49 protein-coding genes are annotated in these 50,361 nt (G+C 37.3%); 47 read left to right on the top strand and 2 right to left on the bottom strand.

Annotated features, from left to right (window positions below; translation table 11 throughout):
* The first annotated feature begins 209 nt into the window (after positions 1–209).
* On the top strand, positions 210–416 hold the full coding sequence (locus SM124_RS22110; RefSeq protein ID WP_322448683.1) for a zinc ribbon domain-containing protein: 207 nt from the start codon (positions 210–212) through the stop codon (positions 414–416).
* Positions 417–461: 45 nt separating this feature from the next.
* Here the strand turns inward: SM124_RS22110 and SM124_RS22105 are convergent, their stop codons facing one another.
* Positions 462–2,171 carry an Rqc2 family fibronectin-binding protein gene (locus tag SM124_RS22105; protein WP_322448682.1) on the bottom strand — a complete coding sequence of 570 codons (1,710 nt, stop codon included), beginning with the start codon at positions 2,169–2,171 and terminating at the stop codon, positions 462–464.
* A gap of 475 nt (positions 2,172–2,646) precedes the next feature.
* Here SM124_RS22105 and SM124_RS22100 point away from each other — a divergent pair, with 475 nt between their 5' ends.
* From SM124_RS22100 to spoVM, 17 genes are all read left to right on the top strand, one after another.
* Positions 2,647–5,325, top strand: a complete 2,679-nt coding sequence (locus tag SM124_RS22100) for a cation-translocating P-type ATPase (protein ID WP_322448681.1) — start codon at positions 2,647–2,649, stop codon at positions 5,323–5,325.
* A gap of 223 nt (positions 5,326–5,548) precedes the next feature.
* A complete protein-coding gene (locus SM124_RS22095) occupies positions 5,549–6,424 on the top strand; it encodes a YicC/YloC family endoribonuclease (RefSeq protein WP_322448680.1) in 876 nt (291 codons plus the stop codon).
* A 61-nt stretch (positions 6,425–6,485) separates the two neighbouring features.
* A complete protein-coding gene (gene remA / locus SM124_RS22090) occupies positions 6,486–6,749 on the top strand; it encodes an extracellular matrix/biofilm regulator RemA (RefSeq protein WP_003350261.1) in 264 nt (87 codons plus the stop codon).
* Positions 6,750–6,758: 9 nt separating this feature from the next.
* Positions 6,759–7,373, top strand: a complete 615-nt coding sequence (gene gmk / locus SM124_RS22085) for a guanylate kinase (protein WP_322448679.1) — start codon at positions 6,759–6,761, stop codon at positions 7,371–7,373.
* A 3-nt stretch (positions 7,374–7,376) separates the two neighbouring features.
* Positions 7,377–7,592, top strand: a complete 216-nt coding sequence (gene rpoZ, locus SM124_RS22080; protein ID WP_322448678.1) for a DNA-directed RNA polymerase subunit omega — start codon at positions 7,377–7,379, stop codon at positions 7,590–7,592.
* A gap of 221 nt (positions 7,593–7,813) precedes the next feature.
* On the top strand, positions 7,814–9,025 hold the full coding sequence (gene coaBC, locus SM124_RS22075) for a bifunctional phosphopantothenoylcysteine decarboxylase/phosphopantothenate--cysteine ligase CoaBC (protein ID WP_322448677.1): 1,212 nt from the start codon (positions 7,814–7,816) through the stop codon (positions 9,023–9,025).
* Positions 9,022–11,433, top strand: a complete 2,412-nt coding sequence (priA, locus tag SM124_RS22070) for a primosomal protein N' (RefSeq protein ID WP_322448676.1) — start codon at positions 9,022–9,024, stop codon at positions 11,431–11,433. The genes coaBC and priA overlap by 4 nt, the downstream gene beginning before the upstream one ends.
* A gap of 104 nt (positions 11,434–11,537) precedes the next feature.
* The gene (def, locus tag SM124_RS22065) at positions 11,538–12,023 is read left to right on the top strand and encodes a peptide deformylase (protein ID WP_322448675.1); all 486 of its coding nucleotides are present in this window, start codon (positions 11,538–11,540) and stop codon (positions 12,021–12,023) included.
* Positions 12,020–12,973, top strand: coding sequence for a methionyl-tRNA formyltransferase (gene fmt, locus SM124_RS22060; RefSeq protein WP_322448674.1), 954 nt, complete (start codon positions 12,020–12,022; stop codon positions 12,971–12,973). Before def ends, fmt begins: the two co-directional genes overlap by 4 nt.
* On the top strand, positions 12,966–14,312 hold the full coding sequence (gene rsmB / locus SM124_RS22055) for a 16S rRNA (cytosine(967)-C(5))-methyltransferase RsmB (RefSeq protein WP_322448673.1): 1,347 nt from the start codon (positions 12,966–12,968) through the stop codon (positions 14,310–14,312). Before fmt ends, rsmB begins: the two co-directional genes overlap by 8 nt.
* A 4-nt stretch (positions 14,313–14,316) precedes the next feature.
* Positions 14,317–15,402, top strand: coding sequence for a dual-specificity RNA methyltransferase RlmN (rlmN, locus tag SM124_RS22050; RefSeq protein ID WP_322448672.1), 1,086 nt, complete (start codon positions 14,317–14,319; stop codon positions 15,400–15,402).
* Between the two features lie 5 nt (positions 15,403–15,407).
* Positions 15,408–16,160 (top strand): Stp1/IreP family PP2C-type Ser/Thr phosphatase, encoded by a 753-nt coding sequence (locus tag SM124_RS22045; RefSeq protein ID WP_322448685.1) that lies wholly within the window; start codon positions 15,408–15,410, stop codon positions 16,158–16,160.
* 4 nt (positions 16,161–16,164) lie between these two features.
* Positions 16,165–18,144, top strand: coding sequence for a Stk1 family PASTA domain-containing Ser/Thr kinase (gene pknB / locus SM124_RS22040; RefSeq protein WP_322448671.1), 1,980 nt, complete (start codon positions 16,165–16,167; stop codon positions 18,142–18,144).
* Positions 18,145–18,184: 40 nt separating this feature from the next.
* A complete protein-coding gene (gene rsgA, locus SM124_RS22035; RefSeq protein WP_322448670.1) occupies positions 18,185–19,069 on the top strand; it encodes a ribosome small subunit-dependent GTPase A in 885 nt (294 codons plus the stop codon).
* A 2-nt stretch (positions 19,070–19,071) separates the two neighbouring features.
* The gene (gene rpe, locus SM124_RS22030) at positions 19,072–19,716 is read left to right on the top strand and encodes a ribulose-phosphate 3-epimerase (protein WP_322448669.1); all 645 of its coding nucleotides are present in this window, start codon (positions 19,072–19,074) and stop codon (positions 19,714–19,716) included.
* A gap of 72 nt (positions 19,717–19,788) precedes the next feature.
* Positions 19,789–20,436, top strand: a complete 648-nt coding sequence (locus SM124_RS22025; RefSeq protein ID WP_322448668.1) for a thiamine diphosphokinase — start codon at positions 19,789–19,791, stop codon at positions 20,434–20,436.
* A gap of 101 nt (positions 20,437–20,537) precedes the next feature.
* Positions 20,538–20,618: a stage V sporulation protein SpoVM gene (gene spoVM / locus SM124_RS22020; protein WP_071395378.1), complete on the top strand. Its 81-nt coding sequence runs from the start codon at positions 20,538–20,540 to the stop codon at positions 20,616–20,618.
* 206 nt (positions 20,619–20,824) lie between these two features.
* Here the strand turns inward: spoVM and rpmB are convergent, their stop codons facing one another.
* Positions 20,825–21,013 carry a 50S ribosomal protein L28 gene (gene rpmB / locus SM124_RS22015; protein WP_090830093.1) on the bottom strand — a complete coding sequence of 63 codons (189 nt, stop codon included), beginning with the start codon at positions 21,011–21,013 and terminating at the stop codon, positions 20,825–20,827.
* Positions 21,014–21,665: 652 nt separating this feature from the next.
* Between rpmB and SM124_RS22010 the strand changes: the two genes are divergently transcribed.
* The 29 genes from SM124_RS22010 (at position 21,666) to dprA (ending at position 50,084) form a co-directional block, all read left to right on the top strand.
* Positions 21,666–22,028 carry an Asp23/Gls24 family envelope stress response protein gene (locus tag SM124_RS22010; RefSeq protein WP_322448667.1) on the top strand — a complete coding sequence of 121 codons (363 nt, stop codon included), beginning with the start codon at positions 21,666–21,668 and terminating at the stop codon, positions 22,026–22,028.
* A 37-nt stretch (positions 22,029–22,065) separates the two neighbouring features.
* Positions 22,066–23,748 (top strand): DAK2 domain-containing protein, encoded by a 1,683-nt coding sequence (fakA, locus tag SM124_RS22005; RefSeq protein WP_322448666.1) that lies wholly within the window; start codon positions 22,066–22,068, stop codon positions 23,746–23,748.
* A 225-nt stretch (positions 23,749–23,973) separates the two neighbouring features.
* Complete coding sequence (gene sdaAB, locus SM124_RS22000; protein ID WP_322448665.1) at positions 23,974–24,636, top strand: L-serine ammonia-lyase, iron-sulfur-dependent subunit beta; 663 nt, start codon at positions 23,974–23,976, stop codon at positions 24,634–24,636.
* A gap of 80 nt (positions 24,637–24,716) precedes the next feature.
* A complete protein-coding gene (gene sdaAA, locus SM124_RS21995) occupies positions 24,717–25,604 on the top strand; it encodes an L-serine ammonia-lyase, iron-sulfur-dependent, subunit alpha (RefSeq protein WP_322448664.1) in 888 nt (295 codons plus the stop codon).
* Positions 25,597–27,642 (top strand): ATP-dependent DNA helicase RecG, encoded by a 2,046-nt coding sequence (gene recG, locus SM124_RS21990; RefSeq protein ID WP_322448663.1) that lies wholly within the window; start codon positions 25,597–25,599, stop codon positions 27,640–27,642. Before sdaAA ends, recG begins: the two co-directional genes overlap by 8 nt.
* A gap of 115 nt (positions 27,643–27,757) precedes the next feature.
* Positions 27,758–28,330: a transcription factor FapR gene (fapR, locus tag SM124_RS21985; protein ID WP_322448662.1), complete on the top strand. Its 573-nt coding sequence runs from the start codon at positions 27,758–27,760 to the stop codon at positions 28,328–28,330.
* Between the two features lie 15 nt (positions 28,331–28,345).
* The gene (plsX, locus tag SM124_RS21980; RefSeq protein ID WP_322448661.1) at positions 28,346–29,338 is read left to right on the top strand and encodes a phosphate acyltransferase PlsX; all 993 of its coding nucleotides are present in this window, start codon (positions 28,346–28,348) and stop codon (positions 29,336–29,338) included.
* A gap of 45 nt (positions 29,339–29,383) precedes the next feature.
* A complete protein-coding gene (gene fabD / locus SM124_RS21975) occupies positions 29,384–30,331 on the top strand; it encodes an ACP S-malonyltransferase (RefSeq protein ID WP_322448660.1) in 948 nt (315 codons plus the stop codon).
* On the top strand, positions 30,328–31,071 hold the full coding sequence (fabG, locus tag SM124_RS21970; RefSeq protein WP_322448659.1) for a 3-oxoacyl-[acyl-carrier-protein] reductase: 744 nt from the start codon (positions 30,328–30,330) through the stop codon (positions 31,069–31,071). The genes fabD and fabG overlap by 4 nt, the downstream gene beginning before the upstream one ends.
* 288 nt (positions 31,072–31,359) lie before the next feature.
* Positions 31,360–31,593 carry an acyl carrier protein gene (locus tag SM124_RS21965; protein ID WP_322448658.1) on the top strand — a complete coding sequence of 78 codons (234 nt, stop codon included), beginning with the start codon at positions 31,360–31,362 and terminating at the stop codon, positions 31,591–31,593.
* Positions 31,594–31,871: 278 nt separating this feature from the next.
* Positions 31,872–32,645, top strand: a complete 774-nt coding sequence (gene rnc, locus SM124_RS21960) for a ribonuclease III (protein ID WP_322448657.1) — start codon at positions 31,872–31,874, stop codon at positions 32,643–32,645.
* Between the two features lie 18 nt (positions 32,646–32,663).
* On the top strand, positions 32,664–36,230 hold the full coding sequence (smc, locus tag SM124_RS21955; RefSeq protein WP_322448656.1) for a chromosome segregation protein SMC: 3,567 nt from the start codon (positions 32,664–32,666) through the stop codon (positions 36,228–36,230).
* 17 nt (positions 36,231–36,247) lie between these two features.
* Positions 36,248–37,243 (top strand): signal recognition particle-docking protein FtsY, encoded by a 996-nt coding sequence (gene ftsY, locus SM124_RS21950; protein ID WP_322448655.1) that lies wholly within the window; start codon positions 36,248–36,250, stop codon positions 37,241–37,243.
* A 171-nt stretch (positions 37,244–37,414) separates the two neighbouring features.
* On the top strand, positions 37,415–37,747 hold the full coding sequence (locus SM124_RS21945; RefSeq protein WP_322448654.1) for a putative DNA-binding protein: 333 nt from the start codon (positions 37,415–37,417) through the stop codon (positions 37,745–37,747).
* A 12-nt stretch (positions 37,748–37,759) separates the two neighbouring features.
* Positions 37,760–39,112, top strand: coding sequence for a signal recognition particle protein (gene ffh / locus SM124_RS21940; RefSeq protein ID WP_322448653.1), 1,353 nt, complete (start codon positions 37,760–37,762; stop codon positions 39,110–39,112).
* A gap of 108 nt (positions 39,113–39,220) precedes the next feature.
* Positions 39,221–39,493, top strand: a complete 273-nt coding sequence (gene rpsP, locus SM124_RS21935; protein WP_322448652.1) for a 30S ribosomal protein S16 — start codon at positions 39,221–39,223, stop codon at positions 39,491–39,493.
* Positions 39,494–39,505: 12 nt separating this feature from the next.
* Entirely contained in the window at positions 39,506–39,736 is a 231-nt protein-coding gene (locus SM124_RS21930; protein WP_322448651.1) for a KH domain-containing protein, read from the top strand.
* Between the two features lie 161 nt (positions 39,737–39,897).
* Positions 39,898–40,284: a YlqD family protein gene (locus tag SM124_RS21925; protein ID WP_322448650.1), complete on the top strand. Its 387-nt coding sequence runs from the start codon at positions 39,898–39,900 to the stop codon at positions 40,282–40,284.
* A 12-nt stretch (positions 40,285–40,296) separates the two neighbouring features.
* Complete coding sequence (gene rimM / locus SM124_RS21920; protein ID WP_322448649.1) at positions 40,297–40,815, top strand: ribosome maturation factor RimM; 519 nt, start codon at positions 40,297–40,299, stop codon at positions 40,813–40,815.
* Positions 40,815–41,558 carry a tRNA (guanosine(37)-N1)-methyltransferase TrmD gene (trmD, locus tag SM124_RS21915; RefSeq protein ID WP_322448684.1) on the top strand — a complete coding sequence of 248 codons (744 nt, stop codon included), beginning with the start codon at positions 40,815–40,817 and terminating at the stop codon, positions 41,556–41,558. Before rimM ends, trmD begins: the two co-directional genes overlap by 1 nt.
* Positions 41,559–41,694: 136 nt before the next feature.
* Positions 41,695–42,039: a 50S ribosomal protein L19 gene (gene rplS, locus SM124_RS21910; protein WP_322448648.1), complete on the top strand. Its 345-nt coding sequence runs from the start codon at positions 41,695–41,697 to the stop codon at positions 42,037–42,039.
* A gap of 189 nt (positions 42,040–42,228) precedes the next feature.
* Positions 42,229–42,780, top strand: a complete 552-nt coding sequence (gene lepB, locus SM124_RS21905) for a signal peptidase I (protein WP_322448647.1) — start codon at positions 42,229–42,231, stop codon at positions 42,778–42,780.
* 12 nt (positions 42,781–42,792) lie between these two features.
* On the top strand, positions 42,793–43,674 hold the full coding sequence (gene ylqF, locus SM124_RS21900) for a ribosome biogenesis GTPase YlqF (protein ID WP_322448646.1): 882 nt from the start codon (positions 42,793–42,795) through the stop codon (positions 43,672–43,674).
* A gap of 99 nt (positions 43,675–43,773) precedes the next feature.
* Positions 43,774–44,562, top strand: coding sequence for a ribonuclease HII (gene rnhB, locus SM124_RS21895; protein WP_322448645.1), 789 nt, complete (start codon positions 43,774–43,776; stop codon positions 44,560–44,562).
* A gap of 34 nt (positions 44,563–44,596) precedes the next feature.
* Entirely contained in the window at positions 44,597–46,402 is a 1,806-nt protein-coding gene (locus SM124_RS21890; RefSeq protein WP_322448644.1) for a TP0910 N-terminal domain-containing protein, read from the top strand.
* Complete coding sequence (locus SM124_RS21885) at positions 46,399–46,686, top strand: EscU/YscU/HrcU family type III secretion system export apparatus switch protein (RefSeq protein WP_322448643.1); 288 nt, start codon at positions 46,399–46,401, stop codon at positions 46,684–46,686. Before SM124_RS21890 ends, SM124_RS21885 begins: the two co-directional genes overlap by 4 nt.
* Positions 46,687–47,009: 323 nt before the next feature.
* On the top strand, positions 47,010–48,170 hold the full coding sequence (gene sucC, locus SM124_RS21880) for an ADP-forming succinate--CoA ligase subunit beta (protein ID WP_322448642.1): 1,161 nt from the start codon (positions 47,010–47,012) through the stop codon (positions 48,168–48,170).
* 48 nt (positions 48,171–48,218) lie between these two features.
* Complete coding sequence (gene sucD, locus SM124_RS21875) at positions 48,219–49,121, top strand: succinate--CoA ligase subunit alpha (protein ID WP_322448641.1); 903 nt, start codon at positions 48,219–48,221, stop codon at positions 49,119–49,121.
* An 84-nt stretch (positions 49,122–49,205) separates the two neighbouring features.
* Entirely contained in the window at positions 49,206–50,084 is an 879-nt protein-coding gene (gene dprA, locus SM124_RS21870) for a DNA-processing protein DprA (protein ID WP_322448640.1), read from the top strand.
* The last annotated feature ends 277 nt before the right edge of the window (positions 50,085–50,361 follow it).

Below are 50,361 nucleotides of genomic sequence, written 5' to 3'. Positions count from 1 at the left end.
CCTCTGCTTTAGAGCATTATCTAAAAGCACACACTGTAATATAAATTGAACCGCCGTATACGGAACCGTACGTACGGTGGTGTGAGAGGGGCGAAAATAATCAACTTATTTTCCCTCTACTCGATTTTGTGATACTGAATTCTTAAATTGGTGGAACTATTTCCCTTATAAGTCGTAAAGTAACTATAGAATATAAGGAGGAATTTTACATGAGTGAAAAAGGATGTATTAAATGTGGCAGTAGGGACGCTGGTCAAAAGGAAGTAGCGATGACAGGAACGGGATTGTCTAAGATGTTTGATATTCAAAACAATAAGTTTCTAGTAGTTTATTGTAAAAAATGTGGTTACTCAGAGTTTTATAATAAGCAATCTTCAACAGCTTCTAATGTATTAGATTTCTTTTTTGGCGGGTAAAAAGGGGGAGGTAAACATTCATCAATGCTTACCTTCCATACATAGTTATTGTTTTAATGCTAGTACTACTTCTTCGTCCGGTGTTACATAAACGGTTTGCTGATGGTCATATATAACAAAACCAGGCTTGGCTCCACTTGGCTTTTTAACATGGCGAACTTGTGTGAAGTCAACAGGAACCGAACTTGAATTTCTCGCCTTACTGAAATATGCTGCTAGTTTGGCTGCTTCGATGATTGTTGACTCATTAGGTTCCTGACTTCGTATAACAACATGGGATCCTGGAATGTCTTTTGTATGAAGCCAAATTTCGTCTCTCGCAGCAACTTTATTTGTTAAGTAATCATTCTGTTTATTATTTTTTCCAACAAGTATTTCAGTACCATCTGTTGAAAGATAGCGATCTAGTTCTGGTTTAACATTACTAGGCTTTTTATTTCCTTTCTTTTGACGATCCCTTAAATAACCTTCTTCAATGAGCTCGTCTCTAATTTCCTGAATATCTTTTGTTGAAGCTGATTCAATTTGCTGTATAAGTGCATCAAAATATTCCACTTCTTCTGTTGCCTTTTCAATCTGTTCCTTAACAATCGTTAAAGCTGTTTTGGCTTTTTGATATTTAGTAAAATACTTTTGAGCATTTTCAGATGGGTTTTTTCTTGGATCGAGCGGGATGATAACATTCCCACCATTTTCGTCGTAGTAGTTCATTACTTCAATCTCGCTCATCCCTCTTTGAACAGCAAATAAGTTAGCTGTTAAAAGCTCTCCATATAATTGAAATTGATCCGCTTTATTAGCATCCTCGAGTGTTTTTATTAACTTATCAATCTTCTTTTCATTTTTCTCTTTCTCATTTGAAATAAAACGTTCTAAGTCATTTCCTTGTTGCTTTACTCTATCTCGTTCTGCTTTTCCGAAATAAAAGCGATCGAGCATGTCACTTAAATTTGAAAATGATTTTGTTTCTCCATCTAGATGAGTAAGAGGAAACAAGTAAAAGCTCTCCTTGGTTGATCCAAGAGTAATGCTTGGTTCGTATTGGTGAGTTTCCACTTTATTCATTAGAGATACAAATGACTTAGGAAGGGTCACTCGATTTGCCATGCCAGCTTGGTAAACTGCTTCACGTGCAAAAAGTGGAGAGATACCAGCAAATTGCTGTACAAGTTGCTTATCAAGATTTCCTCCGTTAAAATCAATCCTCTTAGCGATTTCTTGCTCATTAATATTTAGAGGATTCGTCTTCTCTTGTTCTGGAGGGAGTTTATATTCCTGTCCTGGTAGAATGGCTCGATGAGTATTTACTGCATAAGAAACATGCTTAATGCTGTCTAAAATCATGTTTTTAGTTTTATCAACTAATACGATGTTACTGTGTCGGCCCATGATTTCAATAATTAATTGTTTATTAGATAAATCTCCAATTTCGTTTCTACCTTTTACTTCGATCACTAAAATTCGGTCAAGACCGATTTGGTGAATATCCTCTAATATGTATCCCTCTAAATGTTTTCTAAGCAACATACAAAACATAGGTGGCTCACTTGGATTTTCATATTGTTCATTTGTTAATTGTGCCCTTGCATAGCTCGGGTGTACAGATAAAAGAAGCTTATGATTTTTACCATTTGCTCTTACGACAAGTACAATTTCGTTTTTAAATGGCTGATGAATTTTATTAATTCTTCCACCCTTAAGATTAAGGGAAAGCTCTTCCGTCATCGCTCTTGTAAATAAACCATCAAAAGACATAGTTAACATCCTTTTCTATATAAAATAACTTTATTTTTGTAGTTGAATTGTTATCCGCTTTGAAATTGTCCAGTTCCAGTGGCTAGCCCCTCGAGTCATAAGCCAAAATCCTCCAGAAGTTTTCGGGCTTCCTACGTATTTCGTCTTATGCTTGTCGGGGCTGACCAAGCCACTTCCACTTTTAAAATTATCCAGCTCCGACTCCTAGAGTCTCGAGAATAAGTCAAATCCCTCCAGTGGTTTAACAACCACCTACGGGATTCGTCTTATTCTGGTCGACTCTAAACAGTCGTCTCCGCTTTTAAAAATATCATAGCATTTTTTTGGACGAGTCTGAATAAGCTTTCATGAGGATGTATTAGGACAACCTGCGTTTTTCTTCTTCTAAAATCATAACTTCAAATGATTAGAAGTACAATGCAGATGCTCCAATATTTATGTTTTTAAAATTTAAAGGAGGAAGTGAGATGGCCGGATGAAGTTCCATGAACTGAATGAGAGAGAAGTAGAAAAAGCCTTAAATACGGACTTTTCGGCAGGCTTAACAGAAGCAGATGTAAAAAATCGCAGAAAGCAATATGGACTCAATGAACTAGAAGAAGGTGAAAAGCAATCTGCTTTGCTCTTATTCTTTAGTCAGTTTAAAGATTTTATGGTTCTCGTATTGCTTGCTGCTACACTAATTTCTGGCCTGTTAGGTGAATATATAGATGCAATTGCTATTATTGCCATCGTTATTGTTAATGGCTTTCTCGGCTTTTTTCAGGAAAGAAAAGCAGAAAAATCTCTTCAGGCTTTAAAAGAATTATCGGCCCCTCAAGTGCAGGTTCTAAGAGACGGAGAATGGGTTAAGATTCCGTCTAAGGAGCTAGTTGTCGGTGATCTTGTTAAGTTTACAAGTGGAGACCGAATTGGGGCAGATGTAAGATTAATTGAAGCAAGAAGTTTAGAAATTGAAGAATCAGCTTTAACGGGTGAGAGCTTACCAGTTCAAAAGAAGACTAGTAAACTTACAAGTTCTAACCTTGGAATAGGCGATTTAGAAAATATGGCATTCATGGGAACGATGGTTACTAGAGGTAGTGGGGTTGGAGTCGTTGTTGCTATAGGAATGAAAACGGCGATGGGGCAAATTGCTGACCTACTACAAAATGCAGAAACAATGGAAACTCCACTTCAACGAAGACTTGAACAATTAGGAAAAATCCTCATCACAGCGGCGTTAATTTTAACAGTATTAGTTGTTCTTGTTGGAGTATTGCAAGGTCATGATTTATATACGATGTTCTTGGCTGGGGTTTCATTAGCAGTTGCCGCAATTCCAGAAGGATTACCAGCGATTGTAACAGTAGCATTATCATTAGGTGTTCAAAGAATGATTAAGAACAACGCAATTGTTAGAAAGCTGCCAGCAGTTGAAACATTAGGGTGTGCTTCTGTCATTTGTTCCGATAAAACAGGTACGATGACTCAAAATAAAATGACTGTTACTCACCTTTGGAGTAGCGGTACAGTGTGGAAAGTAGATGGCGTAGGATATAATCCTCGCGGAAGTTTCTACAGGAATGAGAACGAAATTGATATAAAGGATGAAAAAGCACTTCAACAAATGTTAATGTTTGGAATGCTTTGTAATCATGCAGAAGTGAAAAAGAAAGATGAAGACTTTATCGTTGATGGTGATCCAACTGAAGGAGCACTATTAGTGGCTGCGATGAAAGCAGGGTATAACCGAAATCAACTTTTAACTCAATTTGAAATCATTAACGAATTCCCATTCGATTCTGTCAGAAAAATGATGACGGTCGTTGTTAAGGATCAAAATGGACGTCAATTCATCGTAACAAAAGGGGCACCAGATGTTTTAGCCAATGTTAGTGAATCGATTTTATGGGATGGAAAACGTCAATTATTATCAAAAGATATGCAAAACCAAGTGCAAGAGGCGATTAATGACTTAGCTTCCCAAGCACTAAGAACGATTGCCATTGGCTTTAAAGAGGTTCCGGCAAAAACCGTTATATTAGATGAGAAAGAAGCAGAAAAAGACTTAACTTTTATTGGTCTTCAAGGAATGATTGATCCTCCTAGACCAGAAGTGAAACAAGCGGTTAAAGAGTGTAAGGAAGCTGGAATTAAAACGGTTATGATTACAGGTGACCATGTCATTACCGCAAAAGCAATTGCCACACAACTTGGTATACTAACTAAGGGAAGTAAGGTTTTAGATGGTAAGGCATTATCTGAAATGTCTGTTGAAGAATTAGAAGAAGTGGTCGATGATGTTTCAGTCTTTGCTCGTGTTTCTCCTGAGCATAAATTAAAAATTGTTAAAGCTCTACAAAATAGAGGCCATATTGTAGCGATGACTGGTGACGGTGTAAACGATGCGCCAGCCATTAAAGCAGCTGATATTGGGGTAGCGATGGGAATTACGGGTACGGACGTTGCTAAAGAGGCGTCAGCTCTAGTTTTACTCGATGATAATTTTGCTACCATTAAAGCAGCGATTAAAGAAGGACGTAACATCTATGAAAATATTCGTAAATTTATTCGTTACCTACTAGCTTCAAACGTTGGGGAAATCTTGGTTATGTTATTTGCGATGTTACTAGCATTGCCGCTTCCACTCGTTCCAATACAAATACTTTGGGTTAATTTAGTTACAGACGGCCTACCAGCGATGGCGCTAGGCTTAGATAAACCAGAAGATGATGTAATGAAGAGGAAACCAAGAAGTCCTAAAGAAGGGGTTTTTGCTAGAGGCTTAGGATGGAAGGTTGTCTCTAGGGGATTCTTAATTGGTATCGTCACTCTCATTGCGTTTATGATTACGTACTACCAAGACACAGAAAATTTAGTTTATGCACAAACAATTGCATTTGCTACACTAGTTATGGCACAGCTGATCCATGTTTTTGATTGTCGCAGTGAAAAATCAGTCTTTTCTAGAAATCCTTTCGGGAATAAGTATTTAGTTTGGGCTGTAATATCTTCTGTGATTTTAATGCTAATTGTTATTTACTATCCACCGTTACAACCTATTTTTCATACCGTACCTGTTGAACTTCGCGATTGGTTCTTAGTAGTAGGTTTAGCGTCTGTACCAACTTTTTTACTTGCAGGTTCATTTTTGATGAGAAAAACAAAATAAAATGTGTTATAATCCAAAAGGTAGTAGGGGATGCTCTATTACCTTTTCTTTATTTTCACTTTTAGCTCTTTATTTTACATAAGTTTCACCTATTAACCTGAGCAGTCCATAATTTCTACATAATAAGAAAACATAATCAGAATTTAACTAAGTGTTTAGTTATTCTCTAAGAAACTTAGTAAGTCCACTCCTTGACTTTTTTCATAGATTGGATGTGTTGTTAATGGTCGTTAGTATGACAGGGTTTGGTAGAAGTAAGCGGGAAATAGACTCATATCGAGTAACCGTAGAAATGAAATCAGTCAATCATCGCTTTTCAGAGTTCCATATTCGCATGCCTCGCCAATTATTAAATATTGAAGATAAGCTTAAGAAAAAAATGGGTGAGTATGTACAACGCGGAAGAATTGAACTTTTCGTAACCGTTGAAGGAGAAGGAATTCTTAATAGGAAGGTAAATATTGATTGGAATTTATTAAACGAGTATTATCAAAACATCTTAAAAATACAGGATTTATACAATTTGAAAAAAGATATTACTCTCGAAGACTTACTTAATCGGGAAGAATTTATCTCGATTGATGAAGAAGAAGCTGGAAATAAACGTATTGAAGCACTTGTTTTAGAAACCACGGAAGAGGCTGTTATTCAATTACAACAAATGAGAGAAATTGAAGGTGCAGCACTAGCTAATGATATGAAGGATCATTTAACGTTAATTAGCGAAAAGGTTCACTTGTTAAAAAAGTATGCTCCAAACGTAGTTTTACAGTATAAGGAACGTCTTAGTAAAAGAATGAAGGAATATTCTGAAGGGCTCATTGATGAATCTCGCTTAATTAATGAAGTTGCTATTTTTGCTGATAAGGCAGATATAAATGAAGAATTAACGAGATTGAATAGTCATATTGAACAATTCCAGAAGACTTTAGAGATCAAAGAAGCAATTGGGAGAAAGCTGGATTTCTTGTTACAAGAGATGAATCGTGAGGTAAATACCATTGGTTCCAAAGCGAACGATTCTTCGATTGCAAAAGAAGTGGTTGAACTAAAAAGTTTGCTCGAAAAAATCAAAGAGCAAGTGCAAAATATTGAGTAGCATTTGTTTAGAATAGGGCAGGCAGGGTCAAAATAAGTAACTGAATGACTGGGGGACCAACATGTCAATAAAATTAATTAACATCGGTTTTGGTAACATAGTTTCCGCAAACCGAATTATATCGATTGTAAGTCCTGAATCAGCACCGATAAAAAGAATCATTCAGGATGCCCGTGATCGAGGTTCACTTATCGATGCGACATACGGTAGACGGACACGTGCGGTTATTGTCATGGATAGCGATCATGTTATCCTATCAGCAGTTCAACCAGAAACTGTAGCCCACCGTTTAAATGATCGGGATGAAATTATTGATGAAGGGTAGGATCATTTCATGCAAGAAAAGGGTTTATTAATTGTTCTTTCAGGACCCTCAGGAGTTGGAAAAGGTACTGTAAGAAAGGAAATTTTCTCACAACCTGATACAGCCTTTGAATACTCTATTTCCATGACTACTCGTACTCCGAGAGCAGGAGAAGTGGACGGAGTTGATTATTTCTTTAAAACTCGCGAAGAGTTTGAAGGATTAATCGAACAAGGAAAGCTTTTAGAATATGCGGAGTTTGTTGGAAACTATTATGGGACTCCAGTAGATTATGTAAGAGAAACATTGGATAGAGGTAAAGATATTTTCTTAGAAATAGAAGTACAAGGTGCAAGACAAGTTCGTGAAAAATTCCCTGAAGGATTATTTATTTTCTTATCTCCGCCAAGTCTTTCGGAGTTGAAAAATAGAATTGTAACAAGAGGTACTGAAACAGAAGATGTAATTAACAATCGCATGAAAACGGCAAGAGAAGAACTTGAAATGATGCATTTATACGACTATGTGGTAGAAAATGATCAAATCGAGCTAGCTTGTGAACGTATTAAAGCCATTGTAGTAGCAGAACATTGCCGAAGAGAACGTGTTGAGGCAAGATATAAAAAAATGTTGGAGGTAGATTGATCTATGCTTTATCCATCTATTGATTCTTTAATGACGAAAATTGATTCTAAATATTCATTGGTTTCTGTTGCAGCTAAGCGTGCACGTAAGCTTCAACAAGATGCTAAACCACAGTTAGACAAGTATGTTTCTCATAAACAAGTTGGTAAGGCGTTAGAAGAGATTCACGCTGATAAACTAACATATAGAGTTTCTAGAACGGAAGAAGACGAAGAATAATTTTAAGAACAACCTACTCAAATAGGTTGTTTTTTAATGTTTTGAAAGAACTCTCTATGTTGGCCGTTGATTTACGCTCCAGGCACTTGCAAGTCTGCTTCCTAACCTATTACAGGCGATTATGATAAAATAGGTGCATGGAAACGACAATTCTTGCATAATGAGAGTAACTAATTTCAAACAATTTAAATGTGGTATTTGTACGGGATGGGGGTACATTTATGATAAATGGAAAGAAAGTTTTATTGTGTGTGACAGGCGGGATTGCTGTGTACAAGGCTGCTGCATTAACGAGTAAATTAACTCAAGCGGGGGCAGAGGTAAAGGTGATTTTAAGTGAATCGGCATCTAAGTTTGTTACACCGCTAACTTTTCAGGCTTTGTCTAGAAATGACGTTTATATAGATACATTTGATGAAAAAAATCCTAAGGTCATAGCACATATTGATTTGGCTGATTGGCCAGATTTAGTATTGGTTGCTCCTGCTACAGCGAATGTAATTGGTAAGATTGCTGGTGGAATAGCAGATAATATGATTACTACTACATTACTTGCCACAACGGCTAAAGTGTGGATTGCTCCAGCTATGAATGTTCACATGTTTGATCACCCAGCGGTAAAAAAGAATATTCAGACACTGCATGAATATGGTTATGAGTTTATTGAACCAGGTGAGGGCTACTTAGCCTGTGGATATGTAGGAAAAGGGCGTTTAGAAGAACCTGAAAAAATCGTCTCTCTAATCAATGAACATTTTGCTCCGAAAACCTTACCTCTTAAAGGGAAAAACATCATCGTAACAGCAGGACCAACTAGGGAGAAAATTGACCCTGTACGTTATATTACCAATCATTCTTCTGGAAAGATGGGATACGCTTTAGCAGAACAAGCAGTAAAGCTTGGAGCAAAAGTAACGTTAGTTTCTGGTCCTGTTACACTTGATGCTCCTCGAGGGGTAGAACGAGTGCTTATTGAAAGTGCTGAAGAAATGTATCATGAAGTAATGGCTAGATTTGATGCTGCCGACATGGTTATTAAGACAGCGGCTGTAGCTGATTATCGTCCGAAAGTTACTCATGAAAACAAAGTGAAAAAGAAGCCTGGTGAAGAGACGTTAGAACTTGAAAGAACAAAGGATATCTTACTTTCACTAGGTGAGAAAAAAGTGAATCAAATCCTCATAGGGTTTGCTGCAGAGACTGACCATGTAGAGGAATATGCTCAAAAGAAGTTAGAGAAAAAGAATGCAGATATGATCGTTGCTAATAATGTCAAAACAGCTGGGGCTGGGTTTGGAACGGATACGAATATCGTCACAATTTTTAAAAGAGATGGTTCCGTTATTGAGCTTCCTATTATGTCTAAACAAGATGTTGCAAAGAAAATTTTAGCAGAGGCTTCAACACTCTTAAGGGATGATTTAAAACAATGATTGCAAAGGTCATAGTTGATGTCCCAGCTAAACAAACGGATCGTGCATTTGATTACCTCATTCCTGAAAGACTGATAGAGGTGATTCAACCAGGAATGAGGGTCATCGTGCCCTTTGGACCAAGAACGATTCAAGGTTTTGTCATATCGATAGAAGAAGAGTCATCATTTGATAAATTAAGAGAAATTGTGGAACCAATGGATTTATATCCTGTTTTAAATCCAGAACTATTAAAGCTCGGGGATTGGTTAACAGATAAAACGTTGAGTTATAAAATATCAGCTTATCAAGTGATGCTTCCAGCCGCATTGAAGGCAAAATATATAAAAAAACTAAAAATGTCTAAACAATGTCAGATAAATGATCTCCCTTTAGACATCCAAGATTTATTTATTAATCAACAGGAAGTTAGCTGGGAGCAAGCGGTCAATGAGGGCTTACTTTCGTTGCTTCAAAAGGAGGCAACAAAAGGTAATATTGAAGTAATCTACGAAGTAAAAGAGCGAGTGAAAAAGAAAAAACTTAAGCATGTTTATCCGCTTTTAAACAACGAAGAATTAATGGGAATACGAGATGCATTAACTTCTCAAGCAGCTAAACAAAAGGTAGTGATTGAGTATTTTATTGATAAAAATGAATCTGTGGAGCTTCGCGAACTGCTCTCCATTTTAAATGTTTCCTCTGCTACTGTTAAAGGCTTAGTTCAAAAGGGGGTCCTCGTAGAGAAGGACATGGAGGTTTATAGGGATCCATATTTAGATCGTATTTTTGAAAAGACCCAGGCCCTTCGGTTAACTGATGAACAGTTTGCGGCCATTACCCCTGTTATTAATAGTATTGAAGAAGAAAAGCATAATGTCTTTTTATTATATGGGGTTACTGGTAGTGGGAAGACTGAGGTTTATTTGCAATCGATCCAAAGAATACTTGAAAAAGGGAAAGAAGCAATATTCCTCATCCCTGAAATCTCACTCACTCCCCAAATGGTTAAACGCTTTAAAGGGAGATTTGGAAATGAAGTGGCTGTTTTACACAGTGGACTTTCTATCGGTGAAAAGTATGATGAGTGGAGAAAAATACAGAGAAAAGAAGTTAAAGTAGTTGTGGGTGCTAGGTCGGCTATTTTTGCACCGTTTGAAAATCTAGGCATTATTATTATTGATGAGGAACATGAAACGAGCTATAAGCAAGAAGAGAATCCTAGATATCATGCACGAGATGTAGCAATAGAAAGGGCAAGATTTCATCAATGTCCTGTCATTTTAGGAAGTGCGACACCAGCATTAGAAACGTTTGCTCGAGCACAAAAAGGTGTTTATATAAAGCTTACCTTGTCAAAACGGATGAATAACCAAAGCTTACCTACCGTACAAATTGTGGATATGCGGGAAGAATTGCGTGAAGGAAACCGTTCGATGTTTTCTAGGAAACTCCTAGAGAAATTACAAGATCGGTTAGAGAAAAAACAACAAACTGTCCTATTTCTAAATAAAAGGGGACATTCTTCTTTTGTCATGTGCAGAGATTGCGGTTATGTGGTTAATTGTCCTCAATGTGATATCTCACTGACATATCACCGCTATAACGAACAAATGAAATGTCATTATTGCGGTTATGAAACGCATGTGCCCACACATTGCCCAGAATGTAATAGTGAACATATTCGTTATTTCGGTACGGGTACTCAAAAGGTTGAGGAAGAACTGGGTAAAGTTTTACCTGAAGCAAGAGTCATCCGAATGGACGTTGATACGACCAGTCGAAAAGGGTCCCATGAAAGACTACTAAATGATTTTCAAGAAGGAAAAGCGGATATATTATTAGGGACACAGATGATTGCCAAGGGACTAGATTTTCCTAATATCACATTGGTTGGAGTTTTATCAGCAGACACGATGTTACATCTACCCGATTTCAGATCCTCTGAAAAGACATTTCAACTACTGACTCAAGTGAGTGGACGAGCAGGTAGACATGAATTAGAGGGAGAAGTTATTATTCAAACGTATACTCCCGAACACTACAGTATTGTCCTTGCAGGTACTCAAAATTATGATCATTTTTATGAGCAAGAAATGATGATAAGAAAGCCTCATCAATACCCGCCTTTTTATTATATTTCACTCATTACGGTTAGCCATGAGAATTTAATGAAGGTTGTTTCCGTAACGGAAAAAATTACACATTTCCTACAAGCACGTTTATCGAAAGAATCCATTGTACTAGGACCTGTAGCATCTCCTATCCCTAGGATCAATAATAGATATCGCTACCAATGTTTGATAAAATACAAACGTGAACCAGAATTAGGTAAAACACTAAAAACCGTTTTAGATCAGTATCAGCAAGAAGCAGTCTCAAATGGCTTACAAGTATCTATTGATGTGAATCCATATATATTGATGTAGCAAATCACTAGTATGAGAAGAGCAATTAATATATAGTTATGAAGTCATTTAGGAACAGTAGAATGAGGTTTATAAAACTATAAGTACCACTGGAGGAAAAGTTTTTGGCTGTAAGAAAAATTGTTATGTATCCAGCAGAAATATTAGAAAAACCATGCAGTAAGGTAGAAAATTTTGATAAAAAGCTAGGTAAATTACTTAGTGACATGTATGAAACGATGATTGAATTTGATGGGGTTGGATTAGCAGCCCCACAAATTGGACTCGATATGCAAGTTGCTATTGTTGATATAGAAGACGACTCAGGAACAATTGAACTCATCAATCCTGAAATAGTAGAATCAACAGGAGAACAGACAGGACCTGAAGGATGCTTAAGTTTCCCTGGATTGTATGGGGAGATTACTCGACCTTACTATGTAAAAGTAAAAGCCCAAGACCGAAAAGGGAAACCTTTTATCATAGAAGCAGAGGATTTTCTTGCTAGAGCGATTCAACACGAGATTGATCACTTACAAGGAGTACTTTTTACCTCTAAAGTGAGCAGATATTTAGAGGAAGATGAATTAGGAGGTGTAGAGGGAGAATGACAAAGATTGTGTTTATGGGAACACCCGATTTCTCCGTTCCTGTCCTTAGACAATTACTAACAGATGGCTATGATGTAGTGGGCGTGGTCACCCAACCGGATAGACCCGTTGGAAGAAAGAAAGTTTTAACTCCTCCGCCAGTAAAGGTAGAGGCTGAAAAACATGGGATTCCAGTCTTTCAACCTGAAAAAATTAGAGAACAAGACGAATTAAATAAAATATTTGCTCTAAGCCCTGAACTTATTGTTACAGCTGCTTTTGGTCAAATCCTTCCGAAGCAATTATTAGATTATCCTACATACGGTTGTATTAATGTGCATGCATCACTATTACCGGAATTACGTGGCGGGGCACCTATTCATTATTCGATTATTCAAGGGAAAAAGAAAACGGGAATCACCATCATGTATATGGTTGAAAAACTAGATGCTGGAGATATTCTAACCCAAGTAGAAGTTCCGATAACGGAAACGGATACGGTTGGTTCCTTGCATGATAAATTAAGTGAAGCGGGTTCTAATCTTTTATCTGAAACGATTCCTAAACTCCTTAAAGGTGAACTTAGACCAATTCCTCAACGTGATGAAGAGGCTACTTTTGCTTATAATATTAAAAGGGAACAAGAAAAGATTGATTGGTCAAAGAATGGGGATGAAATTTACAACCATATTCGCGGACTAAATCCATGGCCAGTCGCGTACACCACTTTAAATGATTCTGTTTTAAAAATTTGGTGGGCAGAAAAAGTGCCTACAACAAAGTCCGTTCTCCCTGGTGAAATATTAGCCATAGAAGAGAATGGATTTATCGTAGGGACGGGTAATGATATAGCTGTTAAAATATTAGAACTTCAGCCATCAGGAAAGAAACGGATGACAGCTGAGCAATACTTAAGAGGAGCAGGTACCGAGCTTTCTGTTGGAGAAAGATTAGGAGAACATCATGAGTAAAAAATCCAATGTGAGAGAATGCGCACTTGAATTATTGGAAACAATCGATAAAAACCAGGCATACAGCAATCTCCTATTAAATAATACGATTAAACGAAATGAAATAAACAGTAAGGACATCGGTCTATTAACCGAGTTAATTTACGGAACACTACAAAGAAAAATGACGTTAGATTATTATCTAAAACCATTTTTAAAAAATAGTAAGAAACTGGAAAGTTGGGTTGTCCAATTACTAAGATTAACCCTTTATCAAATGGTTTACTTAGATAAAATTCCTGAACGTGCCGCTATTTTCGAAGCGGTTGAGATTGCGAAAAGACGAGGTCATAAAGGAATTGCCAGTCTAGTTAATGGAGTGTTAAGAAGCATTCAAAGAGAGGGACTTTCTGACTTAACACAAATTAGTGATGAAGCTGAAAGGCTAGCGATTGAAACGAGTCACCCTACTTGGCTTGTGAAAAGATGGGTGGACCAGTTGGGGTTTGAAAAAGCAAAAGAAATGTGCGAATTAAATTTAACAGCACCTTTGCAAACGGGGCGTGTAAATATAACGAAAATTAGTCGAGAAGATTGTCTTGCTCTACTAACTGATGAAGGTTTTCAAGTTGAAGCTAGCCCTATCATCCCAGAAGCTATTAAATGTCTTAAAGGAAATATTGCGAACTCAACTGCCTTTAAAGAAGGTTTGTTAACAATTCAAGATGAAAGTTCAATGCTCGTTAGCTATGCACTAAATCTTGAACAGGATCAAAAAGTGCTTGATGCTTGTGCTGCCCCTGGAGGTAAATCTACTCATATTGCTGAGAAACTACAAAATAGCGGAGAAGTTATTTCTCTAGATCTTCATGAGCATAAGGTGAAGCTAATTAGTGATAATGCATCGAGGTTAGGACTAACTAACATTGAAACGAAGGCAATGGATAGTCGAAAAGTGCAGGAACATTTCGAGCCAGAATCAATGGATCGTATTCTTTTAGATGCCCCGTGCTCAGGACTAGGTGTAATGCGACGTAAGCCAGATATGAAATATACAAAAAAAGAAGAAGACATTACTAGATTACAAACGATTCAACAAAATCTTCTTAAGTCTGTAGCCCCTTTATTAAAAAAAGGTGGTGTATTAGTATATAGTACATGTACGATAGATCAAGAAGAAAACCACCAAGTAGTAGAAACATTCTTAAGAGAGAATGAACAGTTTGAAGGAGATCAATCAATGGTCGAACGTATGCCGGATGCAATAAAACCATTAATCAATACTTTTGAACTTCAAATTTTACCTCAGGACTTTGGCTCGGATGGTTTTTATATTGCATGTTTAAGGAAGAAGGTGTAAAGAGATGGAACAAACAACGATAGAACAGACAAAAGTAACAGAATTAAAGCCATCAATCTACTCATTAGAATTACACGAATTAAAGGAATGGCTAAAAGAAAATAATGAGAAAGCATTCCGTGCAGAACAAATTTTTGACTGGTTATACAAAAAGAGAGTTGCCACTTTTGAGGACATGTCTAATCTGTCAAAAAATTTAAGAGATTCATTAGCTGAACAATTTACTTTGACAACGCTAAATACTTTAATACAGCAAACGTCATCGGATGGTACGATTAAGTTTTTATTTGAACTTCATGATGGTTATTCGATTGAAACGGTATTAATGAGACATGAATATGGCAATTCTGTATGTGTAACCACGCAAGTAGGATGTAGAATAGGTTGTACTTTCTGTGCCTCTACTCTTGGAGGGTTAAAACGTAACTTAGAAGCAGGAGAAATTGTAGCGCAAGTCGTAAAAGTACAACAAGCACTTGATGAAACAGACGAACGTGTGAGTTCTGTCGTTATTATGGGAATTGGTGAACCATTTGATAACTATGACCACATGCTTTCATTCCTTAAGATCATTAATCATGATCAAGGATTAAACATTGGAGCTCGTCATATTACAGTTTCTACAAGTGGAATCGTACCTAAGATTTATCAATTTGCTGATGAAAATATGCAAATCAACTTTGCTATCTCTCTTCATGCGCCAAATACAGAAATAAGAAGTCGTCTGATGCCTATTAATAGAGCATATAAGCTTCCTGAACTCATGAAATCTGTTCAATATTATATTGAAAAAACAGGTAGACGTGTAAGTTTTGAATATGGATTATTTGGTGGAGTTAACGACCAAGTGGAACATGCAGAAGAACTAGCCAAGTTAATTAAAGGCGTTAAATGTCATGTGAATTTAATTCCTGTAAACTATGTTCCAGAGAGAGATTATGTAAGAACTCCGAAAGATCAAATCTTTGCTTTTGAAAAGACATTAAAGAAACATGGAGTTAACGTAACTATTCGTAGAGAGCACGGCCATGATATAGATGCAGCATGTGGACAACTTCGTGCAAAGGAGCGAAAAGAGGAGACGAGGTGACGGAAGTGAAGGCTGTTTTTAAGACCGATCGAGGTCGAATACGCCAGCATAATGAAGATAGTGGTGGAAGCTTTTTAAACCGTGACGGACACCGCCTTGCCATTGTAGCAGATGGTATGGGCGGGCACCGTGCGGGTGATGTGGCAAGTGAAATGACACTTCAGAACTTGCAAAAACTCTGGGAAAAAACAGAGGGGATTCAAACGGCAGATGAAGCTGAAGAATGGTTAAAGAATAATATTACCGAAGTGAACCATCTTCTGTTTGAACATTCAAAAAACAACCCTGAATGTGAAGGGATGGGTACAACGATTGTTGCTGTTATTATAACAGACCGTTTTTCTACGGTTGCAAATATAGGAGATAGTCGTTGTTATATATTAAATGACTCAGGTTTCCAGCAGCTAACAGAAGATCACTCACTGGTTAACGAGCTGGTTCGTTCTGGACAAATTTCCAGAGAAGACGCAGAACACCATCCTAGAAAAAATGTCTTATTACGGGCATTAGGAACGGAAGAAAGCGTCAATATGGATACGAAGACCATTATGTTTGAAGAGGGAGATATCCTTCTTTTATGCTCTGACGGCCTTTCTAATAAAGTTTCAACAGATGAAATGGTAACTATTTTAAATAATAGGGAAATTGTACTTGAAGAGAGAGCAACATCATTAATCAACCTCGCAAATGAACATGGTGGCGAGGATAACATCACCCTAGTTGTAATTGAGTTTGATAATAGCAATGGAAGTGGGTGATTAGATGTTAATCGGGAACAGATTAAGCGGCCGCTATAAGATTCTTGAGATGATTGGCGGGGGCGGAATGGCGAATGTTTACTTAGCCCATGATATGATTCTAGACAGAGATGTGGCTGTCAAGGTACTTCGTCTAGACTTTGCTAATGATGAGGAATTTATTAGGCGCTTTCATAGAGAAGCCCAATCTGCAACTAGTCTCGCACATCCGAATATCGTGAATATATTTGATGTGGGTGAAGAAGACTCCATTTACTACATTGTAATGGAATATGTTGCTGGGCAAACATTAAAACAATACATACAACAGCATCCATCTATTCAAGTAGAAGAAGTTATTGATATTATGCAACAACTAACCTCAGCTATTTCTCATGCTCATCAAAATCATATTATTCATAGAGACATTAAACCTCATAATATTTTGATTGATGGGAATGGAAATGTAAAGATTACTGATTTCGGAATTGCCATGGCATTGAGTGCAACTAGTATTACACAAACCAATTCCGTTTTGGGTTCTGTACATTATCTATCACCGGAACAAGCTCGAGGTGGAATGGCCAACAGAAAATCAGATATTTATTCGCTTGGAATTGTTATGTTTGAGTTACTAACGGGTAGACTCCCTTTCTCGGGTGAATCAGCCGTTTCTATTGCTTTAAAACATCTGCAATCGGAAACACCATCTCTTAGACGTTGGAACCCTTCTATCCCTCAGAGTGTTGAAAATATTGTCCTAAAGGCAACGGCAAAAGACCCTTTTCATCGATATAATAGTGTAGATGAAATGGAAGAAGACTTAAGAACGGCTTTAGACTATTCTCGATTAAATGAGGAAAAATTTGTAATACCAGAGGATATAGAGGCTACTAAAGCCATCCCTATCATTACAGATAATAGACCGTATCAAAATCTTGATGAAACGATCGTTCATGGTAAAGAGCAAGAAGTTACGAATACTCCTAAGGATAAGCCAAAAAATCAAGATACCGGGAAAAAGAAACGAAAGAAATGGCCATTTATCCTAGTATCTGTTTTTGTTGCCATGATTATTCTAGCCGTATTGACGTTAACCGTTTTACCAGACCTATTAGCACCAGATGATATAGAAGTTCCTGACTTTACAGGTTCTGAACTAGAAGATGCCATTGATGAACTAGAAGAACTCGGTTTTACTATTGGAGAAACCATTGAGGCAAATGACGAAGAAATTGATGCAGGGTTAGTTATTAAAACTAATCCAAAGGCAGGTAAGCTTGTAAAAGAAGGAACACCAGTAGATATTTATGTAAGTATTGGGAAAGAATTATTTGAGATGCTAGATTACACTGGACGTCCGTACGATGAAATTGTCCGATTATTAGAGGACTATAACTTTAAAGAAATTAGTAAAAAGGAAGTCCATGATGACAATGTTCCTGTTGGTAGCATCATTGAACAGTCAGTAGAAAAGGGTATGGAAGTAGACCCAGAAGAGACCATTTTAGAATTCACCGTTAGCAAAGGTCCAGAAATGATAGAATTAAAAGATTTAACAGCAGAGTACAATAGAAGAGCGGTTGAGGAGTATGGCCAATCGGTGGGCTTGACCATCGTCTTTGAAAAAGAAGAAGTCTTCCACGAGACCATTGAAAAAGGTTTAGTGGTTTCCCAAAATCCACCTCCAAAAACTCTATTGAAAAAGGGAGATAAAGTCACCGTTGTACTGTCTAAAGGTAAAGAAGAAATTCCACCTAAAACGGTAACAGAAGAAATTGTTATTCCTTATGACCCAGTTGAAGAAGGAGAACCTCAAACGGTTATCATCTACATCGAGGATATGAATCATAGTATGACGGAGCCATATGAAACCTTTGAAATTACGGAACAAGTTATTAGGAAGATTGATTTTACAATTGCACATGGTGAAAAGGCTGGTTATAAAGTGTTTAGAGATAACAGCGTCATAATCGAAAAACCTGTTTCTTACCCAGGAGACTAAACAAATCGTCTTTTTACATGGCTAAGTAAGGAGAGTTGCTATGCCGCAGGGCAAAATAATAAAGGCGTTGAGCGGTTTCTATTATGTTTTAACAGAAGAAGATCAAGTAATTCAATGTCGAGGTAGAGGTGTTTTTCGTAAAAATAAGGTGACACCTCTCGTTGGTGATGAAGTCGTTTTCCAAGCGGATAATGAATTAGAGGGGTATATTTTAGAAGTTTTTGAACGGAAAAACGAGTTAGTTCGTCCACCGATTGCAAATGTGGATCAGGCGATATTAGTTTTTTCAGCAGTAGAGCCTGGTTTTAGCACCGCTTTATTAGATCGTTTTTTAGTCTTGGTTGAATTTAATCGAATTCGTCCGATTATTTGTGTAACTAAAATGGACTTGACTACGAGTGATGAAAAGGAAGAAATTCACAACTATGCTAAGCAATATCGTCAGGCAGGCTATGAAGTTCTTTTAACATCTTCTGAGACGGAGACTGGCGTAGATCAATTGATTCCGATGTTAGAAGGGGAGATATCGGTATTTGCTGGTCAATCAGGCGTTGGTAAGTCTTCATTGTTGAATGTTCTAAGACCAGACTTAGAATTAAAAACGGATGATATCTCATCCCATTTAGGAAGAGGAAAGCATACGACCCGTCATGTTGAGTTGATCAAAGTAGGAAATGGTCTAGTAGCGGATACACCTGGTTTTAGCTCACTGGAATTTACAGATATTGAAGCAGAAGATTTAAACTATTGTTTTCCTGATATCGAACAAATTAGTGAGAATTGTAAGTTTAGAGGTTGCCTACATTTGAAGGAACCTAAATGTGCTGTAAAAGAAGCTGTTGAGACGGGGGAATTACCACAATACCGTTATGAGCATTTTCAACAGTTTCTACAGGAAATTAAAGATAGAAAGCCGAGGTATTAGATATGGTGAAGATCGCACCATCCATATTATCCGCCGATTTTTCGAAATTAGGGGCTGAAATTCAAGATGTAGAACAAGGTGGGGCTGATTATATCCATGTTGATGTAATGGATGGACATTTTGTTCCTAATATTACAATAGGGCCTCTAATTGTGGAAGCAATCAGACCAGTGACAAAGCTTCCTTTAGATGTACACTTAATGATAGAAAACCCGGATCAATATATTGAAGCATTTGCGAATGCAGGAGCAGACTATATTACTGTCCATGTGGAGGCTTGCAAGCATCTACACCGTACCATTCACCATATTAAGTCATTTGGAATTAAAGCAGGGGTTGTTTTAAATCCGGCCACACCTGTTGAGTCTATTCAACATATCATTGAGGATGTTGATATGGTCTTACTGATGTCAGTTAACCCTGGATTTGGTGGTCAAAAATTTATTCCATCTGTTCTACAAAAAATCAGACAGGTTAAAGAAATGGCAGAACGAAAAGGTGTAGAACTAGAAATTGAAATTGATGGTGGAGTAAATGAAGAAACAGCTAAGCTTTGTATTGAAGCAGGAGCAACGGTTTTAGTAGCTGGCTCTGCTGTCTATAATCAAGAGGACCGTGGAAAAGCAATTACTGCATTAAGAGGGTAAAGTATATTAATTTTTTGGCCAGCCCTAATAGCTGGCTTTTTTCATTATCTTTAAAGGAGATTCTAACCAAATATGATCATTAATATATTAGCTGGTGGCCCAATTGATCTTCTGCCATCCTTAGAGAAGTATGACAAGGAAAATATCGTTTGGGTAGGCGTTGATAGAGGAGTTTTTACGCTAATTCAAAAAGGGATTATCCCTCAGTATGCTTTTGGAGATTTTGATTCTGTTTCCTCTGAGGAATTAGCTGTCATTAGGGAGCAAGTAGGAGATTTGCAGAAATTTTCTCCTGAAAAAGATGAGACAGATATGGAGCTTGCTATCAATTGGGCATTACAGCAAGAACCAACGCTTATTCAATTGTTTGGTGCAACAGGCGGCCGACTTGATCATTTATTTGCCAATGTGCAGCTATTATTAAAACCGATTCTACAAAATATCAATACGGAAATGGAAATTATAGATAATAAAAATACTATTTATATTAGAAGTGCTGGTGAACATTCTATTCAAAAAATGAATGATAGAAAATATATTTCTTTTGTTCCTGTAAGTGGCGCTATATCTAGACTCACGCTAGTTGGATTTAAATATCCTTTAAAAGATTGTCATATTCCTCTCGGTTCAACACTATGTATTAGTAATGAACTTATTAATGATTATGGTACTTTTTCTTTTACAGAAGGCATATTAATGGTGATAAGAAGTCGCGATTAAAAAGTTTTTCTTAAAAAGTACTTATCTTAATTCCTTGAATATGATGTAAAGAGAATGTAGAAAGATGTATGCGTGAGATGGTGAGGAGGGACAATACACTTATGAAATTTTATACGATTAAACTGCCAAAATTTTTAGGCGGCCTTGTCCGCGCGATGTTAGGAACCTTTAAAAAGGGTTAATGAGTACCTATTTGTGTCTGCTGTAAAGACAACCTTACAAAAGTTTGATGGCACCCTTATAAATAGGGTGCTATTCTCTTTCTCTTGTTAAAATGCGAAACAGTCCTATAGATTAATATGATATAAATATGGTCAAACTAAGAATGAGTTTGTTCAGTAGCACAATCAAAAAGAAAAGAGCACCCAAATGGATGCTCCGCTCTTTATTAAACGCGTTCTACTTTACCAGATTTAAGTGCTCTTGCAGATACCCAAACACGTTTAGGCTTTCCGTCTACAAGAATACGTACTTTTTGAAGGTTAGCACCCCATGTACGCTTGTTAGCGTTCATAGCATGAGAACGTGCATTACCGGTTGTAGTTTTTTTACCAGTGATCACACATTTACGTGGCATATTCATTTCCCTCCTTACTATCAAAGGTGAAGCTATTTTCCATGCTTTTAATTGCAATTGTATGAAATTGCTCAATCTTGACCTAATGAGAAAAACCAACATATGATGTTTTTCGTTCATTAAAAGATACTTTAATAATTTATCATACAACTTATAGGAATGCAATAGCCTAGTGAGAAGCTTTCAAGAAAATTTCCTTGACATGAATTAAATTATCTTTGTTAATAGTTTTAGTTGGCTTTTTAATATAGAATTGTTCTCTATACTTTGCCCGTTGATTTCCGCTCCAGGCACTTGCTTTCCGCAGGGAGTGACGGGAGCCTCCTCGGCGTGCCGCCTGTGGGGTCTACCGTTCCCTCTAACCCTGCAGGAGTCAAGTGCCTTCCGCTCCAATCAACTCAGAGTTATTATAATAAGGACAGTTAAAAACAATAAACATATAAGAAAAATGCGTTCTTTTAAGGATAATAAGTTTTAACATAAAAAGCATTACAATCCTATAGGTTTCCTCATAAAACGAGTATAAAAACAAAGAATGTATGCGATAATAGCCTTGATTTATAATAAGAACAGGGATTATGACTTTTAAAAATGAGTTGCATATAGTAAAATGACTGTAGCCAAGGAGCAAATTCCAAAGGGGGAACGACTTATGTCCATCGAACTAAAAACAAAATTCGGACAGATTGATATCTCAAATGAAGTAATCGCAACCATCGCTGGTGGGGCAGCTGTAGACTGCTACGGGATCGTAGGTATGGCTTCAAAACATCAAATTAAAGATGGCCTTACGGAAATACTAAGAAGAGAGAATTTCACACGTGGTGTCGTCGTTCGCCAAGAAAATGATGAAGTGCATATTGATATGTACATTATCGTTAGTTACGGAACGAAAATTTCCGAAGTTGCTCACAACGTCCAGTCAAAAGTTAAATACACTTTAGATAAAACGGTAGGACTTGCTGTTGACTCGGTTAATATTTACGTTCAAGGAGTTCGTGTAACGAACGTGTAAGTTCGCTTCACGTCCATTTAGTGAGGAGGAAAGATTTGTGTCAATTAAATCAATAGATGGTAAACGTTTTGCTGAAATGGTTTTACAAGGAGCGAACCATTTATCCGCTAATGCTAAATATGTGGATTCACTTAACGTTTTTCCAGTTCCAGATGGTGATACCGGAACAAATATGAACTTATCCATGACTTCAGGTGCGAAGGAAGTTAGAAATAATATCGGTGAGCACATTGGAAAAGTGGGTATTGCTCTTTCAAAAGGTCTTCTTATGGGTGCTAGAGGGAACTCTGGAGTAATCCTTTCTCAATTATTCCGTGGCTTCTCTAAAAGCATTGAGCAAAAGTCACAGTTAAACGGAAAAGAGTTCGCTGCTGCATTAGAAGCTGGTGTTGAAACAGCGTATAAAGCAGTAATGAAACCAGTAGAAGGTACGATTTTAACCGTTGCAAAAGATTCGGCTAAGCGCGCGGTGACTGCTGCCAAAAAACATGATGACATTATTGCGATCATGGAAGAAGTTCTTGCAGAGTCTAAAGCTTCTTTAAACAGAACTCCAGATTTACTTCCTGTATTAAAAGAAGTAGGAGTAGTTGACAGTGGCGGTCAAGGTTTAGTGTACGTATACGAAGGCTTTTTAGCTGTATTAAAAGGTGAGGAACTACCTGAAGCAACAACAAGTGCTACTTCAATGACTGACCTTGTAAGTGCTGAACATCACAGAAGTGTTCAGAGCCATATGAGTACAGAGGATATTGAATTTGGTTACTGTACAGAATTTATGGTTAAACTTGAATCGGAAAAATTACATCATCATCCATTCTCTGAACAAGATTTCCGACAAGACTTAAGTCAACATGGTGATTCTTTATTAGTCATTGCTGATGAAGAATTAGTTAAAGTACATATTCATGCTGAGCATCCAGGCGAAGTTTTAACATATGCACAACGCTATGGAAGCTTAGTTAACATGAAAATAGAAAATATGAGAGAACAGCATACCAATCTAATTTCTGAACTACATGATGCTCCTAAGCAAGTTGCTCCTGTTCAGAAGAAAGAGCCAAGCGAATATGGGATTGTTACTGTTTCAATGGGAAGTGGTATTGCAGACTTATTCCGTAGTATTGGGGCGCATGCAGTAATCGAGGGTGGCCAAACAATGAATCCGAGTACAGAGGATATTGTAAAAGCCATTAAAGAAGTGAATGCAAAGAAAATTATCATCCTTCCTAATAATAAGAACATTATTATGGCTGCAGAACAAGCAGCTGAGGTAGCAGAAGAAGAAGTAATCGTAATTCCTTCTAAAACGGTTCCTCAAGGAATGGCTGCTTTATTAACATTTAATCCAAGTGGAGATCTTGCTTCAAACAATGCAGTAATGACTGAAGCCCTTGGTCATGTTAAAACAGGTCAAATTACATTTGCTGTTAGAGATACAAGCATTGATGGCTTAGAAATCGAAAAAGATGACTTCATGGGTATTGCAGACGGCAAAATTGTCGTAAAGGATAAAAATAAAGTACAATCTGCAATTGAACTATTAAAGGTTCTATTAGACGAGGATGCTGAAATCTTAACCATTCTTAAAGGTGAAGATTCCTCTGATGAAGAAGTGAATGAATTAGTTCAATTTGTTGAAGCTGAATTTGAAGATGTAGAAATAGAAGTTCATGATGGTAAGCAACCATTATATGCTTTTATTTTCTCTGTTGAATAAGCACGATACCAGACAGCATGGCTATTTAAGTCATGCTGTTTTTCATTTAAAAGGCTGCTTTAGGTTATGAGGGGAAAATATACATATAAAAAATTAAGATTCTTTTAAAGAGATTTTTTAGAGTATAATGTATAATGCTGATAGAAGAGTAAATGAAATCTATTTACTTGCATAAATAAGAACAAAAAGGGTTGCTTTTTCTTACTTGCTAAGGGGGACATGCTTGTGAAGTACAAAAGTGTTTTTGATATCATTGGTCCTGTAATGATTGGTCCATCCAGTTCACATACGGCTGGAGCAGCAAGAATTGGACGTGTTGCTAGAAGTTTATTTGGACGTGAGCCTAAATGGGCAAATATCTCTTTTTACGGGTCTTTTGCTAAAACATATAAGGGTCATGGTACGGATGTAGCGGTAGTTGGTGGGCTTTTAGATTTTGATACATTTGATGAAAGAATTATTAATTCAATAGATATAGCAACTAAAAAAGGGATAAAAATTAATTTTATTGAGGAAGAAGCTTTAACAGACCACCCGAATACAGCAAAAATAATTATTGGTGATGACCAAGGTGAGTTAGAGTTAGTCGGAATTTCTATTGGTGGTGGAAAGATAGAGATAACCGAATTAAATGGTTTTGAATTAAAACTGTCTGGACATCATCCGGCTATTTTAGTTGTTCATAATGACCGTTTTGGTGCTATTGCTTCCGTTTCAAACGTGTTAGCAAAATATCAAATCAATATTGGCCATATGGAAGTATCCCGAAAAGAAAAAGGGATGCTAGCATTAATGACAATTGAAGTAGATCAAAACATTGATGACCAAATTCTTAAAGAAATCGAAAACCTTGAAAATATCGTCAAAGTAACAAAAATTGTAGATTAATTTTTTACATGTAAAGACATGATAGCGTTTTCATAAATTAAAGGAAATAATAAATCAAACAGCAAGGGGGCTGGTACATCATGTTCCGTAATGTAGCTGAACTAGTTGAACAAGCGGTAAGTCAAAAGAAAAAGATATCAGATATTATGATAGAACAAGAGATGGAGTTTACTGGACGTACTCGTGAACAAATCCTTTCTCAGATGGATAATAATTTAACAGTCATGGAGCAGGCGGTCGAACGAGGTTTAAAAGGGGTTAAGTCCCATTCTGGTTTAACAGGTGGAGATGCAGTCCTTTTACAGAAATATATAGAGTCAGGTAAGTCTTTATGTGGTGACACGATTCTTGATGCCGTAAGTAAGGCAGTTGCTACGAATGAAGTGAACGCCGCAATGGGGACCATTTGTGCCACTCCTACAGCAGGATCAGCCGGAGTTGTTCCAGGAACACTTTTTGCAGTCAAACAAAAATTAAATCCTACTAGAGAAGAAATGGTAGCATTCTTATTTACAGCTGGAGCTTTTGGTTTCGTTGTTGCGAATAACGCCTCAATTTCTGGTGCTGCCGGAGGGTGTCAGGCGGAAGTAGGCTCTGCTTCTGGAATGGCTGCTGCAGCTATCGTTGAAATGGCTGGAGGATCACCTGAACAATGTGCCGAAGCAATGGCGATTACGTTAAAGAATATGTTAGGATTAGTCTGTGACCCCGTTGCTGGGTTGGTAGAAGTACCATGTGTAAAAAGAAATGCAATGGGTGCAGCGAACGCTATGGTAGCAGCCGACATGGCTTTAGCTGGGATTACTAGTCGTATTCCATGTGATGAAGTAATCGATGCAATGTATAAAATCGGTCTGACGATGCCTACAGCATTAAAAGAAACTGCCGAGGGAGGTTTGGCGGCAACTCCTACAGGTCGTGAGCTTGAAGCTAAGATCTTTGGGATACCGCTAGTAAAAGGTGAATAATCTTAAAGAATCCGTTACAGCTGTTAAAGGTATTGGTAAAGAAACAGCAGAAGCATTATCAGAAATGAATATTGTAACGATAGAAGATCTTTTAGAACATTTCCCTTACCGTTATGAAGACTATCGATTAAGAGATTTAGCAGATGTTAAGCATGATGAGAGAGTGACTGTAGAAGGGAAGGTTCATAGTGAGCCTTCTCTTGTCTATTACGGAAAAAAACGCTCACGTCTTACTATTAGACTATTAGTCAATCGATATTTAATTCAGGTTGTTTTCTTTAACCAGCCTTATTTAAAACAAAAAATGGTTATTAATGAAACCATTACGGTAACGGGCAAATGGGATCAGCATAGACAGGTGATTACCGCTTCTGAGGCCAAAGTCGGTACATATTCGGCTGTCAAGGAGTTTGAGCCTGTTTATGCGGTTAAGGGAGATATTACCGTTAAAGGAATTAGGCGATTTATTCAATTAGGTTTCTCTCAATATGGTCAGGAAATAGAAGAAACCTTACCGGAGCATTTGCTTAGACAATATAGACTTTTGAACAGAAAAGATGCTCTTCGTGCGATGCATTTCCCTTTAAACGAAGAGGACGTGAAGCAGGCAAGAAGAAGGTTTGTTTATGAGGAGTTTTTATATTTCCAATTAAAGATGCAAGCCTTACGGAAGTTTGAACGAGAGCAGTCAGCAGGAATTAGCCAAGCTTTTTCATTAGATAAAGTGACTACATTCATTGAGGGGCTGCCTTTTCCGTTAACAAATGCACAAAAAAGAGTAGTAGATGAAATCTTATCAGACTTGAGATCTCCTTATCGAATGAACCGGCTTTTACAGGGTGATGTTGGATCAGGTAAAACCGTTGTAGCAGCCATAAGTTTATTTTCTAGTGTCACAGCTGGATATCAAGGGGCTCTAATGGTTCCGACTGAAATATTAGCTGAACAACATGCTGAGTCACTCAAATCCTTACTAGAACCCCAAAACATAAAATGTGAACTTTTAACGAGTTCTGTAAAGGGTAAGCGTAGAAAGGAAGTACTTCAGCTCCTAGTAGATGGGGAAATTGATGTACTGATTGGAACGCATGCTCTAATACAGGAGGAAGTTCAGTTTAAAAAGTTAGGACTTGTTATCACTGATGAACAACATAGGTTTGGTGTTGGACAAAGGAGAATTCTTCGTGAAAAAGGAGAGAATCCTGATGTGTTGTTCATGACGGCAACTCCTATTCCTAGAACATTGGCGATTACCGTCTTTGGCGAGATGGATGTGTCTATTATTGATGAAATGCCAGCGGGGAGAAAAGCAATTGAAACCTACTGGGCCAAACATGATATGCTAGACCGAGTACTAGGGTTTGTTGAGAAAGAGCTATTAAAAGGTAGACAAGCTTACGTAATATGTCCACTAATTGAAGAATCAGAAAAACTTGATGTACAAAATGCTATTGATGTACATGCCACACTTACACAGTATTTTCAAAGTCGTTATCAAATTGGATTAATGCATGGAAGACTGACTTCTGATGAAAAAGACCAAGTGATGAAGGCATTTAGTCTAAATGAAGTACAATTATTAGTGTCCACTACAGTGGTCGAGGTCGGTGTAAATGTTCCTAATGCTACCATCATGGTCATATATGATGCGGAAAGATTTGGACTAGCGCAACTCCATCAGCTAAGAGGTCGTGTCGGCCGTGGAAGTGAGCAGTCTTATTGTATTCTTTTAGCAGACCCGAAAACGGAAGTTGGAAAAGAACGAATGAAAATTATGACGGAAACAAATGATGGTTTCGTTGTAAGTGAAAAAGATTTAGAGTTAAGAGGACCTGGTGACTTTTTTGGAAAAAAACAGAGTGGTTTACCAGAGTTTAAAGTGGCAGACATGGTTCATGATTACCGTGCGCTTGAAACAGCAAGAAATGATGCTACGTTGATGATACAATCAACAGAATTTTGGAATTTACCAGAATATAAATCATTAAGATTGTATTTAAATGAGACTGGAGTTTTTAACGGAGAGAAATTAGATTAATTCCTTTTAAATATTAGGCAGATTGTAAGAAATAGCAACTTCTTTCTTGCAATCTGCTTTTTTTGATTATATACTACTATTAGTACCTAGTCTTAATATCTCGGACGGTGTAATAATGAGAATGAACAAAAAAGAACGTCAAAAATTATTAACAGAAACCATACAAGATAATCCCTTTATTACGGATGAGGACCTTGCTGAAAAGTTTGGTGTAAGTGTTCAGACGATACGGTTAGATCGTCTAGAGTTGTCGATTCCGGAATTAAGGGAAAGAATAAAGAACGTAGCCGAAAAAAGGTTCGAAGATGAAGTTCGTTCCCTTCCTATAGAAGAGGTTATTGGGGAGATTATTGATATTGAACTCGATCATACAGCGATTTCTATTCTAGATGTAAAAAAAGAACATGTTTTTGTCAGAAACCAAATCGCTCGTGGACATCATTTATTTGCACAGGCTAATTCTCTGGCTGTAGCAGTAATCAATGATGAGTTAGCATTAACCGCAAAGGCCAACATCCAATTCACCCGTTCTGTAAAAGAAGGTGAGAGGGTTATTGCAAAAGCGAAGGTAGCAAAGATTGATCAAAACAGCGGGCGTACAACTGTTGAAGTGCATAGCTTTGTAAATAGTGAAGTTGTTTTTAAAGGTGATTTTGAAATGTACCGCTCAGGAAAAATAATAGATTAAGGAATGAAAAAATACATGAAGTTAGCCATTGATGCAATGGGAGGCGACAATGCTCCTAAGGAGATTGTGCTAGGAGCAATGAAAGCTATTCAAGCCTTTCCAGACTTACATATTATCCTCGTAGGAAATGAAACAGACATATTGGCTCATCTTACAAATGAGGATCGAATCACGATTGTTCATACAGATGAAGTAATATTAGCAACCGATGAACCAGTGAGAGCAGTTAGACGAAAGAAAGACTCATCCATGGTTTTGGCTGCTAAATTAGTGGCTGATGGTGAGGCAGATGGATGTATCTCTGCTGGTAACACGGGTGCTCTAATGGCCGCTGGACTCTTTGTAGTTGGAAGGATAGAAGGGATTGAGCGACCAGCACTTTCTCCTACTTTACCAACAATCGGCGGAGAGGGCTTTTTACTACTAGATGTTGGAGCGAATGTAGATGCTAAGGCTGAACACTTACTTCAAAACGCGATCATGGGGTCCATCTATTGCGAAAAAGTTAGAGGGATTTCTAATCCAAGAGTTGGATTGCTAAATATAGGAACAGAAGAGAAGAAGGGTAATGAACTTGCTAAACAAGCTTTTGAACTGATAAAAGAAGCCAATCTTAATTTTGTCGGAAATGTAGAAGCAAGAGATTTGTTAGACGGTGTTGCAGACGTGGTTGTAACGGATGGCTTTACCGGTAACATGGTTCTAAAAACAATAGAGGGTACGGCATTATCTGTTTTCAAAATGCTGAAAACAACACTTTACAGCAGTTTAAAAACAAAAATAGCAGCAGCTGTCCTAAAACCTGATCTAATGGAGCTAAAAACAAAAATGGATTACTCAGAGTATGGTGGAGCTGGCCTATTTGGTTTAAAAGCACCTGTTATTAAAGCCCATGGTTCATCTGATGCAAATGCTTTATACAACGCAGTAAGACAAGCTCGTGAAATGGTTGAAAAAGAAGTATCTGAAACCATCAGAAGCGCAGTAGAAAAAACAACAGTGTCGTAAGTTATTTTTAAAAAGTTTATTACGTTAGTGAAGGGAGAGGTTCACATGGGGAAAATCGCATTTATTTTTCCGGGCCAAGGCTCACAAACGGTTGGAATGGGGAAATCATTAGCTGAATCAAATGAAACGGTTCAAAGTTTCTTTCATAAAGCAGATGAAAAATTAAATGACTCACTATCAAAACTAATATTTGAAGGTCCACAAGACGAATTAACTTTAACAACAAATGCACAGCCAGCATTACTAACAACAAGCATTGCGATTTTAGAGTACTTCAAACAATCGGGCATTACAGCTGATTATGTTGCTGGACATAGTCTCGGGGAATATACTGCGCTCGTTGCAGCAGGTGCCATCTCTTTTGAAGACGGCGTTTATGCTGTTAGAAAAAGAGGCGAATACATGGAAGAGGCTGTTCCGAATCGTGAAGGGACAATGGCCGCTATTTTAGGTCTTGACCGCGAAGTCTTAAAGGATGTTACAGAGACAGTAACGGCTGAAGGGAATACGGTTCAGCTTGCGAACTTAAACTGCCCAGGTCAAATTGTGATCTCCGGTACGAGAAAAGGGGTTGAGTTAGCATCTGCTAAAGCAAAAGAAGCTGGAGCAAAACGTGCGCTACCTCTAGAAGTAAGTGGACCTTTCCACTCTGTGTTAATGAAACCAGCAGCAGAAAAATTTAACGATGTACTAAGTCAGATTCAGATTGGTAACGCGAAAATACCTGTTATAGCAAATGTCACTGCATCTGAAATGACAGAAGCGACCGAAATAAAAGAAAAACTAATCGAACAATTGTATTCCCCTGTACTATGGGAAGATTCAGTACAGAAAATGATTGATTTAGGTGTAGATACTTTTATCGAAATCGGTCCAGGCAAAGTATTATCCGGATTAGTGAAAAAAGTAAACCGTACCGTAAGAACATTCGCTGTTTCAGACGAGGAAACATTACAGTCAGTTGTGGATGCTTTGAAGGAGGAAGTTAAATGAAACTACAAGGTAAAACTGCTTTAGTAACTGGGGCATCACGTGGAATTGGAAGGGAAATTGCTTTGGAGCTTGCTAGACAGGGAGCAAACGTAGCTGTTAATTATGCGGGTAGTGAAGCAAGTGCCAATGAAGTGGTTGATCAAATCAAGGCACTGGGACAAGATGCTTTTGCTGTTCAATGTAATGTTTCTGATGCTGAATCAGTTGGAGAAATGGTAAAACAAACCATTGAAAAGTTTGGGAGTCTTGATATTCTTGTTAATAATGCCGGAATTACAAGAGATAACTTGCTTATGAGAATGAAGGAAGACGAATGGGATGATGTTATTAATACGAACCTTAAAGGTGTTTTCCTTTGTACTAAAGCAGTAACTAGACAAATGATGAAGCAAAGAAGTGGTCGAATCATCAATATTTCCTCTATCGTTGGAGTGAGTGGGAATCCTGGCCAAGCGAATTATGTAGCCGCAAAATCAGGTGTAATTGGTTTAACAAAAACAACAGCCAAAGAGCTTTCCTCAAGAGGAATAACGGTTAATGCCATCGCACCAGGTTTTATTACGACTGATATGACGGACAAGCTTAGTGAAGAAGTCAAATCAGAAATGTTAAAGCAAATTCCATTAGCTAGATTCGGAGAACCATCGGATATCGCTAATGTTGTTGTATTCTTAGCTTCTGACGATAGCAAATACATGACAGGTCAAACCTTGCATGTTGATGGCGGAATGGTTATGTAATTTGGTGTTTTTGACGAAAAACTTCTGAAAGAACATTTATTATGGCTCTTTTCTAAAACATTGTTGCCTCTCACAATATATAAAATTGCTATAAAATATCATGCTTTATTAGGCTTAAAAGGTTATCAGTTTTAGAAAAAGCCTTACCATATAAATTTATAGCACTCTTTAATTATTAAGGGGTAAAAATCGGCTTTTGGATTTTTACAGTAACGACAATGATAGCGAAAACAGCCTTTATTATTTATTAAAAATAATCTATAATGTCTTGAGGGGAGGTGAACAGGCATGGCAGAGGTATTAGAACGTGTAACAAAGATTATCGTTGACCGTCTAGGTGTGGAAGAAACTCAAGTTACTCTTGAGGCTTCGTTCAAAGATGATCTTGGCGCTGATTCCCTAGATGTAGTTGAACTTGTTATGGAATTAGAAGATGAGTTTGATATGGAAATTTCTGACGACGACGCTGAAAAAATTTCTACAGTGGGTGACGCTGTAAATTACATACAAAGTAAGGCATAATCGTTAGAGTAATTGTAAAGCTCCGTTTTTATACGGGGCTTTCTTCTATTATATCTTGGACTAGAATTTAGGAACTAAAGAACATCCATCTTCATGTAAGTGTGGTAAAAAATATTTTCTAATGTTCTTTGCGTTTTTTATTGGTTTTACGTAAACTTGTAATGATAACAGTAGGCTCTTTTCTTCATTAAGAGTAAGGAGTAGCCACAAATAAGCTGTAACGATTACAAGGTAATTTTATTTTCTGATGTGTAAATACAGAGCAAGGTGGATGCAATATGGGTAAGAACGGAAAAGATAAGCACGCAATGTTTCGTGCGATTGACAAACAGTTTCAGGATTTTCAAGAACACTTAGGAATAAAGTTTGATAATATTAAGCTTTTAAAACAAGCTTTTACACATTCATCCTATGTGAATGAGCATCGCAAAAAGCCTTATGAGGATAACGAGAGGCTAGAATTTTTAGGAGATGCCGTATTAGAACTAACCGTTTCTAGATTTTTGTTTGAAAAGTATCCAATGATGAGTGAAGGAGAACTAACTAAATTAAGAGCTGCTGTTGTATGTGAGCCTTCTTTAGTTGGTTTTGCAAATGAGCTTTCATTTGGAAAAGTCGTGCTTCTAGGAAAGGGCGAGGAAATGACGGGTGGTAGAGAACGACCAGCCTTATTAGCAGACGTCTTTGAAGCGTTTATTGGCGCACTTTTCTTAGATAAAGGACTTGAAACGGTTAATCAATTTTTAGAAAAAATTGTCTTTCCTAAAATAAATGCTGGTGCTTTTTCTCATGTGATGGATTTTAAAAGCCAATTACAGGAGCTTGTTCAACGCGATGCGATTGGTACAATTGAATATAAAATACTTCAAGAAAAAGGACCTGCCCATAATCGCGAGTTTGTTTCTCGTGTTTCGTTAAATGACGAAGAAGTAGGGGTTGGGACAGGCCGCTCGAAAAAGGAAGCAGAACAACATGCAGCCCAAATGGCTTTAGGGAAGATTAAAACACATCTTCAAGATAACAGTAAGCAATCAGGCGACAACATAAAATAGGGTCAAGGGTGATTAACAGTGTATCTTAAACGTTTAGATGTTGTAGGCTTTAAATCTTTTGCCGAACGCATCGGAGTCGATTTTGTTACAGGAGTAACAGCGGTAGTTGGGCCAAACGGAAGTGGAAAGAGTAATATAACGGATGCCATTCGCTGGGTACTTGGGGAACAATCAGCAAAATCTCTTCGTGGAGCAAAGATGGAAGACATTATTTTCGCAGGTAGTGATTCTAGAAAGCCACTGAATTTTGCAGAAGTTACCCTTACTCTTGATAATGAAGATCAATTTTTACCGATTGATTATAATGAAGTTAGTGTAACAAGACGTGTATATCGTTCAGGTGAGAGTGAGTATTTAATTAACAAACAAACGTGCCGTCTAAAAGATATAGTAGATTTATTTATGGATTCAGGTCTTGGAAGAGAAGCTTTTTCAATCATCAGCCAAGGAAGAGTCGAAGAAATTCTTAATAGTAAGGCTGAAGAAAGAAGAACGATTTTTGAAGAAGCGGCTGGTGTCTTGAAATATAAGACACGTAAGAAAAAAGCGGAAGGAAAGCTGAACGAAACCCAGGAAAATTTAAACCGTGTAAATGATATTTTGTATGAATTAGAAAGCCAAGTAGAACCTCTTAAAATTCAAGCTTCCATTGCTAAAGATTATCTTGAGAAAAAGGAAGAGCTTGAGAAAATAGAGGTAGCTTTAACTGTATACGAAATTGAAGATTTGCATGCAAAATGGGAGCAGCTGTCCCTAGACCTAGAAAAGCATAAGAATGACGAGATCAAACTATCCTCAACCTTACAGGCCAAAGAAGCGAAGGTAGAAGAAATAAGAGACCATATTACTGCCCTAGATGAGTCTATTAATAGTCTGCAAAACGTTCTTCTTCATGCTACAGAAGAGCTAGAAAAACTTGAAGGCAGAAAAGAAGTATTAAAAGAGCGTAAGAAAAATGCTACAAATAATCGAGAACAATTAGAGAAAAACATTTCGGATTTAACAACAAAAGTACATGAGTTAAAGGAACAAAAAGAAAACCAGCAGTTGATTGTGGGTAAGTTACAAGAAGAAGCTCAGGTATTAAAAAATCAATTAAAAGAAAAACAAGATCAACTAAAACTTTTTAGTGAAGATATCGAAGAAACGATTGAATCATTAAAAAGCGATTATATTGAGTTATTAAATAAACAAGCTACTTCTAAAAATGAGCTTCAATTTATTGAACAGCAATTTAATCAAAATAAAGCTTGGAATCAAAAACTAGAAGAAGATAATGAGAAATACTTAGCTGAGAGAAAGCTTGTTCAAGAAAAGAAGCAATCCATTGAAGGGGAGCTTCTGGAAGTACAACAAAAGCTAGAAGATCAAGTTCATGTTTTTAGGAATGATCAAAGCAAATTAGAAAATGTAAAAAATCAATATCAAAAGCAGCAGTCTACCCTTTATCAAGCTTATCAATACCTTCAAAAAGCACAATCTAGAAAGGATATGCTTGAAGAATTAGAAGATGACTACTCTGGATTTTTCCAAGGGGTAAAAGAAATCTTAAAGGCTAGAGAAGGAAAACTGCCAGGTATTGAAGGAGCGATTGCTGAGCTTATTCAAGTGTCGAAGGATTATGAAGTGGCCATTGAAACAGCACTCGGTGGGGCTATGCAACATGTAGTCGTTGATTCGGAGGAAAGTGGACGAAAGGCTATTCAGTATTTAAAACAGAATTCTTTTGGCCGAGCTACTTTATTACCTTTGACGGTTATTAAAGGTAAGTCTTTATTAACATCCCAACTTGGGTCTATTCAAGGTCATCCATCCTTTGTTGGTGTCGCTGTTGATTTAGTTGATTTTGACTCTAAATATAAAGAGGTTGTTAGTAATCTATTAGGTACTGTTGTTATTACAAAAGACTTAAAAGGTGCTAACGAAATGGCAAAAATCCTTCAATATCGCTGCCGTTTTGTAACCATGGATGGTGACGTTGTTAATCCTGGTGGCTCGATGACCGGTGGAGCAATCAAACAAAAATCTTCCTCCCTTTTAAGTAGAAAAGGAGAACTAGAAGATTTAAAAGTGAAGCTGTTAGATATGGAAGAAAAAACAGCTCAATTGGAAGAGAAAGTAAAAGTTTTAAAAGATAGTATAGGTGAGCAGGAAAACCAATTAGAACAATTAAGAAAAGCTGGAGAAGAGCTTCGTATTAAAGAGCAAACCGTTAAAGGCAACTTAAGAGAAGTGGAGATTGAAGAAAAGAATCTCAATGAAAAGCTATCGATTTATGACATTGATAAATCTCAATTCGGAATGGATGAGAAAAATCTAACTGCTAAGAAAGAAGAGTTAATAAACCAGCTTACTCAATATGAAGCAGATATCCATGAGTTGAATCAGCAAATAGCTCAGTTAACGGAGCAAAAAAATAATCAGCTTACAACAAAAGAAACAACGACAGCCGAGTTAAATGATTTAAAAGTTCAGTTGGCCGCAAAAAGTGAACAGTTCCATCATGCGAGTGAAAAGTACTCAAATCTTGAGAAAGAATTGGTCGAGAACGAAGATAAGTTAACTACGATTAAAGAAGATTTCGAGTTCCTGTCTTCGGAAATGACCAATAGTACTTCTAGTGAGGATTCTTTAGAAGAAGCAGCCAAACGAAAACTTCATGATAAAACGGAAACGTTAAAGCTCATTTCCTCTCGACGTGAAGAACGAATGAGCATGCATAGTCAATTAGAAGATGCAGAACTAGAGATTAAAGAATTAAAACGTCAATACAAAGGGCTAGTAGGGATTTTAAAAGATGAAGAGGTTAAGTTAAACCGTTTGGATGTAGAACTTGAAAATCGACTAGCACATTTAAGAGAAGAGTATTTACTTACTTTTGAAGGGGCGAAGGAAGAGTATCCTTTAACCATTCCGGCTGAAGAAGCCCGTAAGAGAGTAAAGCTGATTAAATTAGCGATTGAAGAGCTGGGGACAGTTAATATCGGAGCCATTGAAGAATATGAGCGGGTTTCAGAGCGTTACGAGTTCTTACTTGAGCAGAAGAATGATTTGCAAGAAGCGAAAGACACACTCTTCCAAGTTATTGAGGAAATGGATGAGGAAATGAAAAAACGCTTTGAGCAAACCTTCTATGGAATACGATCACATTTTGAATCTGTTTTCCAGGCTTTATTTGGTGGGGGAAGAGCGGACTTAAGATTAACGAACCCAGAGGATTTACTAAATACAGGCGTTGAAATTGTTGCACAGCCACCAGGTAAAAAGCTTCAAAACCTTGGTTTACTATCAGGTGGGGAACGTGCTTTAACTGCTATTGCTCTCCTGTTTTCCATTTTAAAAGTACGCCCTGTTCCATTCTGTATTCTAGATGAGGTGGAAGCGGCACTTGATGAAGCAAACGTATATCGATTTAGTCAATATCTAAAAAGATATAGTCATGAAACTCAGTTTATTGTGATTACACACAGAAAAGGAACGATGGAAGAAGCTGACGTTCTATATGGGGTAACGATGCAAGAATCAGGAGTTTCAAAGCTAGTTTCTGTTAGATTAGAAGAAACAAAAGAATTAGTTCAATCATAAAAGGAAGTGTTTAGTTCATGAGCTTTTTCAAGAAATTAAAAGAGAAAATTACGAAGCAAACAGAGGCTGTTACGGACAAGTTTAAGGAGGGCTTAACGAAAACGAGAGATAATTTCTCCGGTAAGGTTAATGACTTAGTTGCGAGATATAGAAAAGTAGATGAAGATTTCTTTGAAGAACTAGAAGAGATTTTAATTCAAGCAGATGTTGGCTTTAATACGGTTATGGAACTGGTAGAAGAACTAAAAATGGAAGTGAAAAGAAGAAACATTCAAGACCCACGTGAAGTACAAAGTGTCATTTCAGAGAAATTAGTTGAAATTTACAATGGGGCCGACGATGCATCACCTGAACTGAATATTCAAAGCGAAGGGTTAACCGTTGTTTTATTTGTAGGGGTAAATGGAGTTGGAAAAACAACGACCATAGGAAAACTAGCGCATAAGTTCAAGTCAGAAGGAAAGAATGTATTGCTGGCTGCGGGAGATACTTTCCGTGCAGGAGCCATTGAACAGTTAGAAGTATGGGGAGAGCGTGTAGGTGTTGATGTGATCAAGCAAGAAGCAGGCTCTGATCCAGCTGCTGTCATGTTTGATGCCATTCAATCAGCAAAATCGAGAAATGCAGATATTCTCTTATGTGATACAGCTGGACGCCTTCAGAATAAAGTAAACTTAATGAAAGAACTTGAAAAAGTAAAGCGCGTGATTGAGAGAGAAGTTCCAGGAGCTCCTCATGAAGTTCTGTTAGTTCTTGATGCAACAACAGGTCAAAACGCATTGATACAAGCTAAGACATTCAAAGAAGCTACTAACGTTAGTGGAATTGTTTTAACCAAGCTTGACGGGACTGCTAAGGGAGGAATCGTTATTGCTATCCGAAACGAACTCCATATCCCTGTTAAATTTGTAGGTCTTGGAGAAAAAATGGATGACCTCCAAGAGTTCAATGCAGAACAGTACGTATATGGTTTGTTTGCTGATTTAGTTGAAAATGAAACGGTTGAAGAATAAATCATATTAGGGTTGACTCAATGTTTGTTGAGTGACCCTTTTTATATTTCGAAGACGGTAGGATTAAGCCGCTTCAACCATTCGTTTGTAAAGATATTTTCTTGACATTCTTATTTGAAGTGTGTAATATATCTTTGTAAAGGCATTTGACTTAACAAGGGGTGATAAGCTATGCTGGAAAAGACAACGCGAATGAATTATTTGTATGACTTTTACCAGTCGTTGTTAACACCTAAGCAACAGAGCTATATGTCCCTGTACTACTTAGATGATTATTCCCTTGGAGAAATTGCAGAGGAGTTTAATGTTAGTAGACAAGCCGTGTACGACAATATTAAACGGACAGAGGCAATGGTAGAGGAATATGAAAGTAAGTTATTACTATTTCAAAAGTTTCAAGAGCGAAACAAGATTCTTTTAAAAATGAAAGAACTTTTGACCGAAAAAACGCTCGATCAACAGACTTTGCTAGACGCAGTTTCTGAGCTTGAGAAATTAGATTAGGAGGCGGCATTTATGGCATTTGAAGGATTAGCCGACCGACTGCAAAATACGATTCAAAAGATCCGTGGAAAAGGGAAAGTAAATGAAGCGGATGTTAAAGAGATGATGCGTGAAGTTCGTCTTGCTTTACTTGAAGCAGATGTAAACTTTAAGGTCGTCAAAGAATTTGTAAAAAAAGTTAGTGAACGCGCTGTTGGTCAAGAAGTGTTAAAAAGTTTAACACCTGGTCAACAAGTCATTAAGGTTGTAAAAGAAGAGTTAACCGAGCTGATGGGTGGAGAGCAGAGTAAGATTGCTGTTTCTAACCGACCTCCTACTGTCATCATGATGGTTGGATTACAGGGTGCTGGTAAAACCACCACTACAGGAAAACTAGCCAATCTAATTCGAAAAAAATATAATCGTAACCCTATGCTAGTTGCTGCCGATATTTATCGTCCTGCAGCTATTAAGCAGCTTGAAACACTTGGAAAACAACTGAGTATGCCTGTTTTTTCTTTAGGTGATCAAGTGAGCCCCGTTGAAATTGCTAGGCAAGCACTTGCAAAAGCGAAAGAAGATCATAATGATTATGTATTAATCGATACGGCCGGACGACTTCATGTTGATGAAGCTCTTATGGATGAGCTGAAGCAAATTAAAGAGTTATCTAAGCCAGATGAAATCTTCTTAGTTGTTGATGCAATGACTGGTCAAGATGCAGTAAATGTTGCTCAAAGTTTTAATGAGCAGCTAGGTTTAACAGGGGTTGTTTTAACTAAGCTCGATGGAGACACTCGTGGGGGAGCTGCACTATCTATTCGTTCTGTAACGAATACACCGATCAAGTTTATTGGTTTAGGTGAAAAGATGGATGCTATTGAGTCCTTCCACCCTGAAAGAATGGCTTCTCGTATCTTAGGTATGGGTGATGTTTTAACATTAATTGAAAAAGCTCAGGCAAACGTGGATGAAGAGAAAGCAAAGGAACTTGAGCGTAAAATGCGTACAGCTTCCTTTACTTTAGATGATTTCCTGGAGCAATTAGGTCAAGTCCGAAATATGGGGCCGCTTGATGAACTCCTAAAAATGATGCCTGGTGCAAACAAAATTAAAGGTTTAAACAATCTTCAAATTGATGAAAAACAAATTTCTCATGTTGAAGCGATTATTCAATCGATGACAACAGCGGAAAAAGAAAATCCTGAAATCATTAATTCTAGTCGTCGTAAAAGAATTGCCAAAGGAAGTGGTACTTCAGTTCCAGAAGTAAATCGCTTATTAAAGCAATTTGAGGACATGAAGAAAATGATGAAGCAAATGACAGGTATGCAACAAAAAGGAAAGAAAAAGGGTGGATTTAAGCTTCCTTTTAATCCTTTTTAAGGTATAAGTTAAACAAAAATGTAGTGACAAGAAAAAACACTTTACAAACTAAACAAGAATTGATATTATACTATCTTGTGTGAAACTATTCGGAGGTGCTTATTTAAAATGGCAGTTAAAATTCGTTTAAAACGTATGGGAGCAAAAAAATCTCCTTTTTATCGTATCGTAGTAGCAGATTCTCGTTCACCACGTGATGGACGTTTCATTGAAACAGTTGGAACTTACAACCCAGTTGCTCAACCAGCAGCAGTTGAAATCAATGAAGAGTTAGCTCTTAAATGGTTACAAGATGGAGCAAAACCATCTGACACAGTTCGCAACCTTTTCTCTAAACAAGGCATTATGGAGAAATTCCATAACGCTAAGTACAGCAAGTAATAAAGAGCTTAAATGAAAGAGCTCATCGAAACGATTGTTAAGCCTCTTGTTGACTTCCCGGAAGATGTTCGAATCGATATCGTTGAAGATAACGATCGAATGACTTACAAACTTAATGTTAACAAAACCGACATGGGTAAAGTAATTGGGAAGCAAGGGAAAGTAGCTAAAGCAATACGAACTGTTGTCTACGCAGCAGGAGCATCACAACAGAAGAAGATTTACTTAGAAATCTGTGAATAATTTGGATTAGAGTGCATCATTGGTGCTCACTAGTCTCACTTAAAAAAGGAGGGGGAACCCCTCCTTTTTTTACAATGTTTTTTAGCTCTTTCTGAAGGTATTCTAACCTAAGTTAAATGTTATTATATATTTATTATTCAGTTCAGAGGAGGAGTCTTAAAGTGAATATTCTCCAAAATATTATCGTAAAGCAAAAGCTGACAGAAAATAGTAAAGCAGAACTTGAGGCAAAATATAATAACAAAAAGTTACAGCTTCAAAAGGAGTGTGACCAGCTTCTATTTGAGCTCAAAAAACTAGAGAAAACAAAGAAATTTCAGCCAAGCAGTTTAAAAACTCATTTTGACAAAGAAATACATAATCGACAAGAAAAAATCAAACTACTAGAGTTTCAACTAGACCAATTACATATGCTACCTATAGGCAGTGAACTAAAAGAAAAGGAAATCCAAGGGATTGTCGAGGTAAAAGTCGGCGATCGTTGGGATGATATTAAAACTAGTAAAACGATCATTATAAAAGATGGTATCGTTGACGAAATACGATAGAAGGTGACTTTTATGGAAAGATGGTTTAATGTCGGGAAACTTGTAAATACACACGGAATTAAAGGTGAGGTTAGGGTCGTTTCTAAAACAGACTTTGTAAATGAACGATACAAGCCTGGGAATCACCTATACCTTTTTATGCCTGATACAGATACTCCAATTGAGTTGGTTGTAGCTTCACATAGACAACATAAATCCTTTGATTTATTGACGTTTGAGGGTTACCCGAATATGAATGATGTTGAAAAATTCAAAGGTGGGATTCTTAAAGTACCAGAGAGCCAACTAGGTGAATTAGAAAACAACGAATTTTACTTTCATGAAATTATTGGTTGCGAGGTATTTACTGTAAAAGGAGAAGAGATAGGTAAAATTCGCGAAATTTTAACTCCTGGGGCTAATGATGTATGGGTGATTAAAGGAAAAGGCGGAAAAGACATATTAATCCCTTATATTGAGCAAGTAGTCAAGAAAGTAGATATAAAGGAAAAAATTATATTGATTGAACCGATGGAAGGCTTACTGTCATGATGAACATCGATGTTCTTACGCTTTTTCCAGAGATGTTTGATGGTGTATTTGGTCATTCCATTTTAAAAAAAGGTGAAGAAAATCAAGCGGTTAAATATAATGTCGTGAATTTTCGTGAGTTTGCAGATAACAAGCACAAAACGGTTGATGACTACCCTTATGGGGGCGGAGCAGGGATGGTGTTAAAGCCACAGCCTATTTTTGATGCGGTTAGTCATCTAGTAGAGCAAGCTAACACAGAAAAACCTCCTAAAGTTATTCTAATGTGTCCTCAAGGGGCAAGGTATGATCAGAAAAAGGCTGAGGAGCTTGCTAAAGAGGAGCACTTAATTTTTGTATGTGGGCACTATGAAGGATACGATGAAAGAATTAGAGAGCATTTGATTACAGAGGAAATTTCTATCGGTGATTTTATTTTAACGGGCGGAGAGCTAGGAGCAATGGTTGTCATTGATAGTGTGGTTAGGCTACTACCAGGTGTTCTAGGTAATGAAGAGTCCCATATGCGTGATTCTTTCAGCACGGGATTCTTAGAGCATCCGCATTATACAAGGCCAGCTGATTTCAGGGGAATGAAAGTACCTGAAGTATTAACATCAGGGAACCATAAGTTAATTGATGAATGGCGCGCGAAAGAATCTCTTAGACGAACCTACAACCGTAGACCAGATTTATTAGAGCAGATAGAATTAACAGACCAGCATAGAAAATGGATGGCTGAGTTTGAAAAAGAAGAGAAATAGTATTGATATAGACGTCTAATTATGTTATGATATTCCTTGTGACTTAGACTGAATTGATTTAGTTTATGTCCTATAAACGATGTTCCGCTGCAATTATAAGATTTGTAAGAGCATCTGTGATAAGGAGAGAATATTCATGCAACAATTAATCAATGAAATTACGAAAGAACAACTTCGTAATGACCACCCAGCTTTCCGTCCTGGAGACACTGTACGTGTACACGTTAAAGTTGTTGAGGGAACTCGTGAGCGTGTTCAGGTTTATGAAGGAGTTGTAATTAAGCGTCGTGGTGGCGGAATCAGTGAAACTTTCACTGTTCGTAAGATCTCTTACGGTGTAGGCGTTGAGCGTACATTCCCAGTTCACACTCCAAAAATTGCGAAGCTAGAAGTTATCCGTCGCGGTAAAGTTCGCCGTGCTAAACTTTACTACCTACGTAACCTACGTGGTAAAAAAGCTCGTATTAAAGAAATCCGATAATTACACTAAAAAGGAGCTTGTTATGCAAGCTCCTTTTTTTTATCCCTTCTAAATCTGGGTATAATGATTGAAAAGGATGCAGTTTAGCAATCAATTATAGTAAAATGATGTTACATCGTGGACGAGCAATCACGGTAAAAACGATTTATTATTATTTTTGTTTCAATGGAATGGTGGGAGACTCATTTTATGACAAAGAAAAAGAACGAGTTTTGGGAATGGACAAAGGCTCTAATTATTGCTGTATTATTGGCAGCTGTTATCCGCTATTTCTTATTTGCACCAATTGTAGTAGATGGGGAATCTATGATGCCGACTCTACAGCATAAGGACAGAATGATCGTGAACAAGTTTAGTTATACGATTGGAAAGCCTGATCGATTTGATATCATTGTTTTTCATGCACCAGAAAATAAAGATTACATAAAAAGAGTCATTGGTCTTCCCGGTGATAGGATAGAATATAAAAATGATACTCTCTATGTAAATGGAAAGGCGTATAAAGAACCTTACCTAGATAAATACAAAGAGCAAGTAATTGACGGACCATTAACGGAGTCTTTTACTTTAATGGAAATAACGGGTCAAGAAACAGTCCCTGAAGGTCATCTGTTCGTTATGGGAGATAACAGAAGATACAGTAAGGATAGTCGTAGAATTGGTACAGTACCAATGAAGAAAGTATTAGGTACAACGAGTGTGGTATATTGGCCACTTGAAGAAGCAAGATTTGTAAAATAAGGAGTGATAGCTATGACCATTCAATGGTTTCCTGGGCATATGGCCAAAGCGCGTAGGCAGGTTACAGAAAAGTTAAAACTAGTCGATATCATTTTTGAACTGGTTGATGCTCGTATTCCCTATTCATCTAGAAATCCTATGATTGATGATATTATTCAGCATAAGCCAAGACTTGTTCTTCTAAATAAAGCGGACATGGCGGATAAAGCTGTTACGAAAGAATGGGTGCGGTATTTTGAAGCGAAGGGCGTTAAATCTCTAGCAATCAACTCACATAAAGGAATTGGTATGAAAGAGATTGTTACCGCTTCAGAAGAAGTTTTAAAAGAAAAGTTGGACAGATTAAAGGCGAAGGGTGTAAAACCAAGAGCGATTAGAGCTATGATCGTTGGTATACCTAACGTTGGGAAATCAACACTAATTAATCGTCTGGCAAAAAAGAATATTGCTAAAACAGGGAATATGCCTGGTGTTACAAAGGCTCAGCAATGGATTAAAGTAGGGAAAGAACTAGAGTTACTCGATACCCCCGGGATTCTTTGGCCAAAGTTTGAAGACCAAGAGGTAGGATTAAAATTAGCTTTAACGGGTGCGATTAAAGACACCTTGTTAAACTTACATGATATTAGTATCTATGGACTTCGTTTTCTTGAAAAAGAGTATCCTGAAAGACTAAAGGAGCGTTATAACTTAGATGCCATCCACGAAGAAGTCGTTGAAACTTTTGATGAAATAGGTAAGAGACGAGGTTGTCTAATGGGTGGAGGAGAAGTCGATTATGATAAAGTGTCCGAGCTAATCGTTAGAGAAATGCGCTCGGAGCAGTTCGGTTCTCTTTCTTTAGAAAGACCTGCAGACTTGTTATTGAAAGAGCAAGAAGAAACAGTAGAATAGATTCAAATAATTGGTCCTCATTCTTTGAGGCCTTTATTTTTTCTATTAGAAACCGATACATACAGTATGGTAATACAATTTTAAAGGGGTACAGGCATCTTGAAAAAGTGGACGGTACAAGAAATAGATGAAAAACTACAAGGGATTAAAGATTCTAAAGATCCTTTTATTAAGAAAGTTTCAAAAGATGAAAGAAAAGGTGTGCAGGTTGCCTTAAATAGGTGGTTTAAGCAGTATGAGCAACAAAAGCAAACCGAGGCTTTATTTTATGAAATGACTCAATATGAACGTAATGTTCGAGCGATGGGATACAAATATATTGCTGGGATTGATGAAGTCGGAAGAGGCCCTCTAGCAGGTCCTGTTGTTGCCGCAGCTGTTATCTTACCAGAGTCCTTTACTCTCCTCGGTATAAATGATTCAAAAAAGCTATCTGAACAAAAGCGAGAAGAGTATTTTGAATTGATACAAGAACAAGCGATTGCCATAGGAATCGGAATGATTGACGCTAAAGAAATCGACGAAATAAATATTTACGAGGCTACGAAGAAAGCGATGCTATCAGCAGTAAATAATCTTACGACCTCTCCAGATTTTTTACTAATAGATGCAATGAAATTGATCAGCCCTTACCCACAAGAGTCAATTATTAAAGGTGACGCAAAGAGTATCTCTATTGCTGCTGCGTCTATAATTGCTAAGGTTACGAGAGACCGGTTAATGAAAAAGATTGGTGAAGAATACCCTCAATATGGCTTTTCACAGAATATGGGATATGGGACAAAAGAACATTTATTGGCTCTCGAACAGTTTGGAGTTACTCCTTATCATCGTAGAAGCTTTGCACCAATAAAAAATATGAATCAATTAGAACTGGAGCTGAACTAGAAAACTATTTTTTAGCTTTGGAAGGAGGGAGATCATGGTTACAGCTAGTTTAATCCAAACTCTTTTAAGACAGAACACAAGCACGGAAACTGCTCCAAGAATGTTTCAGCCTGGCCAAGTTTTTAACGGGAAAATCCTAAAGTTATTTCCAGGTCAGATAGCCGAAGTTCAGATTGGCAACCAAAAAGTAATTGCGCAGCTTGAAGCATCTTTAGCAGCAAGTGAGCGTTATTGGTTTCAAGTTCAACCTGGAGAAGGGAAAGTACATTTGAAGATTTTACAGTCCCCAGAGGGTCAACAAAGTAGGGATGTAGTAGCAATGGACACATTGTTAAAACAATTAAATCTTCCCCCCTCAAAAGAGAATGGAGAAATACTACGTTTTTTTATAAAAGAACAGTTGCCGATTACAAAAGAGGCCTTACAGATGGCTTCAGACTTATTAAAAGGAGCAAACTCATCAAAAGAAGGGCTAGAAGTTATTAGGCAACTTATCCTAAGAGAGTTGCCATTAACGAAAGACACGTTCTTAGCTGTTCAATCTAACGTGAAAAGTGAACCCATTCATACATTGATGCAACATCTTCAAAGTTTGTTGACTAAAGATAATTTAAGTGAAACAGGAAATAAATTAGCTAGTATCCTCTATCAATCTTCTGAAACGGAAAAAGTAAAGTTTGTAGAGAAAGCCGTTACGCAATTAGTAGGGATTTGGCTCAATGGGAAAGATAAGGCTGACACACAGAAGGCTTTAAATATCCTTCAGCAGTTTCAATTTCTTCCAGAGGGGAATGAAGAGGAGGTTGTAATTAAGACTGCCTTACGGGTTGTTAGTGAAGCTGAGGAACAGAATCAAGCTAAAGAGTTAAAAGGTTTAGTTTCTCGTTATCAAGATTCGCAAGGACCATTGAACAGTATAAATAAGACTGAAGTTATAAGTGAGATAAAAAAAGTACTTGAGACTCTCTCTCAACAATCTAAAGATCAAGTAAGCATAATTGGCTTGTTAAAAAAAGAAGACTCTAACCTGGAAGCTTTCGCTCGATTTTTAAACTCCCAAATGAGTGACTCTGGCCAGACTATAAAATTAGTTGATACGAACGGAGTAAAGCCAATCGGAACCGAAATAACCGATGAAGAAAAGGAACTTTTACAGTCTATCGGAAGAGGGTTACAAGAAGAGAATGTCAAATGGGAAAATGGAAGATCGGTATCGGATCAGTTAAAGCATTTAGTTAAAACATTGGGTTTAACCCATGAAAATGATTTACTATCCTTTTTGAAAACAACAGGGGGTGAAGATCAGCCGAAAACAGAAACTCTAAAGGCACTTTTAGTGAAATTTTTGAATGAGGGTCAGTCTTTACCTGTTAAAGAAGCCGCAGAACAACTTTTACATAGGATTACAGGAGTTCAACTATTATCTCATGAAATAGGTCCGCTTCAACAATTGGTCATGCAAATTCCGTTATCTTTCTGGAATAAAACAACCGATCTAACTCTTCAATGGAGTGGTCGGAAAAAAGAGAACGGACAAATTGACCCGAATTATTGCCGAGTTTTATTTTATTTAGAATTAGAGTACTTAAATGAAACAATCGTGGATATGCAAGTTCAAAATCGCATCTTAAATATTACGGTTATTAACGATACAGAAAATATTAAAGAGGTAGGTAAGGTATTTTTACCATCTTTAAAAGAAAGTCTTGCTGGTTTAAACTATCAACTTTCCTCTATTAGTTTTCAAAAAACAACGGACCAATCGACCGAGCAAAATAAGAACATGATGAAACAAGTATATCAATCTAGTAATTATAGTGGGGTTGATTACAGAGTATGAAAAGTGCGGATACAAAAATAAGAAAAGAAGCCATTGCCCTTAGTTATGACCAACGAAAACATGATTCCCCTAGAGTAGTAGCCAAAGGAAAAGGAATTGTTGCGGAGAACATTCTTGAAAAAGCGAAAGAAAATAATGTACCTATTCAAGAAGATTCTTCTTTAGTAGAACTTTTAAGTAAGTTAGAAATCAATGAAAATATCCCAGAAGAACTGTATCAAGCAGTGGCCGAAGTTTTTGCCTTCATTTATAAAACAAATAAAGAAATTGGAGCTAGAAAATGATTAAGTTTTCTAGCTGTTTTTATTTTTGTAATTAAAAAAATTATTTTATTAAAAAAATAATTTAAGCGTGATAACTACGGTTATTACTGCAATAATAGGGTTTTATTAATGACATAATTTTATAAATTTTTAAAGAAATATAATATTTTTGTATTAATGGTAGACAAGGTTGATGTTGTTTTATAAAATGAAAGCGCAGTCTATTTTTTATAGAACTTAAAGGGAAAAGCGGAAGCGCTTTAAATAGGGAAGAAATAGTAATTTTGTTATATATTATTTAATATTCCTAAGCGCTCTTAGCTAGATTAAAAGGAGGATGGGAAATGAATATCCATGAGTACCAAGGTAAAGAAATCCTCAGAAAATACGGGGTAGCGGTTCCAAACGGTAAAGTAGCATTTTCAGTTGATGAGGCTGTTGAAGCTGCAAAAGAATTAGGAACAGCTGTTTGTGTAGTTAAAGCACAAATTCATGCTGGTGGACGCGGTAAAGCTGGCGGAGTTAAAGTTGCTAAAAATTTAGAAGAAGTACGTACATACGCAAGTGAAATTTTAGGTAAAACACTTGTTACACACCAAACAGGCCCAGAAGGTAAAGAAGTTAAACGCTTACTTATCGAAGAAGGTTGCGATATTAAGAAAGAATACTACATCGGTTTAGTATTAGATCGCGCAACTTCTCGTGTGGTGTTAATGGCTTCAGAAGAGGGCGGTACGGAGATTGAAGAAGTAGCTGAAAAAACTCCTGAGAAAATTTTCAAAGAAGTAGTAGATCCTGTAGTTGGATTAACTGGCTACCAAGCTCGTCGTATTGCATTCAATATCAATATTCCTAAAGAATTAGTAAACAAAGCAGTTAAGTTCATGATGGGCTTATACCAAGCTTTCGTTGAGAAAGATTGCTCAATCGCTGAAATTAACCCGCTAGTTGTTACAGGCGATGGCAATGTAATGGCATTAGATGCTAAGTTAAACTTTGATTCTAACGCTTTATATCGTCATAAAGATATTTTAGAATACCGTGACCTAGACGAAGAAGATGCAAAAGAAATTGAAGCATCTAAATATGACCTAAGCTATATTTCTCTAGATGGAAATATCGGTTGTATGGTTAACGGAGCAGGACTTGCAATGGCTACAATGGACATCGTAAAACATTACGGCGGAGACCCTGCAAACTTCCTTGATGTTGGGGGCGGTGCTACAGCTGAAAAGGTTACAGAAGCATTTAAAATCATCCTTTCTGACCAAAATGTAAAAGGTATTTTCGTAAATATCTTTGGCGGAATTATGAAGTGTGACGTTATCGCTACTGGTGTAGTAGAAGCTGCTAAGCAAGTAGGTCTAAACGTTCCTTTAGTTGTTCGTTTAGAAGGTACAAATGTTGAACTTGGTAAGAAAATCCTTGCTGAGTCAGATATCAACATTATCGCTGCAGAATCTATGGCTGACGGTGCACAAAAAATCGTTTCATTAGTAGGTTAATTTCGTTATATAACGAAATCAGCCTAAGGATTAGAAAGGGGAATTGATGTGAGCGTATTTATTAATAAAGATACTAAAGTTATTGTTCAAGGGATTACAGGTTCTACTGCCCTTTTCCATACAAAACAAATGCTAGAATACGGTACTCAAATCGTAGCTGGTGTAACACCAGGTAAAGGCGGTACTGAAGTAGAAGGTGTTCCTGTATTCAACACGGTTGAAGATGCTGTTAAAGCTACAGGTGCTAACGCTTCTGTTATTTATGTACCAGCTCCATTCGCTGCAGATGCTATTTTAGAAGCTGTAGATGCAGAGCTAGACTTAGCAATCTGTATTACAGAACATATTCCTGTATTAGACATGGTAAAAGTTAAGCGTTATATGGAAGGGAAAAAGACTCGCCTAGTTGGACCTAACTGCCCAGGTGTTATTACTCCAGGCGAATGTAAAATTGGTATTATGCCAGGATACATTCATACAAAAGGACACGTTGGAGTTGTTTCTCGCTCAGGTACATTAACGTATGAAGCTGTTCACCAGTTATCTCAAGAAGGTATCGGTCAATCTACAGCTGTAGGTATTGGTGGAGACCCAGTTAACGGAACAAACTTCATCGATGTATTAAAAGCATTTAACGAAGATCCTGAAACTTACGCTGTTATCATGATTGGTGAAATCGGTGGAACAGCTGAAGAAGAGGCTGCTGAGTGGGTTAAGGCAAACATGACTAAACCTGTAGTAGGCTTTATCGGAGGACGTACTGCACCTCCTGGTAAGCGCATGGGCCATGCTGGTGCGATTATTTCTGGTGGTAAAGGTACGGCTGACGAAAAAATCCGCGTAATGAATGAGTGCGGAATTGAAGTAGCTGATACTCCATCTGTTATGGGTGAAACTCTTATCAAAGTTCTTAAAGAAAAAGGACTTTACGATCAATGTAAAACTCATTAATTAGCATGAGTAAGTGATTAAATAGTCCCTCTGATGAGAGGGGCTATTTATCATATAAAAAATAATATCATTTGGAGGTAACCTATGGACGAATTTAAATTGAAGCTGGCCCATCTTCATCATTGTCGGGGAATTACTTGGAAGATGATTTATCAATTCCTCAGAGAGGACCCTGAATTAACCAACCTTTACACCCTTTCTTCCCATAAATATTTAAAATATTTATCTCCCTCCTGTTTAAATACCTTTCAAGAAGACCTACATTCACAAACTATCTATGATGAAATTCGCCAATATGAAATTAACGAGATTCATATTATAACGTTATTCGACGAAATCTACCCTCAAATGTTAAAAGAAACGTATCAACCACCATGGATTTTATACGGAAAAGGAAATATAAATCTATTAAAAGTAGAACCGAAGCTAGCAGTGGTCGGCTCAAGACAAGCAACGGAATATGGCAAAAAGTCAATTCATTTTCTTTTTCCAAAAATTCTTAAGAAAGGTGTGATAATTGTTAGCGGATTAGCGGCTGGTGTCGACGCATTAGCGCACGAGACTGCTATTAAATTAGGTGGAAGTACCATTGCGGTTATAGCTGGTGGACTTTTTCACATCTACCCTAAGTCAAACCTCTCTCTTGCCCTCCACATGATGCGTCACCAACTTGTAATATCAGAATTTCCTCCCAATTCGAAACCTACTAGATGGCAATTCCCTATGAGAAACCGAATTATAAGTGGTCTGAGCAATGGAACACTTATAATTGAAGCGAAACAGAAAAGTGGTTCTCTTATAACCGCAAACTATGCGGTCCACGAAGGAAGAGAGGTTTTCGCTCTCCCTGGAAGTATTTTCAATTCGAATTCTACAGGGACAAATGAACTCATCCAACAGGGAGCGAAACTTGTTAAAAGTGATGAAGATATTTTAGAAGAGTTATTTTTTAGAAGGGGATAATTCAATGATGGGGTGTCCGAAAAGTCCCTAAGCTTTATTTAAAAATTCTCTTGATCGTTCCATCTTTATATTGAGCACTCTGTTGATTGGAGTGGAAGGCACGAAGACTCCTGCGGGAACAGCGGGACAGATTAGACCCCACAGGAGCTTGCGACGAGTTATCATGAACGAAACTAGCTCCTTACTCGTAAATTCGTAGGTTAATTTGGTAAGAATGTTTATTGATAAAACAAACCAAATCAGAGCTACATTACGGAAGGAGCTAGTTATTATGAAG

This window comes from Robertmurraya mangrovi (assembly GCF_034427655.1).
GTDB classification, from domain to species: Bacteria; Bacillota; Bacilli; order Bacillales; family Cytobacillaceae; genus Robertmurraya_A; species Robertmurraya_A mangrovi.
Note: the sequence above shows the minus strand (reverse complement) of the source record. Positions and strands in the feature narration are given on the sequence as shown.

What these genes read in the sequence shown, in the direction of transcription:
- rpoZ (WP_322448678.1), top strand. Translation starts at nt 7,377, where the DNA reads ATGCTTTATCCATCTATTGATTCTTTAATGACGAAAATTGATTCTAAA.
- ffh (WP_322448653.1), top strand. Translation starts at nt 37,760, where the DNA reads ATGGCATTTGAAGGATTAGCCGACCGACTGCAAAATACGATTCAAAAG.
- SM124_RS21930 (WP_322448651.1), top strand. Translation starts at nt 39,506, where the DNA reads ATGAAAGAGCTCATCGAAACGATTGTTAAGCCTCTTGTTGACTTCCCG.
- SM124_RS22100 (WP_322448681.1), top strand. Translation starts at nt 2,647, where the DNA reads ATGAAGTTCCATGAACTGAATGAGAGAGAAGTAGAAAAAGCCTTAAAT.
- rlmN (WP_322448672.1), top strand. Translation starts at nt 14,317, where the DNA reads ATGGAACAAACAACGATAGAACAGACAAAAGTAACAGAATTAAAGCCA.
- rsmB (WP_322448673.1), top strand. Translation starts at nt 12,966, where the DNA reads ATGAGTAAAAAATCCAATGTGAGAGAATGCGCACTTGAATTATTGGAA.
- fmt (WP_322448674.1), top strand. Translation starts at nt 12,020, where the DNA reads ATGACAAAGATTGTGTTTATGGGAACACCCGATTTCTCCGTTCCTGTC.
- rpmB (WP_090830093.1), bottom strand. Translation starts at nt 21,013, where the DNA reads ATGCCACGTAAATGTGTGATCACTGGTAAAAAAACTACAACCGGTAAT.
- SM124_RS22110 (WP_322448683.1), top strand. Translation starts at nt 210, where the DNA reads ATGAGTGAAAAAGGATGTATTAAATGTGGCAGTAGGGACGCTGGTCAA.
- sdaAA (WP_322448664.1), top strand. Translation starts at nt 24,717, where the DNA reads ATGTTCCGTAATGTAGCTGAACTAGTTGAACAAGCGGTAAGTCAAAAG.
- sucC (WP_322448642.1), top strand. Translation starts at nt 47,010, where the DNA reads ATGAATATCCATGAGTACCAAGGTAAAGAAATCCTCAGAAAATACGGG.
- priA (WP_322448676.1), top strand. Translation starts at nt 9,022, where the DNA reads ATGATTGCAAAGGTCATAGTTGATGTCCCAGCTAAACAAACGGATCGT.
- SM124_RS22105 (WP_322448682.1), bottom strand. Translation starts at nt 2,171, where the DNA reads ATGTCTTTTGATGGTTTATTTACAAGAGCGATGACGGAAGAGCTTTCC.
- SM124_RS21945 (WP_322448654.1), top strand. Translation starts at nt 37,415, where the DNA reads ATGCTGGAAAAGACAACGCGAATGAATTATTTGTATGACTTTTACCAG.
- fapR (WP_322448662.1), top strand. Translation starts at nt 27,758, where the DNA reads ATGAGAATGAACAAAAAAGAACGTCAAAAATTATTAACAGAAACCATA.
- SM124_RS21885 (WP_322448643.1), top strand. Translation starts at nt 46,399, where the DNA reads ATGAAAAGTGCGGATACAAAAATAAGAAAAGAAGCCATTGCCCTTAGT.
- SM124_RS22095 (WP_322448680.1), top strand. Translation starts at nt 5,549, where the DNA reads ATGGTCGTTAGTATGACAGGGTTTGGTAGAAGTAAGCGGGAAATAGAC.
- rplS (WP_322448648.1), top strand. Translation starts at nt 41,695, where the DNA reads ATGCAACAATTAATCAATGAAATTACGAAAGAACAACTTCGTAATGAC.
- SM124_RS22010 (WP_322448667.1), top strand. Translation starts at nt 21,666, where the DNA reads ATGTCCATCGAACTAAAAACAAAATTCGGACAGATTGATATCTCAAAT.
- plsX (WP_322448661.1), top strand. Translation starts at nt 28,346, where the DNA reads ATGAAGTTAGCCATTGATGCAATGGGAGGCGACAATGCTCCTAAGGAG.
- rpsP (WP_322448652.1), top strand. Translation starts at nt 39,221, where the DNA reads ATGGCAGTTAAAATTCGTTTAAAACGTATGGGAGCAAAAAAATCTCCT.
- gmk (WP_322448679.1), top strand. Translation starts at nt 6,759, where the DNA reads ATGCAAGAAAAGGGTTTATTAATTGTTCTTTCAGGACCCTCAGGAGTT.
- fabD (WP_322448660.1), top strand. Translation starts at nt 29,384, where the DNA reads ATGGGGAAAATCGCATTTATTTTTCCGGGCCAAGGCTCACAAACGGTT.
- ylqF (WP_322448646.1), top strand. Translation starts at nt 42,793, where the DNA reads ATGACCATTCAATGGTTTCCTGGGCATATGGCCAAAGCGCGTAGGCAG.
- rnc (WP_322448657.1), top strand. Translation starts at nt 31,872, where the DNA reads ATGGGTAAGAACGGAAAAGATAAGCACGCAATGTTTCGTGCGATTGAC.
- fabG (WP_322448659.1), top strand. Translation starts at nt 30,328, where the DNA reads ATGAAACTACAAGGTAAAACTGCTTTAGTAACTGGGGCATCACGTGGA.
- lepB (WP_322448647.1), top strand. Translation starts at nt 42,229, where the DNA reads ATGACAAAGAAAAAGAACGAGTTTTGGGAATGGACAAAGGCTCTAATT.
- ftsY (WP_322448655.1), top strand. Translation starts at nt 36,248, where the DNA reads ATGAGCTTTTTCAAGAAATTAAAAGAGAAAATTACGAAGCAAACAGAG.
- remA (WP_003350261.1), top strand. Translation starts at nt 6,486, where the DNA reads ATGTCAATAAAATTAATTAACATCGGTTTTGGTAACATAGTTTCCGCA.
- spoVM (WP_071395378.1), top strand. Translation starts at nt 20,538, where the DNA reads ATGAAATTTTATACGATTAAACTGCCAAAATTTTTAGGCGGCCTTGTC.
- coaBC (WP_322448677.1), top strand. Translation starts at nt 7,814, where the DNA reads ATGATAAATGGAAAGAAAGTTTTATTGTGTGTGACAGGCGGGATTGCT.
- SM124_RS21890 (WP_322448644.1), top strand. Translation starts at nt 44,597, where the DNA reads ATGGTTACAGCTAGTTTAATCCAAACTCTTTTAAGACAGAACACAAGC.
- SM124_RS21965 (WP_322448658.1), top strand. Translation starts at nt 31,360, where the DNA reads ATGGCAGAGGTATTAGAACGTGTAACAAAGATTATCGTTGACCGTCTA.
- rimM (WP_322448649.1), top strand. Translation starts at nt 40,297, where the DNA reads ATGGAAAGATGGTTTAATGTCGGGAAACTTGTAAATACACACGGAATT.
- SM124_RS22025 (WP_322448668.1), top strand. Translation starts at nt 19,789, where the DNA reads ATGATCATTAATATATTAGCTGGTGGCCCAATTGATCTTCTGCCATCC.
- trmD (WP_322448684.1), top strand. Translation starts at nt 40,815, where the DNA reads ATGAACATCGATGTTCTTACGCTTTTTCCAGAGATGTTTGATGGTGTA.
- rpe (WP_322448669.1), top strand. Translation starts at nt 19,072, where the DNA reads ATGGTGAAGATCGCACCATCCATATTATCCGCCGATTTTTCGAAATTA.
- dprA (WP_322448640.1), top strand. Translation starts at nt 49,206, where the DNA reads ATGGACGAATTTAAATTGAAGCTGGCCCATCTTCATCATTGTCGGGGA.
- pknB (WP_322448671.1), top strand. Translation starts at nt 16,165, where the DNA reads ATGTTAATCGGGAACAGATTAAGCGGCCGCTATAAGATTCTTGAGATG.
- rsgA (WP_322448670.1), top strand. Translation starts at nt 18,185, where the DNA reads ATGCCGCAGGGCAAAATAATAAAGGCGTTGAGCGGTTTCTATTATGTT.